Origin of the sequence: Enterobacter sp. D2 (genome assembly GCF_034427575.1) — a bacterium.
GTDB lineage: Bacteria > Pseudomonadota > Gammaproteobacteria > Enterobacterales > Enterobacteriaceae > Enterobacter > Enterobacter cloacae_M.
On record NZ_JAXQPP010000001.1, the window covers coordinates 2,000,683 to 2,057,245 of the forward strand.

The 56,563-nt window shown below is 57.0% G+C and carries 55 protein-coding genes, 2 tRNA genes and 1 pseudogene (2 of these 58 running past the window's edge); 34 read left to right on the top strand and 24 right to left on the bottom strand.

The features are described 5' to 3' along the window. Positions 1-91, bottom strand: partial view of an FkbM family methyltransferase gene (locus SPG90_RS09615; protein WP_045403211.1) — the 5' end (the start) only. Its footprint begins 704 nt before the window's first position; the window shows 91 of its 795 coding nt (coding positions 1-91); the start codon lies at positions 89-91; its stop codon lies off the left edge, out of view. 68 nt (positions 92-159) lie between these two features. After that, positions 160-474, bottom strand: a complete 315-nt coding sequence (gene fliE / locus SPG90_RS09620) for a flagellar hook-basal body complex protein FliE (protein WP_008500329.1) — start codon at positions 472-474, stop codon at positions 160-162. Positions 475-702: 228 nt separating this feature from the next. Between fliE and fliF the strand changes: the two genes are divergently transcribed. From fliF to rcsA, 14 genes and pseudogenes are all read left to right on the top strand, one after another. Next, positions 703-2,382 carry a flagellar basal-body MS-ring/collar protein FliF gene (gene fliF, locus SPG90_RS09625; RefSeq protein WP_126303821.1) on the top strand — a complete coding sequence of 560 codons (1,680 nt, stop codon included), beginning with the start codon at positions 703-705 and terminating at the stop codon, positions 2,380-2,382. After that, positions 2,375-3,373: a flagellar motor switch protein FliG gene (fliG, locus tag SPG90_RS09630; RefSeq protein WP_023312301.1), complete on the top strand. Its 999-nt coding sequence runs from the start codon at positions 2,375-2,377 to the stop codon at positions 3,371-3,373. Before fliF ends, fliG begins: the two co-directional genes overlap by 8 nt. Continuing rightward, the gene (gene fliH / locus SPG90_RS09635) at positions 3,366-4,073 is read left to right on the top strand and encodes a flagellar assembly protein FliH (protein WP_023312302.1); all 708 of its coding nucleotides are present in this window, start codon (positions 3,366-3,368) and stop codon (positions 4,071-4,073) included. The genes fliG and fliH overlap by 8 nt, the downstream gene beginning before the upstream one ends. Beyond that, the gene (fliI, locus tag SPG90_RS09640) at positions 4,073-5,443 is read left to right on the top strand and encodes a flagellar protein export ATPase FliI (RefSeq protein ID WP_023312303.1); all 1,371 of its coding nucleotides are present in this window, start codon (positions 4,073-4,075) and stop codon (positions 5,441-5,443) included. The genes fliH and fliI overlap by 1 nt, the downstream gene beginning before the upstream one ends. A gap of 21 nt (positions 5,444-5,464) precedes the next feature. Further along, the gene (fliJ, locus tag SPG90_RS09645; RefSeq protein ID WP_023312304.1) at positions 5,465-5,908 is read left to right on the top strand and encodes a flagellar export protein FliJ; all 444 of its coding nucleotides are present in this window, start codon (positions 5,465-5,467) and stop codon (positions 5,906-5,908) included. Further along, entirely contained in the window at positions 5,905-7,140 is a 1,236-nt protein-coding gene (gene fliK, locus SPG90_RS09650) for a flagellar hook length control protein FliK (RefSeq protein ID WP_322408104.1), read from the top strand. The genes fliJ and fliK overlap by 4 nt, the downstream gene beginning before the upstream one ends. Positions 7,141-7,246: 106 nt before the next feature. Then, the gene (gene fliL / locus SPG90_RS09655; RefSeq protein WP_023312306.1) at positions 7,247-7,717 is read left to right on the top strand and encodes a flagellar basal body-associated protein FliL; all 471 of its coding nucleotides are present in this window, start codon (positions 7,247-7,249) and stop codon (positions 7,715-7,717) included. A 4-nt stretch (positions 7,718-7,721) separates the two neighbouring features. Continuing rightward, a complete protein-coding gene (fliM, locus tag SPG90_RS09660) occupies positions 7,722-8,726 on the top strand; it encodes a flagellar motor switch protein FliM (RefSeq protein ID WP_023312307.1) in 1,005 nt (334 codons plus the stop codon). Next, positions 8,723-9,136 (top strand): flagellar motor switch protein FliN, encoded by a 414-nt coding sequence (fliN, locus tag SPG90_RS09665; protein WP_023312308.1) that lies wholly within the window; start codon positions 8,723-8,725, stop codon positions 9,134-9,136. Before fliM ends, fliN begins: the two co-directional genes overlap by 4 nt. A gap of 2 nt (positions 9,137-9,138) precedes the next feature. Then, positions 9,139-9,513 (top strand): flagellar biosynthetic protein FliO, encoded by a 375-nt coding sequence (gene fliO / locus SPG90_RS09670; RefSeq protein WP_023312309.1) that lies wholly within the window; start codon positions 9,139-9,141, stop codon positions 9,511-9,513. Then, entirely contained in the window at positions 9,513-10,250 is a 738-nt protein-coding gene (gene fliP, locus SPG90_RS09675) for a flagellar type III secretion system pore protein FliP (protein WP_008500316.1), read from the top strand. The genes fliO and fliP overlap by 1 nt, the downstream gene beginning before the upstream one ends. A gap of 9 nt (positions 10,251-10,259) precedes the next feature. Beyond that, positions 10,260-10,529: a flagellar biosynthesis protein FliQ gene (gene fliQ, locus SPG90_RS09680; RefSeq protein ID WP_008500315.1), complete on the top strand. Its 270-nt coding sequence runs from the start codon at positions 10,260-10,262 to the stop codon at positions 10,527-10,529. Between the two features lie 7 nt (positions 10,530-10,536). Continuing rightward, a pseudogene (fliR, locus tag SPG90_RS09685) lies at positions 10,537-11,329 on the top strand (flagellar biosynthetic protein FliR); the annotation flags it as partial. 287 nt (positions 11,330-11,616) lie between these two features. After that, complete coding sequence (rcsA, locus tag SPG90_RS09690; protein ID WP_008500313.1) at positions 11,617-12,240, top strand: transcriptional regulator RcsA; 624 nt, start codon at positions 11,617-11,619, stop codon at positions 12,238-12,240. Positions 12,241-12,341: 101 nt separating this feature from the next. Here rcsA and dsrB read toward each other — a convergent pair whose 3' ends face one another. Further along, positions 12,342-12,530, bottom strand: a complete 189-nt coding sequence (gene dsrB, locus SPG90_RS09695) for a protein DsrB (protein ID WP_013097741.1) — start codon at positions 12,528-12,530, stop codon at positions 12,342-12,344. A gap of 129 nt (positions 12,531-12,659) precedes the next feature. Here dsrB and yodD point away from each other — a divergent pair, with 129 nt between their 5' ends. Together yodD and SPG90_RS09705 are read left to right on the top strand one after the other, a co-directional pair. Then, the gene (yodD, locus tag SPG90_RS09700; protein WP_008500310.1) at positions 12,660-12,887 is read left to right on the top strand and encodes a YodD family peroxide/acid resistance protein; all 228 of its coding nucleotides are present in this window, start codon (positions 12,660-12,662) and stop codon (positions 12,885-12,887) included. A gap of 301 nt (positions 12,888-13,188) precedes the next feature. Then, positions 13,189-13,989 carry a mannosyl-3-phosphoglycerate phosphatase-related protein gene (locus SPG90_RS09705; protein WP_023312313.1) on the top strand — a complete coding sequence of 267 codons (801 nt, stop codon included), beginning with the start codon at positions 13,189-13,191 and terminating at the stop codon, positions 13,987-13,989. On the opposite strand, the gene dgcQ is transcribed toward SPG90_RS09705, so the two are convergent. The 3 genes from dgcQ to SPG90_RS09720 all read right to left on the bottom strand — a co-directional run bounded on the left by dgcQ (position 13,986) and on the right by SPG90_RS09720 (position 16,920). Next, the gene (dgcQ, locus tag SPG90_RS09710; RefSeq protein ID WP_126303825.1) at positions 13,986-15,674 is read right to left on the bottom strand and encodes a cellulose biosynthesis regulator diguanylate cyclase DgcQ; all 1,689 of its coding nucleotides are present in this window, start codon (positions 15,672-15,674) and stop codon (positions 13,986-13,988) included. The two genes, SPG90_RS09705 and dgcQ, sit on opposite strands and share 4 nt — an antisense overlap. A 73-nt stretch (positions 15,675-15,747) precedes the next feature. Beyond that, entirely contained in the window at positions 15,748-15,930 is a 183-nt protein-coding gene (locus SPG90_RS09715; protein ID WP_023312315.1) for a YodC family protein, read from the bottom strand. A gap of 78 nt (positions 15,931-16,008) precedes the next feature. Continuing rightward, the gene (locus SPG90_RS09720; RefSeq protein WP_023312316.1) at positions 16,009-16,920 is read right to left on the bottom strand and encodes a DUF808 domain-containing protein; all 912 of its coding nucleotides are present in this window, start codon (positions 16,918-16,920) and stop codon (positions 16,009-16,011) included. A 178-nt stretch (positions 16,921-17,098) separates the two neighbouring features. Between SPG90_RS09720 and yedA the strand changes: the two genes are divergently transcribed. Next, on the top strand, positions 17,099-18,013 hold the full coding sequence (yedA, locus tag SPG90_RS09725) for a drug/metabolite exporter YedA (protein WP_023312317.1): 915 nt from the start codon (positions 17,099-17,101) through the stop codon (positions 18,011-18,013). Here the strand turns inward: yedA and SPG90_RS09730 are convergent. The 3 genes from SPG90_RS09730 to SPG90_RS09740 form a co-directional block, all read right to left on the bottom strand. Further along, on the bottom strand, positions 17,985-18,476 hold the full coding sequence (locus SPG90_RS09730; protein WP_047173118.1) for a very short patch repair endonuclease: 492 nt from the start codon (positions 18,474-18,476) through the stop codon (positions 17,985-17,987). The two genes, yedA and SPG90_RS09730, sit on opposite strands and share 29 nt — an antisense overlap. Continuing rightward, positions 18,457-19,872 (bottom strand): DNA cytosine methyltransferase, encoded by a 1,416-nt coding sequence (locus tag SPG90_RS09735; RefSeq protein WP_045403190.1) that lies wholly within the window; start codon positions 19,870-19,872, stop codon positions 18,457-18,459. The genes SPG90_RS09730 and SPG90_RS09735 overlap by 20 nt, the downstream gene beginning before the upstream one ends. A 61-nt stretch (positions 19,873-19,933) precedes the next feature. Beyond that, entirely contained in the window at positions 19,934-20,635 is a 702-nt protein-coding gene (locus SPG90_RS09740) for a phosphohydrolase (protein ID WP_126303827.1), read from the bottom strand. Between the two features lie 284 nt (positions 20,636-20,919). Here SPG90_RS09740 and ompC point away from each other — a divergent pair, with 284 nt between their 5' ends. Further along, complete coding sequence (gene ompC / locus SPG90_RS09745) at positions 20,920-22,062, top strand: porin OmpC (protein ID WP_248169419.1); 1,143 nt, start codon at positions 20,920-20,922, stop codon at positions 22,060-22,062. Positions 22,063-22,116: 54 nt separating this feature from the next. Here the strand turns inward: ompC and SPG90_RS09750 are convergent, their stop codons facing one another. Then, positions 22,117-22,980, bottom strand: coding sequence for an N-acetylmuramic acid 6-phosphate etherase (locus tag SPG90_RS09750; protein WP_126303831.1), 864 nt, complete (start codon positions 22,978-22,980; stop codon positions 22,117-22,119). A gap of 164 nt (positions 22,981-23,144) precedes the next feature. Between SPG90_RS09750 and SPG90_RS09755 the strand changes: the two genes are divergently transcribed. Together SPG90_RS09755 and dcuR are read left to right on the top strand one after the other, a co-directional pair. After that, positions 23,145-24,761 (top strand): sensor histidine kinase, encoded by a 1,617-nt coding sequence (locus SPG90_RS09755; RefSeq protein WP_045403177.1) that lies wholly within the window; start codon positions 23,145-23,147, stop codon positions 24,759-24,761. After that, the gene (gene dcuR, locus SPG90_RS09760) at positions 24,758-25,477 is read left to right on the top strand and encodes a two-component system response regulator DcuR (RefSeq protein ID WP_163353966.1); all 720 of its coding nucleotides are present in this window, start codon (positions 24,758-24,760) and stop codon (positions 25,475-25,477) included. The genes SPG90_RS09755 and dcuR overlap by 4 nt, the downstream gene beginning before the upstream one ends. Here the strand turns inward: dcuR and SPG90_RS09765 are convergent. Together SPG90_RS09765 and SPG90_RS09770 are read right to left on the bottom strand one after the other, a co-directional pair. After that, on the bottom strand, positions 25,458-26,420 hold the full coding sequence (locus SPG90_RS09765) for an FAD:protein FMN transferase (protein WP_126303835.1): 963 nt from the start codon (positions 26,418-26,420) through the stop codon (positions 25,458-25,460). The genes dcuR and SPG90_RS09765 overlap by 20 nt on opposite strands. Before the next feature lie 94 nt (positions 26,421-26,514). Continuing rightward, complete coding sequence (locus SPG90_RS09770) at positions 26,515-29,295, bottom strand: flavocytochrome c (protein WP_126303837.1); 2,781 nt, start codon at positions 29,293-29,295, stop codon at positions 26,515-26,517. Between the two features lie 603 nt (positions 29,296-29,898). Between SPG90_RS09770 and SPG90_RS09775 the strand changes: the two genes are divergently transcribed. The 4 genes from SPG90_RS09775 to SPG90_RS09790 all read left to right on the top strand — a co-directional run bounded on the left by SPG90_RS09775 (position 29,899) and on the right by SPG90_RS09790 (position 35,492). Then, positions 29,899-31,407, top strand: a complete 1,509-nt coding sequence (locus SPG90_RS09775) for an anion permease (protein ID WP_023312327.1) — start codon at positions 29,899-29,901, stop codon at positions 31,405-31,407. A 53-nt stretch (positions 31,408-31,460) separates the two neighbouring features. Continuing rightward, positions 31,461-33,110 (top strand): class I fumarate hydratase FumA, encoded by a 1,650-nt coding sequence (fumA, locus tag SPG90_RS09780; RefSeq protein WP_045356690.1) that lies wholly within the window; start codon positions 31,461-31,463, stop codon positions 33,108-33,110. Positions 33,111-33,393: 283 nt separating this feature from the next. Beyond that, positions 33,394-34,707 (top strand): MFS transporter, encoded by a 1,314-nt coding sequence (locus SPG90_RS09785; protein WP_126303839.1) that lies wholly within the window; start codon positions 33,394-33,396, stop codon positions 34,705-34,707. Further along, a complete protein-coding gene (locus SPG90_RS09790; protein WP_126303841.1) occupies positions 34,704-35,492 on the top strand; it encodes a substrate-binding domain-containing protein in 789 nt (262 codons plus the stop codon). The genes SPG90_RS09785 and SPG90_RS09790 overlap by 4 nt, the downstream gene beginning before the upstream one ends. Here SPG90_RS09790 and SPG90_RS09795 read toward each other — a convergent pair. The 3 genes from SPG90_RS09795 to SPG90_RS09805 form a co-directional block, all read right to left on the bottom strand. Beyond that, entirely contained in the window at positions 35,467-36,366 is a 900-nt protein-coding gene (locus SPG90_RS09795) for a LysR family transcriptional regulator (protein WP_023312331.1), read from the bottom strand. The genes SPG90_RS09790 and SPG90_RS09795 overlap by 26 nt on opposite strands. 92 nt (positions 36,367-36,458) lie before the next feature. Continuing rightward, positions 36,459-37,988, bottom strand: a complete 1,530-nt coding sequence (locus SPG90_RS09800; RefSeq protein ID WP_126303843.1) for a cryptochrome/photolyase family protein — start codon at positions 37,986-37,988, stop codon at positions 36,459-36,461. After that, a complete protein-coding gene (locus SPG90_RS09805) occupies positions 37,985-38,131 on the bottom strand; it encodes a DUF2256 domain-containing protein (protein ID WP_065454001.1) in 147 nt (48 codons plus the stop codon). Before SPG90_RS09805 ends, SPG90_RS09800 begins: the two co-directional genes overlap by 4 nt. Positions 38,132-38,346: 215 nt before the next feature. Here SPG90_RS09805 and mtfA point away from each other — a divergent pair, with 215 nt between their 5' ends. Continuing rightward, entirely contained in the window at positions 38,347-39,144 is a 798-nt protein-coding gene (gene mtfA, locus SPG90_RS09810; RefSeq protein ID WP_023312333.1) for a DgsA anti-repressor MtfA, read from the top strand. On the opposite strand, the gene SPG90_RS09815 is transcribed toward mtfA, so the two are convergent. After that, positions 39,141-40,352, bottom strand: coding sequence for an MFS transporter (locus SPG90_RS09815; protein ID WP_126303845.1), 1,212 nt, complete (start codon positions 40,350-40,352; stop codon positions 39,141-39,143). The genes mtfA and SPG90_RS09815 overlap by 4 nt on opposite strands. A gap of 138 nt (positions 40,353-40,490) precedes the next feature. Between SPG90_RS09815 and SPG90_RS09820 the strand changes: the two genes are divergently transcribed. The 6 genes from SPG90_RS09820 to SPG90_RS09845 all read left to right on the top strand — a co-directional run bounded on the left by SPG90_RS09820 (position 40,491) and on the right by SPG90_RS09845 (position 48,697). Further along, positions 40,491-42,233 (top strand): IucA/IucC family protein, encoded by a 1,743-nt coding sequence (locus tag SPG90_RS09820; RefSeq protein WP_126303847.1) that lies wholly within the window; start codon positions 40,491-40,493, stop codon positions 42,231-42,233. After that, entirely contained in the window at positions 42,233-43,180 is a 948-nt protein-coding gene (locus SPG90_RS09825) for a GNAT family N-acetyltransferase (RefSeq protein ID WP_126303849.1), read from the top strand. The genes SPG90_RS09820 and SPG90_RS09825 overlap by 1 nt, the downstream gene beginning before the upstream one ends. Further along, positions 43,177-44,919, top strand: a complete 1,743-nt coding sequence (gene iucC / locus SPG90_RS09830) for an IucA/IucC family protein (RefSeq protein WP_126303851.1) — start codon at positions 43,177-43,179, stop codon at positions 44,917-44,919. The genes SPG90_RS09825 and iucC overlap by 4 nt, the downstream gene beginning before the upstream one ends. Next, positions 44,916-46,241 (top strand): lysine N(6)-hydroxylase/L-ornithine N(5)-oxygenase family protein, encoded by a 1,326-nt coding sequence (locus SPG90_RS09835; protein ID WP_322408105.1) that lies wholly within the window; start codon positions 44,916-44,918, stop codon positions 46,239-46,241. The genes iucC and SPG90_RS09835 overlap by 4 nt, the downstream gene beginning before the upstream one ends. Before the next feature lie 26 nt (positions 46,242-46,267). Continuing rightward, complete coding sequence (locus tag SPG90_RS09840) at positions 46,268-48,457, top strand: TonB-dependent siderophore receptor (protein ID WP_248161982.1); 2,190 nt, start codon at positions 46,268-46,270, stop codon at positions 48,455-48,457. A gap of 164 nt (positions 48,458-48,621) precedes the next feature. Beyond that, a tRNA-Asn gene (locus tag SPG90_RS09845) sits at positions 48,622-48,697 on the top strand. A gap of 83 nt (positions 48,698-48,780) precedes the next feature. Here the strand turns inward: SPG90_RS09845 and SPG90_RS09850 are convergent. Then, positions 48,781-49,170 carry a RidA family protein gene (locus SPG90_RS09850; protein WP_023312340.1) on the bottom strand — a complete coding sequence of 130 codons (390 nt, stop codon included), beginning with the start codon at positions 49,168-49,170 and terminating at the stop codon, positions 48,781-48,783. A gap of 141 nt (positions 49,171-49,311) precedes the next feature. Here SPG90_RS09850 and SPG90_RS09855 point away from each other — a divergent pair, with 141 nt between their 5' ends. Continuing rightward, a complete protein-coding gene (locus SPG90_RS09855) occupies positions 49,312-50,232 on the top strand; it encodes a LysR family transcriptional regulator (protein ID WP_248191221.1) in 921 nt (306 codons plus the stop codon). A gap of 75 nt (positions 50,233-50,307) precedes the next feature. Here SPG90_RS09855 and SPG90_RS09860 read toward each other — a convergent pair whose 3' ends face one another. The 3 genes from SPG90_RS09860 to SPG90_RS09870 all read right to left on the bottom strand — a co-directional run bounded on the left by SPG90_RS09860 (position 50,308) and on the right by SPG90_RS09870 (position 52,039). Next, positions 50,308-50,610 carry an XRE family transcriptional regulator gene (locus SPG90_RS09860; protein WP_029741460.1) on the bottom strand — a complete coding sequence of 101 codons (303 nt, stop codon included), beginning with the start codon at positions 50,608-50,610 and terminating at the stop codon, positions 50,308-50,310. Between the two features lie 4 nt (positions 50,611-50,614). Beyond that, on the bottom strand, positions 50,615-50,968 hold the full coding sequence (locus SPG90_RS09865) for a type II toxin-antitoxin system RelE/ParE family toxin (RefSeq protein ID WP_322408106.1): 354 nt from the start codon (positions 50,966-50,968) through the stop codon (positions 50,615-50,617). A 177-nt stretch (positions 50,969-51,145) separates the two neighbouring features. Continuing rightward, positions 51,146-52,039: a LysR substrate-binding domain-containing protein gene (locus SPG90_RS09870; protein ID WP_322408107.1), complete on the bottom strand. Its 894-nt coding sequence runs from the start codon at positions 52,037-52,039 to the stop codon at positions 51,146-51,148. Between the two features lie 170 nt (positions 52,040-52,209). On the opposite strand from SPG90_RS09870, the gene SPG90_RS09875 reads away from it, so the two are divergent. After that, positions 52,210-52,818, top strand: a complete 609-nt coding sequence (locus SPG90_RS09875) for a glutathione S-transferase family protein (RefSeq protein WP_057060296.1) — start codon at positions 52,210-52,212, stop codon at positions 52,816-52,818. 43 nt (positions 52,819-52,861) lie between these two features. Here the strand turns inward: SPG90_RS09875 and cbl are convergent, their stop codons facing one another. Further along, a complete protein-coding gene (gene cbl / locus SPG90_RS09880) occupies positions 52,862-53,812 on the bottom strand; it encodes an HTH-type transcriptional regulator Cbl (RefSeq protein ID WP_010432106.1) in 951 nt (316 codons plus the stop codon). Positions 53,813-53,908: 96 nt separating this feature from the next. After that, a complete protein-coding gene (gene nac / locus SPG90_RS09885; RefSeq protein WP_064790942.1) occupies positions 53,909-54,826 on the bottom strand; it encodes a nitrogen assimilation transcriptional regulator NAC in 918 nt (305 codons plus the stop codon). Between the two features lie 320 nt (positions 54,827-55,146). Between nac and SPG90_RS09890 the strand changes: the two genes are divergently transcribed. After that, positions 55,147-55,222: transfer RNA gene (locus SPG90_RS09890), tRNA-Asn, on the top strand. Positions 55,223-55,378: 156 nt separating this feature from the next. Here the strand turns inward: SPG90_RS09890 and ldtA are convergent. Next, positions 55,379-56,275, bottom strand: a complete 897-nt coding sequence (ldtA, locus tag SPG90_RS09895; protein WP_045403124.1) for a L,D-transpeptidase — start codon at positions 56,273-56,275, stop codon at positions 55,379-55,381. A 61-nt stretch (positions 56,276-56,336) separates the two neighbouring features. After that, positions 56,337-56,563 carry the 3' end of a cation-transporting P-type ATPase gene (locus SPG90_RS09900; RefSeq protein WP_045620731.1) on the bottom strand. The gene runs 2,467 nt beyond the window's last position, so only the last 227 of its 2,694 coding nucleotides appear in the window; the start codon falls outside the window, past its right edge; the stop codon is at positions 56,337-56,339.

Genomic DNA, 56,563 nt, shown 5'->3' on the forward strand with positions numbered 1-56,563 from the left:
CCTGGGTAAAGAGGTGATTGGAAATGACATCATTGCCAAAGGTCAGAAAGCTACCTTGTGATGAGTTAACGACGTGAACTCTTGGTAACATAAGTAATCCTGTAAACTTTCTTTGTAAAAAGAAACTACGTCTGAAATCTCGGTAAGACATTTCACTGCCTAAACCTGCATCCCCATCACTTCCTGATACGCAGACACCAGCTTGTTACGCACCTGGATCCCCATTTGCAGAGAAACCGAGGCTTTTTGCAAATCGGTCATCACATCATTCAGCGCCACGCCCGGCTCACCGAGGGTGAACTTTTCGGCCTGAGTGCGCGCGGCGGTCTGGGTATCACTGATACGGTCAAGAGCGGCATGCAGTTGCCCCGCGAAGCTGATGCTCGGCTGCTGATCTGCCACATTCTGATTACGGGCCGTCATCGCCGTTGCCTGCAACTGACTGATTACCCCTTCAATGCCCTGTATAGCCATGACTCTCCCCTGGATGGTTTTTTACGCGGTCAAGACTAACAGCTTGTCAATAAGATAATGGCGGTAAATAGCATGAAAAAACCAGGTTATTTGACGCATAGAAAATCACGAATCATCAAATAATGGCAGGGCCATCAATATGGAACTTTTGTCGTGTTTGCCGACCCGGGAGTCAGTTTTGTTTCTCTACACGAATAACGTAAACCACCAGGATTTAAGAGGTGCGCAATGAGTGCAACAGCATCGACAGCGCCGCAGAATAAATCACTCGAGTGGATGAACCGCCTTCGCGCGAATCCTAAAATCCCGTTGATCGTGGCAGGCGCTGCCGCAATTGCGATCCTTGTAGCGATGGTCCTGTGGGCGAAAAGCCCTGATTACCGGACGCTCTACAGCAACCTTTCCGATCAGGATGGCGGCGCCATCGTCACCCAGCTTACCCAGATGAACATCCCTTATCGCTTTGCCGATAATGGCGGTGCGCTTGAAGTACCGGCAGATAAGGTGCACGAGCTGCGTCTGCGTCTGGCTCAGCAGGGGCTGCCGAAAGGCGGTGCGGTTGGCTTTGAGCTGCTGGATCAGGAAAAATTCGGTATCAGCCAGTTCAGCGAGCAGGTGAACTACCAGCGTGCGCTGGAAGGTGAACTGGCCCGCACCATTGAAACGTTAGGCCCGGTGAAGAGTGCCCGCGTGCACCTGGCGATGCCTAAACCTTCTTTATTTGTCCGCGAACAGAAATCACCTTCGGCTTCCGTTACCGTGAACCTTGAGCCTGGCCGCGCGCTGGACGAAGGGCAAATCAGCGCGGTGACGCACCTCGTTTCCAGCGCCGTCGCCGGCCTGCCGCCGGGTAACGTGACGCTGGTCGACCAAAGCGGTCACCTGCTGACGCAATCCAATACCGCCGGTCGCGATCTGAATGATGCGCAGCTGAAGTATGCCGCCGATGTCGAAAACCGTCTCCAGCGGCGTATTGAAGCCATCCTCGGCCCGGTGGTGGGTAACAGCAACGTGCACGCGCAGGTTACCGCGCAGATCGACTTCGCGAATAAAGAACAAACTGAAGAACAATACAGCCCGAACGGCGATGCGGCTCAGGCGGTGATGCGTTCACGCCAGATCAATTCGAACGAACAGATCGGCGGTGCCTACCCGGGCGGCGTGCCGGGCGCGCTGTCTAACCAGCCTGCCCCGGCTAACGCGGCACCGATCTCTACGCCGCCGGCCAATCAGCAGAACGGTCAGCAAAATAATCAGCAGACCACCTCAACGACCAGTAACGCCGGTCCGCGTAGCAGCAGCCGTAACGAAACCACGAACTACGAAGTGGATAGAACGATTCGCCACACTAAACTGAACGTTGGCGATATTCAGCGTCTTTCCGTTGCGGTAGTGGTGAACTACAAAACGCTGGCGGACGGCAAACCGCTGCCGTTGACCGCCGAGCAGATGAAGCAGATTGAAAACCTGACCCGTGAAGCGATGGGTTACTCCGAGAAGCGCGGCGATACCCTCAACGTGGTGAACTCACCGTTCAACTCGGTTGATGAGACCGGCGGTGAACTGCCGTTCTGGCAACAGCAGGCGTTTATCGACCAGCTGATGTCCGCAGGACGCTGGCTGCTGGTGCTGATTGTCGCGTGGCTGCTGTGGCGTAAGGGCGTTCGTCCGCAGCTCCAGCGCCGTGCTGAAGCCGAAAAAGCGGCTCGCGAGCAGATGAATGCGCGCCAGGAAACGGAAGAAGCGGTTGAAGTGCGCCTCAGCAAAGATGAACAGTTGCAGCAGCGTCGTGCTAACCAGCGCATGGGCGCTGAGGTGATGAGCCAGCGCATTCGCGAAATGTCAGATAACGATCCGCGCGTCGTGGCGCTGGTCATCCGCCAGTGGATGGGTAACGAACATGAGTAATACGCTTACGGGCACCGATAAAAGCGTCATCCTGCTGATGACCATTGGCGAAGATCGCGCGGCAGAGGTGTTTAAACATCTCTCCCAGCGAGAAGTGCAAATTCTCAGTGCGGCCATGGCCAACGTGCGTCAGATCTCCAACAAGCAGCTGACCGAAGTGCTGGCAGAGTTTGAACAGGAAGCCGAACAGTTTGCCGCGCTGAACATCAACGCCAACGACTACCTGCGCTCCGTGCTGGTCAAGGCGCTGGGCGAAGAGCGTGCCTCCAGCCTGCTGGAAGACATTCTGGAAACGCGCGATACCGCCAGCGGTATCGAAACGCTCAACTTTATGGAGCCGCAGAGTGCCGCCGACCTTATCCGCGACGAGCACCCGCAGATTATCGCCACCATCCTTGTCCACCTCAAACGCGGTCAGGCGGCAGATATTCTGGCGCTGTTCGAAGAACGCCTGCGTCACGATGTGATGCTGCGTATCGCGACCTTCGGCGGCGTCCAGCCGGCCGCGCTGGCGGAGCTGACCGAAGTGCTGAACAACCTGCTCGACGGTCAGAACCTCAAGCGCAGCAAAATGGGCGGCGTGAGAACGGCGGCGGAAATCATCAACCTGATGAAAACGCAGCAGGAAGAGGCCGTCATTACGGCGGTTCGCGAATTCGACGGCGAGCTGGCACAGAAAATCATCGACGAGATGTTCCTGTTCGAAAACCTTGTCGAAGTGGACGACCGCAGCATCCAGCGCCTGCTCCAGGAAGTGGACTCCGAGTCGCTGCTTATCGCCCTCAAAGGCGCCGAGCAGCCGCTGCGCGAGAAGTTCCTGCGCAACATGTCTCAGCGTGCGGCCGATATCCTGCGCGACGACCTTGCCAACCGCGGCCCGGTTCGTCTGTCTCAGGTGGAAAACGAACAGAAAGCCATTCTGCTTATTGTTCGTCGTTTGGCGGAAACCGGCGAGATGGTGATTGGCAGCGGAGACGACACCTATGTCTAATGAGCTGCCCTGGAAGCGCTGGACGCCGGACGATCTGGCGCCTCCCCTCTCCGAGTTCACGCCGGCCGTCATCGCAACCGAAGAGCTTGACCCGGACGTCGAGCAGCCCGAGCTGACCGAAGAGGAGCAGCAGGCCCAGATGCTGGCGCAGCTGCAAATGCAGGCGCACGAGCAGGGCTATAACGCCGGTCTGAACGAAGGCCGCCAGAAAGGCCACGAGCAGGGGTATCAGGAAGGTCTGGCGAAAGGGTTAGAGCACGGTATCGATCAGGCGCGCCAGCAGCAGGCGCCGATCCATGCCCGCATGCAGCAGCTGGTCAGCGAGTTTCAGCACACCCTGGACGCGCTGGACAGCGTGATTGCCTCGCGACTGATGCAGATGGCGCTGGAAGCCGCGCGTCAGGTCATCGGCCAGACGCCCGTGGTGGATAACACCGCGCTTATCAAACAAATTCAGGGTCTGCTTCAGCAGGAGCCGCTGTTCAGCGGGAAACCTCAGCTGCGCGTCCATCCGGACGACCTGCAGCGCGTTGAAGAAAGCCTGGGCGCGACGCTTAACCTGCACGGCTGGCGCCTGCGCGGCGACCCGTCGCTACATCACGGCGGCTGCAAAGTCTCTGCCGATGAAGGCGATCTGGATGCCAGCGTCGCCACCCGCTGGCAGGAACTGTGCCGCCTGGCGGCACCGGGAGTCGTCTGATGACCGCGCGCCTCACCCGCTGGCTCACCACTCTCGACAACTTTGAGACGAAGATGGCGCTACTGCCATCCGTTCGTCGTTATGGGCGACTGACGCGCGCCACCGGCCTGGTTCTCGAAGCCACCGGCCTGCAGCTTCCGCTGGGCGCGACCTGCGTCATTGAGCGTCAGGATGGTCTGGAAACGCGTGAAGTTGAAAGCGAAGTGGTCGGGTTTAACGGCCAGCGCCTGTTCCTGATGCCGCTTGAAGAGGTGGAAGGCATTCTGCCCGGCGCGCGCGTGTATGCCAAAAATATTTCTGGCGACGGGCTGCAAAGCGGGAAACAGCTGCCGCTTGGCCCTGCCCTGCTGGGCCGCGTGCTGGACGGCAGCGGGAAACCGCTCGACGGACTGCCCTCCCCGGACACCACCGAAACCGGCGCGCTGATCACCCAGCCGTTCAACCCCCTGCAGCGTACCCCTATCGAGCATGTGCTGGACACCGGCGTGCGCCCGATTAACGCCCTGCTGACCGTGGGACGTGGACAGCGTATGGGCCTGTTCGCCGGCTCAGGCGTAGGCAAATCCGTCCTGCTCGGCATGATGGCGCGCTATACCCAGGCCGACGTGATCGTCGTGGGGCTGATCGGCGAACGTGGTCGTGAAGTAAAAGACTTTATTGAAAACATTCTGGGTGCGGAAGGCCGCGCCCGCTCGGTGGTCATCGCCGCACCGGCAGACGTGTCGCCGCTGCTGCGCATGCAGGGTGCCGCGTATGCTACCCGTATCGCCGAAGATTTTCGAGACCGCGGCAAGCACGTGCTGCTGATCATGGATTCCCTGACCCGTTACGCGATGGCGCAGCGTGAAATCGCGCTGGCCATCGGTGAGCCACCGGCGACCAAAGGCTACCCGCCTTCGGTCTTCGCCAAACTCCCTGCGCTGGTGGAACGCGCGGGGAACGGCATCAGCGGCGGCGGCTCCATCACCGCGTTCTATACGGTACTGACGGAAGGCGATGACCAGCAGGACCCGATTGCCGACTCCGCGCGCGCGATCCTTGACGGTCATATTGTGCTGTCGCGTCGTCTGGCCGAAGCCGGACACTATCCGGCCATCGATATTGAAGCCTCTATCAGCCGCGCAATGACGGCGCTGATAACCGAGAAGCACTACGCCCGCGTGCGTAACTTCAAACAACTGCTTTCCAGCTTCCAGCGCAACCGCGATCTGGTCAGCGTGGGGGCGTATGCCAAAGGCAGCGACCCGATGCTCGACAAGGCGATTAGCCTGTGGCCACAGCTGGAGGCATTTTTGCAACAAGGCATTTTTGAACGCGCCGACTGGGAAGATTCAATTCAGGCACTGGAGCTGATTTTCCCGCAGGTGTAACACAGGTGGAGGGCGAAGGTCATGGCGCAAAACAGCGCGTTATCAACGCTGAAAGATCTGGCTGAAAAAGAAGTTGATGATGCCGCATTGCAGCTAGGCGCAATGCGACGCGGGTGCCAGCAGGCTGAAGAACAGTTGAAGATGTTGATCGACTATCAGCATGAATATCGCACCAACCTCAATACCGATATGACACAGGGCATTGGCAGCCAGCGCTGGATTAACTATCAGCAATTTATCCAGACGCTGGAGAAGGCGATAGATCAGCATCGCCAGCAGCTTAACCAGTGGACCCAGAAAGTCGATACCGCGCTCAATTTCTGGCGCGAGAAGAAGCAGCGGCTGCAGGCCTGGCAGACTTTACAGGACCGACAGATCGCGGCAACGACCCTGGCGGAAAACCGTCTGGATCAGAAGAAAATGGATGAGTTTGCCCAGCGCGCATCAATGAGGAAACCGGAATGATCACACTGCAACAACTGCTGATGAGCGACAGCGACCTGTCAGGCGGCACGCAAACGGGGAAAGGCGCCGACGGTGCACAGGATTTTCTTTCTCTGCTGGCGGGCGCCCTCTCGGACGCAACGGGCAAGGGCAAAGATGCGCCGCTGACCCTGGCCGATCTGAAAGCCGCCGGCAGTAAGCTGTCGAAAGTGGCTCAGGACGCCAAAGGGGATACCACCCTGCAGGCAAAAATTGCCGACCTGCTCTCGCGCCAGCCCGCGCTGAAAGGCGATGAAACGTCGCCGATCGCGTCGCTTGATACGCTGGTTTCCGGGCTGGTGCCGCTGTCTAAGGGCGACGCGCTGAAGACGCTCAATGCGGCAAACGGCAAAGATGACGGTAAGAGCGACCTGAGCGAAGAAGAGCTGGCCGGATTAAGCGCGCTGATGGCGATGCTGCCGCACCAGCAGCAAACTACCGCCTCTCGCGTGGCAGGCAACGAGAGCGTATCCGCCACCTCAACGCTGAATTCCGCGACGCTTTCGCAAAACGGCGCGGGCCAACCGTCCCTGAACGCGCCTCCGGGTAGCCATGATAAAGCGCAGAGTTCTACGCCTTATCAGAGCCAGGTGAAAAATAACGAGCCGGCCCTGCAGGGCAACGCGCCTGCTACACCGGCCGTGGCCGCGGCGGCAGAGAAGCAGGAGCTCGCCAGTTCGTCCTCTTCATCATCACCAACGGCTACCCTGGCACCGATTATGTCCAGCCATGTGACCAGTCAGACGGCCGCCACCGTTGCCATCGCGCCGGTGTTAAGCCAGCCTCTGGGGACCCACGAATGGCAGCAGTCCCTGAGCCAGCATATCACCCTGTTCACCAAACAGGGCCAGCAGACGGCAGAGCTGCGCCTGCACCCGGAAGATCTGGGTCAGGTGCAAATTTCGCTTAAGCTGGATGACAATCAGGCCCAGCTGCAGATGGTCTCTGCACACAGCCACGTTCGTGCGGCGCTGGAAGCCGCGCTGCCGGTACTGCGGACCTCACTGGCGGAAAACGGCATTCAGCTTGCGCAGAGCAGCGTCAGCAGCGAGAGCTTCGCCGGGCAGCAGCAGTCCTCATCCCAGCAGCAGCACCAGGCTTCGCGTTCCGGCAACACCGGCGGTTTTAATGAAGAGAGCGATGAGTTACTGCCTGTTCCTGCCGCCCTGCAGTCCGCAGCGCGCGGTAACAGTGCCGTAGACATCTTCGCCTAAACGCCAGAGGTAGCGTGATTATCCCCGTCTTTTCCACGCTTTGACGACAGCAGGACACGGGATAATCACCTTATTAAGCTGTACCGAAACAGGAAGCTCGTATCAGATGACTGACTCCGCTATCACCAAAAAAAGTAAGCGTTCCATCTGGATCCCGCTGCTGGTGTTGATCACGCTCGCCGCCTGCGCTACCGCGGGCTATAGTTACTGGCGTATGCAGCAGGAACCGACCACCGCTGCAGCCAAAGCTGAAGCACCTCCTCCGCCGGCTCCAGTGTTCTTCCCGCTGGATACCTTCACCGTCAATCTGGGTGATGCGGATCGCGTGCTTTACGTTGGCATTACGCTGCGCCTGAAAGATGAAGCCACCCGTTCACGTCTGAACGATTACCTTCCTGAAGTGCGCAGCCGCCTTCTGCTGCTGTTCTCTCGTCAGGACGCTTCGGCGCTGGCTACCGATGTGGGTAAGCAAAAGCTGGTCGACGCCATTAAACAAACGCTGGCGACCCCGCTGGTAAACGGCCAACCTAAGCAGGAAGTCACTGACGTTCTGTATACAGCATTCATTCTGCGGTAACGACATGGGCGACAGTATTCTTTCTCAGGCAGAAATCGATGCGCTGCTCAACGGCGACAGCGATAACAATGATGATCCGCAACCGGGTATTGGCGGCGATAGCGATATTCGTCCCTATGACCCGAATACCCAGCGTCGCGTGGTACGTGAACGTCTGCAGGCGCTGGAGATCATTAACGAACGTTTTGCACGTCAGTTCCGTATGGGGCTGTTTAACCTGCTGCGTCGTAGCCCGGATATTACGGTCGGTGCGATCCGCATTCAGCCGTATCATGAGTTTGCCCGCAACCTGCCGGTGCCGACCAACCTTAACCTGATTCATCTGAAGCCGCTGCGCGGCACCGGCCTGGTGGTGTTTTCGCCAAGCCTGGTGTTCATCGCGGTGGATAACCTGTTCGGCGGCGACGGGCGTTTCCCGACCAAAGTAGAAGGTCGTGAATTCACCCACACCGAACAGCGCGTCATTAACCGCATGCTGAAGCTGGCGCTGGAATCTTACAGCGACGCGTGGAAAGCGATTAACCCGCTGGAAGTGGAGTACGTCCGTTCTGAGATGCAGGTGAAATTTACCAATATCACCACCTCCCCGAACGATATCGTCGTTAACACGCCGTTCCACGTGGAGATCGGTAACCTGACCGGCGAGTTCAACATCTGCCTGCCGTTCAGCATGATCGAACCGCTGCGCGAGCTGCTGGTGAACCCGCCGCTGGAGAACTCCCGCAACGAAGACCAGAACTGGCGTGAAAACCTTGTCCGCCAGGTCCAGCATTCGCAGCTTGAGCTGGTAGCGAGCTTCGCCGATATCCCGCTGCGGTTATCTCAGATCCTGAAATTACAACCCGGTGATGTTTTGCCGATAGAAAAACCCGACCGCATTATTGCCCATGTGGATGGTGTCCCCGTGCTGACAAGCCAGTACGGCACGATTAACGGTCAGTATGCGTTACGCGTTGAGCACTTGATCAACCCGATTTTGAATTCGCTGAATGAGGAACAGCCCAAATGAGTGACATGAACAATCCGTCCGATGAGAACAGCGGAGCACTGGACGATCTGTGGGCTGACGCGTTAAACGAGCAAAAAGCACCCCCGGCCAAAAGTGCAGCGGATGCCGTATTCCAGCAGCTCGGCGGCGGTGACGTCAGCGGCACGCTGCAGGATATCGACCTGATTATGGATATCCCGGTTAAGCTGACCGTTGAGCTGGGACGCACCCGCATGACCATCAAAGAACTGCTGCGCCTGACGCAGGGTTCCGTGGTGGCTCTTGACGGTCTGGCCGGCGAGCCGCTGGATATTCTGATCAACGGTTATCTGATTGCCCAGGGTGAAGTGGTGGTGGTTGCCGATAAATACGGCGTACGCATCACCGATATCATCACCCCGTCTGAACGTATGCGTCGTCTGAGCCGTTAAGCATGAAAACCCAGGCAACAATATCACAGCCTTCTGCCGTTCCCGGCTCGCCTCTGCTCCAGGTGAGCGGGGCATTGTTCGGTATTATTGCCTTTATTCTTATCGCCGCATGGCTGGCTAAGCGCTTTGGCCTGGCGGGTAAAACCGCCGGTGCCCGCGGCCTGAAGGTCAGCGCCAGCACCACGCTGGGTCCACGCGAGCGCGTGGTCATCGTAGAGGTGGATGACGCGCGCCTGGTCCTGGGCGTCACGGCCTCAAACATCAGCGTATTACACAAGCTGCCGCCCGCCCCTGTTGTGGTGGACGAGCGCGCAGACGCCCCTGCGGATTTTCAGTCCGTCATGAAGAGTTTGCTTAAGCGTTCCGGGAGATCCTGATGCGCCGTTTGTTATCCCTGACGCTTGCGGGCGTTGGCCTGTTTGCTCCCGCGGTTTATGCACAGCTGCCCGGTCTGGTCTCCACCCCTCTCGCGGGCGGCGGACAAAGCTGGTCGCTTCCGGTGCAGACGCTGGTGTTCATCACCTCGCTGACGTTTATTCCGGCCATCCTGCTGATGATGACCAGCTTCACCCGCATCATCATCGTCTTTGGTCTGCTGCGAAACGCGCTTGGAACTCCTTCCGCACCGCCAAACCAGGTTCTGCTTGGGCTGGCGCTGTTTTTGACCTTTTTCATTATGTCGCCGGTTATCGACAAGATTTATACCGACGCCTATCAGCCGTTCAGCGAAGACAAAATCTCCATGCAGGAGGCGCTGGATAAAGGCGCTCAGCCGCTGCGAGAGTTTATGCTGCGCCAGACGCGCGAAGCCGACCTGGCCCTCTTTGCCCGCCTGTCCAACACCGGCGAGCTGCAGGGACCGGAAGCGGTGCCAATGCGTATTCTTCTGCCTGCCTATGTCACCAGCGAGCTGAAAACCGCGTTCCAGATCGGCTTTACCATCTTTATTCCGTTCCTGATTATCGACCTGGTGATCGCCAGCGTCCTGATGGCGCTCGGGATGATGATGGTGCCGCCCGCGACCATTGCCCTGCCCTTTAAGATCATGCTCTTTGTACTGGTCGACGGCTGGCAGCTGCTGGTCAGTTCGCTGGCGCAGAGTTTCTACAGTTAAGGAACGGCAATGACACCCGAATCGGTCATGATGATGGGCACGGAAGCGATGAAAATCGCGATTGCCGTTGCCGCGCCGCTGCTGCTTGTCGCGCTGGTTACCGGTCTGATTATCAGTATCCTACAGGCCGCCACGCAGATTAACGAAATGACGCTGTCATTCATCCCGAAAATCATCGCCGTGTTCGTGGCGATTATCGTGGCCGGGCCGTGGATGCTGAACCTGTTGCTGGACTATATGCGCAACCTGTTTACCAATCTGCCGTACATCATCGGCTGACCTGACGATGCTGCACTTCACCAGCGACCAGTGGGTTCAGTGGCTCGGCGTCTATTTCTGGCCGATGCTGCGCATCATGGCGCTGATATCCACCGCCCCGATTCTCAGTGAGAAATCGATACCCAAGCGCGTCAAGGTGGGGCTGGGCATTATCATCTCCATTATCGTCGCACCCTCTCTTCCCCCCGTGGATATTCCGATCTTCTCGGCGAACGCGGTGTGGGTGGCCCTGCAGCAGGTGATGATTGGCGTCGCCGTCGGCTTTACCATGCAGCTCGCCTTTGCCGCGGTGCGTACCGCAGGGGAACTGATCGGCCTGCAGATGGGGCTATCGTTCGCCACGTTTGTTGATCCCGGTAGTCATCTCAACATGCCCGTGCTGGCGCGCATTATCGATCTGCTCGCCATGCTGCTGTTCCTGTCGTTCAACGGCCATCTGTGGCTTATCTCCATGCTGGTAGATACGTTCCATACGCTACCGATTGGCGAAAATCCGGTGAACAGCAACGCTTTTCTCGCGCTTACTCGCGCTGCGGGGCTGATTTTCCTCAACGGGCTGATGCTGGCGCTGCCGATCATCACCCTGCTGCTGACCGTCAACCTGGCGTTAGGTTTACTCAACCGAATGGCGCCGCAGCTTTCAGTGTTTGTCATTGGTTTTCCGCTGACGCTGACGGTTGGGATTTTATTAATGTCATTACTGATGCCACTTATCGCTCCCTTCTGTGAACATTTATTCGGCGAGATATTCAACCTGTTAGCGGATATTGTCAGCGAGCTGCCACGCAAATAATAGCCCTCACTGTTGCTATTGTCTTTCTGAGGATATTCCTAAAATAAAACGCGTAAAACATCTTCCAGGATATATCTGACGCGGTTTAATTGTTTCTAACCATCTCACAATACTTAATATTTACTTTACTTTAAGAAGATTCCTGGCAAATTATACGTAACTTTACGGGATAGTGAGTCCGCCTGAAAGTCTTTGTCATGCTCACAGGTTTATTATTTTTTTCCATCCCGTATGGCTGTTTTGAGCTCTCAGGCAGATGGTGAATTATCGTTACGCATTGAGTGAGGGTATGCCATGTCAACGATCATTATGGATTTATGCAGCTACACCCGGCTAGGGTTAACCGGGTACCTGGCAAGCAGAGGGGTAAGAAAGAGAGACATCAACGATGCACACACCGTTGACGAACTCGCAGCCGCTTGTGACGAACTAAAACCAGGCGTGGTGTTTATTAATGAGGACTGTTTCATTCACGATCCAGCCAACAGTCAGCACATTAAGCAAATCATTAATCAGCATCCAAAAACCCTGTTTATTGTTTTTATGGCGATCGCGAATATCCATTTCGATGAGTATTTGTTGGTCCGTAAAAATTTATTGATCAGTTCTAAATCGATTAAACCCGAGTCGCTGGATGACATTCTGGGTGATTATTTGAATAAAGAAGTTAAAAATGTAGGAGCGGTTAACTTACCCACCCTATCATTAAGCAGGACTGAATCAAGTATGCTGCGAATGTGGATGGCGGGACAAGGAACTATTCAGATCTCTGACCAGATGAATATTAAAGCGAAAACCGTTTCGTCACACAAAGGAAATATTAAAAGGAAAATTAAAACGCATAATAAGCAAGTGATCTACCATGTGGTACGCCTGACCGATAATGTGACGAACGGGATTTTCGTTAACATGCGTTAGTCGCTTAAGACCTGTGCACCCTACCTTTGATCTCTGGCCTGGCCAGAGATTTTTGCTTCTGGAGAGGTTGTCGGGCACGCGGTGTGCTACCCGACGCCGTGCTACTCCGCCTTCTCGACAAAAATACCGTCCGGATGCCCCAGTTCGTTAAAAAACCAGATGCCGAGCGGGTAGTCTTCAAGCGATACCAGGTACATTGTGCCTTCGCTAAACTCTTCAATTGCCAGCACCACACCCGGGCGGCGCGGCCCACCGTCCGTTTTAACGGTTACCCGATCGTTGACCTTCATACATTCCTCCTCTGGTTTTGAGCCAGTGTAGAACAAAACGCAAAAACGCACATCGCCGCCCGGTGTGAATGGCGTTTTTATGCACAGTCTATACTTACCGTTGGACACGGTTGAATGAGGAACCCCGTAATGAAGACCGATAAAGAGTACAGCGACACCATCAAGCGCGAAGTCGAGGTGGATGTCGATGCCCTGCTGGCCGCCATCAATGAGATCAGTGAGTCAGAAGTCCGCCGGTCGGACGACAATTCGGACCGCGTCATTGTCAACGGAAGGGATTATCACACCTATCGCGAGCTGGCGGAGGCCTTCGAGCTTGATATTCACGACTTTAGCGTGTCTGAAGCCAATCGGTAGGGCGAAAAAAATCCCGGTCATGGGGATGACCGGGATCAAAACTTGCTTATGCAAGAAGCACTTGAAAATTCGTTACACCAGGAAATCTGATGTACATGCCACACTATCCCCAACGAATTTGGCTGACAAGCATATATTCTTACGATGAATATAATATTTTTAACATAATGCTTTTAGTTATGAGCAATAACACACGCCGAATGCGGGTTTGCCTGGGGAATCCCTCTTATCTGCGGTTTTCGCCTCAATCATTTTTTAGGAATTTTCTTAGGGCGAAACGCATCTGTTACCAGGAGTCGCTATGCCTTCACTGCGGGATACATTGCTGATTTTCTCTGACCTGGATGGTTCACTGCTGGATATTCACACCTATGAGTGGCAACCCGCCATGCCCTGGCTGGACAGGCTGCTGGATAATCAGGTTCCGGTCATTCTTTGCAGCAGCAAGACCGCGGCAGAGATGCTGGATCTCCAGCTGGATCTGGGGCTTGAAGGCTTGCCTTTTATTGCCGAGAACGGCGCGGTGATTCAGCCTGACGTGCGCTGGGATAAGATTCAGCGCCAGATCAGGGGGATGACGCACCGGGATATTCGCCCGCGAATCGAGCAAATTCGCCTGCAGACAGGCTATAAATTCACTACCTTTGACGACGTGGATGAGCACGTTATCAGCGAGTGGACCGGACTGACGCGCTACCGTTCGGCGCTTGCCCGCAAGCATGAAGCGTCCGTCACGCTCATCTGGCGCGATACCGACGAGAAAATGGTTCAGTTTGAAGAGGAGCTGGCGAATGTCGGACTGAAATGCCTGCAGGGCGCGCGCTTCTGGCATGTGCTGGACGCCCGCTGCGGCAAAGACGTTGCGGTAAACTGGCTAATTGAGCAATACCGCGAGCTGGAAGAGATTGAACCCACCACGCTGGGGCTCGGCGACGGTCCCAATGATGCGCCGCTGCTCGACAGCGTTGACTTCGCGGTAGTGATTAAGGGCATTAACCGTGAGGGCATCACGCTACGGGACGATAACCCCGCCCGGGTTTATCACACCCGACAGCCCGGCCCGGAGGGCTGGCAGGAGGGGCTGGATCATTTCCTTTCTTAATCCCGCCAGACGACCCGGTTACGCCCGCTCTGTTTGGCCTGATACAGCCGGACGTCCGCCACGGACTGCAGCTGTTCAAACTCGTAGTTTCCCGCTTCATCCGCGCTGCTGACCCCCAGCGACGCGCTGACGCGCAGGGTCGTGCTCTTCTTCACCAGGATCTCCTTACTGTTGATGCGGCAGCGAATACGGTCCGCGACGCTTCTCGCCTCCTCCAGGCCGATCCCCGGCAGGACGACGCAAAACTCTTCCCCGCCTACGCGCCCTGCCACATCATTCTTGCGTAACGCGCTGGCAATCAGCCCTGCCGTGTGGGAGAGCACCTTATCCCCGGCCTGATGGCCGAAGCGGTCGTTGATGTTTTTAAAATGGTCGAGATCGATCTGAATCACCGAGAACGGCAGCGACTGCTGGCGACAGGTTTCCGCCAGCAATTTTGCGCGGTCGAACAGCGCGCCGCGATTATTCAGCCGGGTAAGCGGGTCATGCCAGGCCTGCCACTGGAGCGAGTGCTGAAGCGTGTACATGTTACTCACCATGCGGCGGATCACCAGCCACGAGATCAACAGCATGGCGGTAAAGAGCGCCCACATCAGCGCCAGCACGATACTGATGCTGCCGAAGTCGTCCTGTACCCCTTCGTGCAGGGTGTGGATCCGCAGGACAACGCCGTCGAAGTGATCGAGCCGCTCCCAGCTCACAAAACGGCTTCCGAGGCGGATCCCGCCGCCGGTAGCGTGCTCAATCGCCTGCGCAATCTGCGCCGTTTCGCGTTCGTCAAAATGGTTAACCGCGTTTTCCGTATGGGCAGAGGTGGCGATCATATTGAGCCGGGTATCGTACAGCTGATACTCCCCTTCCGTTCGGTCTTCCGTCGCATCGGCCAGCAGACGCTGCATGGTGCCCAACGTAAAATCCATCGCCACAACGCCATACCAGTAATGATCGAAATAGATGGGGACGCTGGCGGTAATCGTACGTTCATCATTGGTCCAGGATGACGGGGTAGAGATAAACCAGCGCACCGCGCGCGCGCGATTGTTCCGCTCTGACTGCTGGGTAAACCAGGACTGCGTGACAAGATGGTAATAGCGGGAGGTAATGTCGCCCGCCTGGTCCGGCGTATCCGTGGAAATGAAAAATCCCGCGCGGGAGACGTAGATCACGCGCGCTTCCGTTTGCGCTCTCGACGACGCCAGCCTGAGCAGATACCCCACTTCGAGCGCGGCAGAAATTTCATGACTGATGCGCTCAGCATCCCGATTCAGAAGCGTGGTTTTATCCACGAACACATCCGAGACCCCGTTTATGGGAAGCGTGCGCTTTTTATCAACGGCAATCTGCCAGGTTGGGAGCATGCGGACGGTATTAAAGCGTGATACCGCATCCTGTAAGACTTCAAAGGCCAGCGGCGTCTCGATCGCATCATGCATGCCCTGACGGAAAAACAGCATCCTGTCCACGCTGTTCTGCAGCTGCCGGTCCAGAGAACTGGCCACCGTATCCAGATGATTGCGCTGGCTGGAGATGTAGGCCTCTTCCAGTACCACCACTTCACGCCAGGTCAGTAGGGTGGAAAATACCAGAACCACCAGAAAACAGAGATTAACAATCAACCCCGGATTGCTACGCTTATGCAGCCATTGCAAAAAGGATTCTCTTACAACAAAGGTATCGCGCTGCACACACACTCCCTGATCGCTGCCTTACACCCGGTACTGGAGATAAAAACGCCCGGCAAAGCCGGGCGTTATGTGATTAAGCCTTGTCCCGCTGGTGCTGCCCGTCCCCCGGCTGAAGCTCATCTTCACGAAATGCTTCCCGCTTGATGCCATAGCCATCGTGCCACCGACATTCCACCATTCCGCTGGAATAGCCGGTCACAATCATACGTGGGCCGCCCTTCTTAGGCTTAACTTCATCACTGACCAAAAAGACCATACCTGCCTCCTGTATCAGGGTGAAACTGTTTCAATTTAGACGAGGAATGGTCTTTTTGCATCCCACAACGGGTAACAATTAGTGCGACGTGCCGCGTATTTTTTCAACCAGCTTAACTGCCGCAACCACGATAGCGCCAATGATAAAGCCCAGCACCAGATTCAGCAGCGTGGGCAGAATTGCCGCGACAACGGCCCCCTGCGCCGAGGAAAAATGTTCGATAGCATGGTGCAGCGGCGCGATACCGTGAACCACGATCCCGCCACCCACGAGGAACATCGCCAGCGTGCCTACCACCGACAAACTCTTCATCAGCCACGGGGCCAGCACCAGCAGGCTTTTGCCGATGCCTCTTGCCACCGCGCTCGTTTTCTCTTCCAGCCAGTAGCCAATATCGTCCAGCTTGACGATCAGTCCCACCAGGCCGTAGACGCCGACGGTGACCAGAATGGCGATGCCGGAGAGGATCAGAACCTGATTCAGAAGCGGCGCGTCAGACACGATGCCCAGCGTAATGGCGACAATCTCCGCGGACAGGATAAAGTCGGTCCGAATAGCGCCTTTGACCTTATCGCGCTCGAAGGTTTTCGGATCCTGAGCGGCCAGCGCTTCAAGACGCTGCTGGCGCATCTCCGGCGTATCGCTCTGCTTGCGCGCGCTAAAGGAGTGCAGGACCTTCTCTACGCCCTCGAAGCAGAGAAACGCCCCGCCAATCATCAGCAGCGGCGTGATGGCCCAGGGAATAAACGCGCTGATCAGCAGCGCCAGCGGCACCAGAATCACCTTATTCAGGAAGGAGCCTTTTGCCACGCCCCACACCACCGGCAGTTCACGGTTAGCTCTTACCCCACTCACCTGTTGGGCGTTAAGCGATAAATCATCTCCCAGCACGCCTGCGGTTTTTTTCGCCGCCAGTTTCCCCATCACTGAAATATCATCCAGTAAGGTCGCAATATCATCCAGCAATGTTAATAAGCTACTTCCTGCCAAAATCTTAATCCTTCATTTTTTGGTAATTAGGTGAATAGTATGGAGCAAAAGCGCAAACCCGGAAACACCCACCTCGCGTCAACAAAAAATTCACATCAGCTACACAATTAAAGGGCTCGCCAGCGCGATAGTTTTCGCGTTTACTATCAGCGACCTTTTTATTTCGTCGTGAGGGATTATGCGTTTCCGGCAATTGCTACCGCTCATTGGGGCACTCTTTTCGCTGTACATCATCTGGGGCTCAACCTACTTTGTCATTCGCATCGGCGTGGAAAGCTGGCCGCCACTGATGATGGCTGGCATCCGCTTTCTCTCGGCTGGCGTGCTGCTGCTGGCCTTCCTGCTGCTGCGCGGGCATAAGCTTCCCCCGCTGCGCCCGATGATGAATGCCGCCCTGATCGGCCTGCTGCTGCTGGCGGTGGGAAATGGGTTTGTAACGATTGCCGAGCACCAGAACGTACCGTCCGGGATCGCCGCCGTGGTCGTTGCCACCGTACCGCTATTTACCCTCTGCTTTAGCCGCCTTTTTGGTATCCGCACCCGCAAGCTGGAATGGCTGGGGATTGGTATTGGCCTTGCCGGTATCATTCTGCTGAACAGCGGCGGTAACCTGAGCGGGAATCCGTGGGGCGCAATCATCATCCTGATTGGCTCGATGAGCTGGGCGTTTGGTTCCGTCTACGGTTCGCGTATCGAACTGCCGACCGGCATGATGGCGGGGGCGATTGAAATGCTTGCCGCCGGAATTGTGCTGCTACTCGCCTCCACGCTGACGGGAGAAAAGCTGACGACCCTGCCGCCTCTGTCGGGCTTTCTGGCGGTAGGCTACCTGGCGCTGTTTGGTTCCATCATCGCCATTAACGCCTATATGTTCCTGATCCGCAACGTCTCCCCGGCTGTCGCGACCAGCTATGCCTACGTCAACCCGGTCGTGGCCGTGCTGCTCGGAACGGGATTGGGGGGAGAAACGCTCTCACCTGTGGAATGGATTGCTTTAGGGATCATCGTGTTTGCCGTCGTGCTGGTCACCCTGGGCAAATATTTACTGCCCGCAAAACCTGTGGTCACGCCTTGCGAGGTGGAGAAACCTTAAGCAGGTGAATACCCTGCGTGTCGATCTGCGCGGTCTGGCCGCCGCCGCAGATCCACTCTTCCAGCCGTTCGGTCAGATCGGTATCGTTCAGTTTTAATCTGCCTCTCAGCGCGCACTCCCAGACGATCAGCACCCGCCAGCCCTGCGCAATCAGCGCGCTGAGATCCCGGCGGTCGCGCTCGACGTTCTTGCCAATTTTATCCAGCCAGAAATCGGTGCGCGTCGCGGGGACTTTAAACAGGTAGCAGTCGTGGTGATGCCAGAAACAGCCGTGGGTAAAGATGATGCACTGCCAGGCGTCGATGACGAAATCCGGGCGACCCGCAAGCGCGGGATCCTGCACGCGGAAATCAAACCCCGCCTGCGTCAGCAGCCCGGCCAGGCGCTTTTCGATGGCGGTGTCACGCGTGCCGATGGCACGCATATTTTTGCTGCGCGTGGCCTTATCGTGAACATCCGTCATTGACGGCCTCACCCTGACGGAGTGCCACCGCCTGTCTGATGCGCGAGGCCAGCAGTTTTGCCACGGCCGCGAACGCGGGAACCACCACCGAATTACCAAACTGGCGGTACGCCTGAGTATCCGAAACCGGAATGCGGAAGCGGTAGCCCTGCGGGGTCTCAAATCCCATTAACCGGGCGCATTCCCGCGGCGTTAAGCGTCGCGGACGGTGACGCTGGTTGTGCGGATCGTCGAAATCTTTTTCACCCAGCGCCTTGTCCCAGCCTCGGTCGATCAGGATCTCTGCCCCGTCCTTATAGTATCGAGCGGACAACGTGCGGGTCACGCTGTGCGGATCGTTGGGGTTTACCATTCCAAAACCGAAGCCGTTGCCCTTCGCCTGATGTTTCTTGGCATAGCGGTAGAGGTATTTCCACAGCACCGGGGTAAGAATAAATTTCGCGTCAACGACAGGTTCCAGCAGATCGGCCACGGTAGGACGACGCTCTGGATACAGAGACGGGATATCCCGCAGGGTGAAATCACCCTTGAGATTGAGGTCGCGGCGGAACCCCACCAGCACGATACGTTCGCGATGCTGGGGCAGAAAATGTTTCCCATCAATGATTTTGGGATCGTCCGCGCCCATGTCCTGCGAGTCGGCAACGTCATAACCCAGCTCATCCAGGGTCTGCATGATAATGCGGAAGGTTTTTCCGCCGTCGTGGCTCTTTAGATTTTTGACGTTTTCCAGCACAAAGATGGCCGGGCGGCAGGCATCGATGATGCGCGCCACATCAAAAAACAGCGTTCCCTGGGTATCGCAGGCAAAACCGTGGGCGCGTCCGAGTGCATTCTTTTTGGAGACACCGGCCAGCGAGAAGGGCTGACAAGGGAAGCCGGCCAGCAGCACGTCATGCGCCGGGATCGTCTGACGAATATGCTCGGCGGCCTGTTCATCGCTCACGCCGCTTTTATGGCTCAGGGTCACATCGCGGATATCCGCGTTGAAATGATGCTCGTGCGGATCGCAGTACCAGTTGGCCTTGTAGGTCCGGACGGCATGCTTGTTCCACTCGCTGGTAAACACGCACTGTCCGCCGATAGCTTCAAAACCGTGTCGGATACCGCCGATACCGGCAAACAGATCGATAAAGCGGAAGGCATAGTTCGGATGCGCGGCAGGAGGACGCGGAAGCAGGTTTTGCAGATAACGAAACTCGCCTTCACTCAGGCGACGCCCTGCGCGTTCGCTGGTCAGCAGACGCTTAAGGATCGCCGGGCTCCAGTGGCTCTCGCCGTGCGCCACCAGCATATTGGCCAGCGTTTTAGCATCATAGATATCCAACAGCTGGTGCAGCAACGCCTGCACCGTTGCCGTTGATTTCTCAGCCTGCTCGGGCGCGGGCTCTGTCACTGATAGATTTTCCTGCATTCTTTTAACCGGAGAGTAAAGACTGGGAACAGATTACCACAGTTCAGTTGCGCAAACTGCGACGGAAGCGGCTCAACACCTGGCTATCCAGCCCGATGCAGTCGCCGTGTAATTCGGCACTGAGTTTCGCCATAAACTGGATCAGGAAATCGGCATTGTGACGTGCCAGCTCGCGGCCCATTTCCGTTTGCATTGTATCAGGCAATCGCAGCAGCTTGGTCTGAAAATGGTCGAGGGCAAACGCACGATCGTCAAGGATACGCGCATCGGCAAAGGGATCGTCAGCATCAAAAAGCGGCACGCCCAGCGCGCCCGAGACGGCAAAGACGCGCGCCAGACCGATAGCGCCTAACGCTTCCAGTCGGTCTGCGTCCTGCACAATTTTGGCTTCCATGCTCTGCGGCGCAATCCCGGCGCTGAAGCTGTGCGCCTCAATCGCGTGCGCGACGCTGGCTGCGTGCTCTGGCGGAAAATCAGGGAAGTCGCGGCGCAGAATGTCACACGTCCTGCGCGCTGCCATCTGGGATGACCGGCCGCGTTCGGGATGGTTTTTCGGCAGGCTGACAATATCGTGGAAATAGCATGCGGTCAGGATCACCAGCGGCTCCACCGCCTGGTCAGCCATGATTTTTTGCGCCGTCATCCAGACCCGACGAAAATGCGAAATATCATGTGCGGTATCGTCGGTGCTGTGGTTTTCCTCGAGCCAGCGCTCAAATCGCTGCTGCCACCGGAAAAGTTCCATCGTCATATCCTGTTGTTTAAAATTGCATGAATTATAACATAGATAAATTAAATCAATTTAAAAATAGAATCACGAAATACTTAATAATAATTACACCATATAAATTCAATGAATTAATTCACAGGAAAAATAAAGAGATTAATAGAAATATCTGGAAATGTTTATTAGAATTTAATTACATTTATTTTCGAAACTAAATAACATTCCCTGGAATAGTATCAAGTCTGTAATTACGGAGGGTGATTACATATATTCATGTAAATTATATTTAAAGGGAATATATAATGAAAAGAAAAGTTCTGGCAATTGTGGTACCCGCGTTATTAATGGCAGGCGCAGCCAATGCGGCTGAAATGTACAACAAAAACGGCAACAAAGTTGACCTGTACGGCAAAGTCGACGCGCGTCATACCTTCTCTGACAACCCCGGCGACGACGGCGACGAAACCTATGTGCAGGTTGGCTTCAAAGGCGAAACCCGGATTGCTAACGACCTGATCGGTTACGGTCAGTGGGAATACAAAACCTTCGCTAACGATACCGAAGGCGCGGGTAACAAATCGTTCAACCGCCTGGCGTATGCTGGCCTGAAATATGGCGAATACGGCTCATTTGATTATGGTCGTAATTACGGCGTCATGTACGACGTAGAAGCCTGGACCGATATGCTGCCTGTATTTGGCGGTGACTCTTACACCTGGACCGATAACTTTATGAACGGTCGTGCTAACGGTCTGGCCACCTACCGTAACCAGGATTTCTTCGGTCTGGTTGAGGGTCTGAATTTCGCGCTGCAGTATCAGGGTACGAACGAAGGCCAGGATGCAACAGAAGATCAGGAAGGCACGAAAAACGGCCATGACGATGTTCGTTTCCAGAACGGCGACGGCTTCGGTATGTCTACCTCCTATGACTTTGCTGGCGATCTCTCAGGCCTGAGTCTGGGTGCGGCGTACTCGTCTTCTGACCGTACTAACGAGCAGGTTGCTTACGGCAAAGCCGCGAAAGGCATAGGTTATGCGGGTGGCGATAAAGCTGAAGCCTGGACCGTGGGCGCAAAATACGATGCAAACAGCGTTTACCTGGCGATGATGTATGCGGAAACCCGCAACATGACGCCAATCGGTAACTTTGGTATCGCCAACCAGACCCAGAACTTTGAAGCGGTAGCCCAGTACCAGTTCGACTTCGGTCTGCGCCCTTCCCTGGCATGGGTCTACTCAAAAGGTAAAGACCTGGACGGTAAAGGATTCAATCCGGATCTGGTTAACTACATCGACCTGGGCATGACGTACAGCTTCAACAAGAACTTCTCCACCTATGTTGACTACAAAATCAACATGCTGGATCAGGACGAAGCGCTATATGATGCATACGGTATTTCCACCGACGACATCGTTGGCGTAGGCATGACCTACCAGTTCTAATCCCCAAAATACCAAAGGCCGCAACTGCGGCCTTTTTTATATCTTCACTTTAAATTACGGCGCTTCCTGCAGCGCCACGCGAATAAACCCGTTATTCTGCGCCAGCAGCTCATGGGCTTTCCATGCATCCAGCCCTGTCAGCACCATCAATACCGCCGTTTTACAGTTATGGTTACAGCTCGCCAGCGCGGCTTTTGCCTCGGCCCGTGTGCATCCCCCCGCTTCCATTACAATCGCAATTTGCCGTTCAGCCCATTTGGTCGCGCTTGCCTCAAGATCCACGCGCAGGTTGCTGTAAACCCGTCCGGTGCGGACGGCCAGCCCGGTGGCGATCATCGCGAGGATCATTTTTTGCGCGATCCCCGCTTTAGTGTTGATATAGCCTGCGACGACATCGGCCCCCAGCTCCGGAGCGATAACCATGCTTGCCAGCTGCGCGGCTTCGCTTTGCGCATCACCGGTAACAATGGCGACCGGTGAACCCAGCGACCACGCATGGCGCATTGCCCCCCAGACCCACGGCGTTTTTCCGCTGACGGTCACGGCCAGCATCATATCGTGTTCACCAAACTTGATGGCCTGCAGATCGGCAACGCCGCGCTCGTAGCTCCCTTCCCCTTCTTGTGCCGTAACGGCCATAACAGGAGTTTTGCCCGGCGCATATTCATCGGCAACCTGTTGCGCTACGCGCCCTGACGGCCCCGCGCCAGCAACAATCAGGCGACCGCCGTGGCTGAGCGTCGCGGCGGCGTTGTCCACCACGCGGGCAATAGCATCTAGACAGGGGGTAATAGCAGCAGAAATGAGTGCATCATCCTGGTGAATGACTTTCAGCATGTCCAGCGTGGACAATCTATCAATATTCATCGTGCTGGCGTGCCGTCTTTCCTTGACCGAACCGGTAAGCATAACGCTCATAAACAGCCTCCTTATTATGAGTACCCACACACTATAAAGTGTTTTATATAGACGACCTGCGAGGAGGGTCACGAAAAGGGGACCAAATCCACGCCTTTACATGGCTTTAAGAAAAGCGCGTCATCGGCGATAATTACCCCTTTCTTAATTATCGCGGAGTGTTGATGAGCGATTTGCAGCCTTTCCTTACGACGCGTAAGCGCCCCATGAAGCTGAACACCCTGGTCACGCTGATGGTGTGCGCGATTATTGCCTCTGTGCTGCTGGTGGTTTTTGCGCTCTACTCCGTGCAAATCACCCGGGCGACCCGCGATGATGTTAAAGATACGGCTCTGGGTATCGCCAGAACGCTGGCCAACAGCCCGGAGATCCAGCGCGGCCTGATGCAGCCACCCCAGGCGGACATCATTCAGCCCATCGCCAAAGCCGTCACCCAACGCAACGATCTGCTGCTCACCGTGGTGACCGACATGCGGGGAATTCGCTACTCGCACCCGAACGAAGCCCTCATCGGCCTGCACTTTATTGGCAACGACCTGGAACCTGCGCTGGAAGGTAAAGAGAATGTCTCCGTAAACCGTGGCGCCCTCGCCGAAGCGCTTCGCGTCTTCACCCCCGTTTACGACAGCCAGCACGACCAGATCGGCGTGGTGGTAGTCGGTATCTCCCTCAAAAAAGTGGAAGATCAGATTGCCCGCGGACGGCTCAACGCCGTCTGGACCATTTTGTTCAGTATATTTATGAGCTCCATGGCGATTTGGGGTCTGGTGCGGGTACTGAAACGCATCCTGTTCGGGCTCGAACCTTACGAAATTTCCGCCTTGTTCGAACAGCGTCAGGCGATGCTGCAGTCGCTTCGCGAGGGGGTGCTGGCCGTCGATATTCACGGGCGCGTGACGATGATCAACCAGACCGCCAGAGAAATATTGCTTCTCCCCTCCGGCAAGCAGACCGAAAACGCCAGCGCCCCCCTGCTGGCCAGCCTGCGCGAAGTCTCAAAGACGGGCGCCGCGCGCCAGGATCAGGAGATCAGCTGTAACGGGCGTCTATTGCTGTGCAATATGGTGCCCGTTAAAAGCCAGGATCGGGTGATCGGCGCCATCACCACCTTCCGTGATAAAACGGAAATCAGCCAGTTGATGCAGCGTATTGATGGCATGGTTAACTACGTCGATGCCCTGCGCAGCCATACGCACGAGTTTATGAATAAACTGCATGTGATCCTGGGCCTGCTGCACATGAAGCGCTACGACAAGCTGGAAGAGTACATCATCCAGACGGCACATAATTACCAGACGGATATCGGTACGATACAGAGCAAGGTAAAATCCCCGGTTATTGCCGGGTTCCTGCTGGGTAAAATCAATCGGGCGAAAGAAGCGGGCGTCACCCTGACGCTGGCGGATGAATGCCAGATACCGGATACCGCGAGCGAAGAGCAGGTCGCGGTGCTGATCACCGTGCTGGGTAACCTCATTGAAAACGCGCTCGACGCGATGGAAGGACAGCAGGAAGGTGAGATCGGCCTGCTGCTGCATTATCAGAACGGCTGGCTCAGCTGCGAAGTGAGCGACGATGGCCCCGGCATTGATCCCGCTCAGCTGGAGGCTATTTTTACAAAGGGCTTCTCAACAAAAGGTGAAAACCGCGGCGTTGGGCTGTTCCTTGCTCGCCAGCAAATCCAGAACCTCGGCGGCGATATCACCGTCGAGTCTGAGCCAGGCGTATTTACCCAATTTTTTGTTCACATCCCCTGGGATAGCGAGAGGAATATCGCGTGATAAATGTATTAATTGTCGATGATGACGCCATGGTAGCCGACCTCAACCGTCTGTATGTCAACCGTGTTGAAGGTTTTAGCTGCTGCGGCGTCGCCTCCACGCTAAACCAGGCCGAGGCCATAATTAATAACCCCGGGCACCCTGTCGATCTGGTGCTGCTGGATGTCTATATGCAGCAGGATAACGGGCTGGATCTGCTGCCCGTTATTCGCGCATCCGGGCGCCCAATCGATGTGATTATGATCTCGTCGGCTGCCGACGCCGCCACGATCCAGACCTCTATCCATTACGGGGTGGTGGATTATCTGATCAAGCCGTTCCAGTTCCCGCGCTTTGAAGAGGCGCTGAACGGCTGGAAGGCAAAGCACAGCCTGATGGGTTCGCACCAGTATTATGAGCAGGCCGACGTCGACCGGCTGCTCCACGGTGGGGCGCCGGAACTGGCGGACAGTAAAAAGCTGCCGAAGGGGTTAACGCCGCAAACGCTGCGCACGATTTGCCAGTGGATTGACGCTCACCCGGAGACGGAATTTTCTACCGATGACCTGGCTAACGCCGTCAATATCTCCCGCGTATCCTGCCGTAAATACCTGATTTGGCTTGCGCAAATCAACATTCTGTTCACCAGCATTCACTACGGTGCCACCGGGCGTCCGGTGTATCGCTATCGTCTCCAGCCGGAGCAGACCGGCCTGCTCAAGCAATACTGTCAGTAACGCGGTAGTCGTTATCCAGCAGGGTAAAACGGAAGTGGTGCATCGATGAGATCACCACTTCTTTTGTTTTGGTCACAAAAATCGCTTCGATATCAGGACGAGAGCGTAGCACAGCGCAGCCCTTCTCTACTCCCATGCCGTACATCAGCGTGGTCCAGATATCGCCGTCAATAGAGTCTTTCGAAACAATCGTCACGCTGTCCAGCTCGTTGTCCAGCGGATAGCCGGTGCGCGGATCGAGAATATGGTGATAGCGCTTGCCGTTTTGCTCAAAGTAGCGCTCGTAGGTTCCAGACGTCACGACGGACAGGTTCTCTACGGTCATCGTGCCGATCAGTGCATCACCGGCGAACGGTTTTTTCAGCCCCACGCTCCAGCCCCCTTCCGGTGAGCCTAACGTCTGAATGTTTCCACCGAGGTTGATCAACCCCAGCTCGGCGCCCTCTTTATGCAGGTAATCACGCACCCTGTCGGCGATATAGCCTTTGGCAATGGCCCCCAGATCGATCTCCATCCCCGCACTGGTCAGAAACACGCTGCTGCTGGCCTCATCAAGAAGGACATCTTCAGGACGGGTTATCGCCAGCAGCGACGCAATTTCCTCCGCAGGCGGTACGCTGTCCCCCTGAAAGCCAATTTTCCAGCGCTTCACCAGCGGACCTATCGCCAGGTTAAAGGCGCTGTCCTTGAGCAGGCTTGCCGCTTTTGCACAGCGGACCAGCTCAAACACAGGCCGGCTGACGGTAACCGGATGCTGACCAGCGGCATGATTGATGTCCATCACCTGCGAGTGTGCGCGGTTGACGGTAAGCAGATCTTCATACTGTTTGATCAGGCGAAACACGCGGGACGCGAGGGCTTCATCGTGGGAGAAGAGTTTCAGGAGAATGGGTGAGCCCATCAGGACGGCGGAGTAGCTGTAAACGCGATGGTCATCAGGCATGACTGGAGTCCTCAGATGTAGCCCCGGCAGGCACCGCGCCGCCGGGGAAAATGCCGGATAACGCTGCGCGTATCCGGCCTACAACACAGGGGCCTTACTGCTTTTTCGAACGCATAGCCGCCTGATGTCCTGCAAGCGTACCAAAAATAATGATATCTGCCACTGCGTTACCGCCGATACGGTTACCGCCGTGGATCCCGCCGACCACTTCACCCGCCGCAAACGCGCCTGGCAGCACGTTGTGGTTGCTGTCCAGCACGCAGGTTTCGGTGTTTATGGTCACGCCGCCCATGGTGTGGTGCACGCCCGGCGCAATCTGAATGGCGTAGAACGGCCCTTCATTGATAGGCGCGCGCAGCGCGGTGGTACGACCAAAATCGTCATCATGCTGTTTTTCAACGAAGCCGTTGTAACGTTCCAGCGTCGCGAGGAAAGCGTGGTAATCCATACCCAGCGCTTCAGCCAGGGCTTTAGGCGAGCTGGCGCTGGTCACGAAACCTTTTGCGATGTACTCATCCGCGGCTTTGTTTTTGGCACGTACGTGCTCGTCAAAGACGATGTATGCGTATTTCTCCGGCAGCGCGATGATTGACGCCGATACCTTATCGCGGGTCGACATTTCGTTGTAGAAGCGCTCCCCTTTCTGATTGACCAGAATCGCCCCGCCGCCGCGAATGGATTCGGAAATCAGGTACGAGGTGTTCTGCTCAACGGTTGGGTGAATTTGAATTTCGCCCATATCCACGGTACCCGCCCCGATGCGCTCCAGCAGCGCGATGCCGCCGCCGGTTGCCCCTTTGTGGTTGGTGGTGACGAACCCTTCCAGATCCGGACGATATTTCACCACCATCTGGCTGTTGGCGCTGAAGCCGCCGGTAGCGACAATCACGCTTTTGGTTGCAACGGTGACGGTTTCGTTCTCTTCGGTGGTCAGACGTACGCCGGTCACTTCGCCGTTCTCGAAGATGATGTCGCTGACGGAGGTATCCAGCATCACCTCGATGTTGCGTTTGTTGACGTTACGCACCAGGCCGCTGATCAGGTAGCCGCCCACCGCAGAACCGTCTTTTGGACGGTGAGTACGGTCGATGCTCATCCCGCCGGTGGTGGTGATGTCGTTCAGCATGATGCCGCGCGTTGCCAGCCACTCAATTGCCTGCGGCGCGTTTTCGACGAAGCGACGCAGCAGTTCCGGGTTGTTCTTGTTGCCGCCGCCTTTCAGGCTTTCCTGATAGAACAGCTCTTTGCTGTCCTGAATGCCCTTCACGCGCTGGAAGCGGGTTTCGGCGGCGTTCATACCGGCAGAGGCTTTAATGGTGTTCCCGCCGATGGTCGGCATTTTCTCGACAATCAGCACGCTCGCGCCTTCGTCGTGAGCCTGGATCGCTGCCGCCAGACCGGCGCCGCCGCTGCCGACAACGACCACGTCCACGCTGCGGGTTTCGTTCGGGTCGACGCCCTCTTCCGCGGCCAGCGCTTTGCTGGATTTCAGCATCGCTTTAGAGACCGCTTTCTTCACCGCTTCACTCTGGCTGGTTGCGCCGGTGATGGCATCCACGTGCGGGGTGTTGGCATCCAGAATGCGGGCACGGATCTCTTCAAAGCTGGTCACAAACTCAACGTCTTCGCTCGGGCCGGAGGCCAGCTCAATGTCCGCAATGCGGTCGGTTTCCAGACTGACATTAATCACCAGTTCGTTAGCGTCATCCTGCACTTTCTCAGCAAAGGTACCCGGTTTGAATTTGGATTCGCCCATGCTCATGTCGCGGATCATCGCTTCTACCAGCGAGAAGCGCCACAGCGGTTCAGGAATGCTGAGCTCTTCGCGTTTGGTGCTGTCCATAAACAGCTCCAGGCTTTCCCCGGCCGCAATGCGGTCTGTCCAGTCCGGATAAGCGATGGTGGCGCGGCCAACGGCAATCAGGTCGTAACCGTGATCCAGCGCTTCATTCACATCGGAAGCATTCACCACGCCGCCCACGCCCATGACCGGAACCTGCGCCAGCGTTTCAGAACGCATCGCGCAGTATTTTTCGATAAGCGGAGTGGGATCCTGAGTGTCGACAATGGAAGGACGCAGGGTCGCGCCGACGGAGAAGTGCAGATAGTCCACGCCGCGCGCCGCCAGTTTTTCCAGCAGGTACATGGTGTCGTCAAAGCGGATGCCCGGGACTTCCATCTCTTCAGGGGAGAAGCGGTAGCCAATAATAAACGCGTCGTCCGCGTACTGGCGCACCATTTTGTGGGTAATGTCCAGCACGGCCAGCGGGAACTTCGCGCGGTTATCGCGGCTGCCGCCCCACTCGTCATCGCGCTGGTTTGAATTCGGTGAGTAGAACTGCTGAATCAGATAGGTGTTTGCCCCGTGGATTTCCACGCCGTCGAAACCGGCCTGGATGGCGCGACGCACCGCCTCACCAAACTTGCCGATCATGCCTTCCACTTCTTCTGCGGTCAGAGCAACCGGCGTTGCGGCACCTTCACGCGGCGCGGCTACGGCGCTCGGGCCAACCGGGGTGCGGCCACCGATCAGTTTCGGGTCAACCATGCGGCCGCCGTGGTAGATCTGCAGTAGCGCCTTAGATCCTTTGGATTTAATGGCTTCTGCGATTTTCGCCAGCCCGGCAATTTTCTCATCATTATCAATACCGATGGCACCCGGGAAGGCGAGACCGAGATCGTCGACGAAGCAGCATTCCACAATGATGGTGCCAATGCTGCCGGAACGGGCACGATAGTACTCCACCAGCTCGCTGGTGACGGTGCCGTCAAAATAGCCGGTACAGGTTGTCATAGGGGCCATTAACAAACGGTTTTTCAGTTCAGTACCATTCGGTAATGTGAAAGGGCTAAGAATGCGTTCGTTAGTGCTCATAATAGAAACTCCAAACTTTTAAAAATTAAGAATTCGTTATCGGATTGATTTTTATTTCGTCGTTATTTGCCGATGTCATGATATTAATATAATGATTTTTTTAGTTTCTAAAGTTATTACGTTAGTTAAAAAACTATTTAATCTCTTCGATAACACAAATAACACATTGGTGTTAGCGACTGTAATTCAGCCATTCACAATAATTTAAAATTCGTTAAATGATTAATGGTAAAACCAATTCACCAAAACAAAATTAAGACCAATAAAAACAATGCACTACAAACACACCAAAATCTAACCTGTTAAAAAAATGATAAAAAATATGCCAAAAACAGGCAATAACCACATACGCCAGAGTGGTTATTAATAAAAGCATAAAAATAACGCTGCAATTCTATTTTTTTGATCGCGATCAATAGTTATGGCATTCAAAAGCGCAATATAAAAACATCATCATTTTTTAATTTAGCGCACACGAAAACGCGTTAAATCGCTATTACTGAAAATACAAGAAAGCACCTTTAATAACTAAAAAAAGCAAAGAAACTAAATAAAGTGCTTTTTCATTGTGACCGAATTTTTGACAACTTAAGACGTGAAACTATGAATACAAAAACTGCTGTAACGCCCCCTGTGGCGAACCAGGCATCAAATGGAAACGCAAAACGATTGCTGATGATGGCGCTACCCGTCATCGTCGCCGTACTGCTGCTGTTTGTTCCCGTTCCTGAAGGCTTGCCGCCTTACGCATGGCACTACTTCGCCATCTTTGTCGGCGTGATCGTCGGTCTGATCTTCGAACCGCTGCCGGGTGCGGTGATCGGCCTGACCGGCGTGGTCGCCATCGCCCTGTGCAGCCAGTGGGTGCTGTTCAGCCCCGATCAGCTGGCTGACCCGAAATTCAAACTGGCGGGCGCCTCCTTTAAATGGGCGGTGAGCGGGTTTGGTAACTCTACCGTATGGCTGATTTTCGGTGCCTTTATGTTCGCCGCAGGCTATGACAAAACCCGCTTCGGCCGCCGTCTGGCGCTGATTCTGGTGAAGTACCTCGGCCGTCGCAGCCTGACGCTCGGTTACGCCATTACGTTTGCGGACCTGCTGCTGGCACCGTTCACCCCGTCCAACACCGCGCGCAGCGGCGGGACCATCTACCCGATTATCGCTAACCTGCCGCCGCTGTACGGTTCAAAACCTAATGACCCAAGCGCGCGTAAGATTGGTTCATACCTGATGTGGGTGGCGATCACCGCCGCCTGTATCACCAGCTCAATGTTCCTCTCCGCCCTCGCGCCAAACCTGCTGGCCCTGGCGCTGGTGAAAAGTACGGTTGGGATTGATATCTCCTGGGGCACCTGGTTCCTCGCCTTCCTGCCGCTGGGTATCCTGCTGATTCTGACCATGCCGCTGCTGGCCTACTGGTTCTACCCACCTGAAGTCAAAGTGAATAACGAAGTGCCGCTGTGGGCGACCCGCGAGCTGGAAAAACTGGGCAAACTGTCCCGCAACGAAATTCTGCTGCTGGTGTTCGTTTGCTGTGCTCTGCTGATGTGGATCTTCGCCGCCGCGTGGATTGAGCCTGCCATGGCGGCCCTGCTCATCGTCGGTCTGATGCTGTGGACCGGCGTGCTGGAGTGGAACGATATCACTGGTAACAAGGCCGCATGGAACACCTTCGTCTGGTTCGCTACCCTGGTTGCGCTGGCGGATGGCCTCTCCTCTACCGGCTTTATCAGCTGGTTAGGTAAAGAAGGCGGTCTGCTGATGAGCGGTATCTCTCCGGGCGTGGCGACCATCGTTCTGCTGCTGGCGTTCTACCTGCTGCACTACCTGTTTGCCAGCACCACCGCGCACACCACGGCGCTGCTGCCAGCGATGCTGACCATCGCCTCCACCATCCCTGGCATGAATATGGAAGTGTTCGTTCTGCTGATGGTGACTTCGCTGGGCGTGATGGGGATCATCACCCCATACGGTACTGGCCCAAGCCCGATTTACTACGGTAGCGGCTACCTGCCAACCAAAGACTACTGGCGCCTCGGCACCATCTTCGGTGCCATCTTCCTGGCGGCCCTGCTGCTGATTGGTTATCCGTGGATGTCCATGATGTTCTGATTCCTGACCGCCGGACGTTTCCTCCGGCGGTTTTATTTTTGTGGAGCAATACTATGTCGAATAAACCGTTTTTTTATCAGAACCCCTTCCCTCTTTCCCATGACGACACCGAATACTACCTGCTGACCAAAGAGCACGTCTCCGTTGCCGAATTCGACGGTCAGGAAGTGCTGAAAGTGGAGCCGGAAGCCCTGACCCTGCTGGCGCAGCAGGCCTTCCACGATGCCGCGTTTATGCTGCGTCCTTCCCATCAGAAGCAGGTTGCCGCCATTCTCAACGACCCGGAAGCCAGCCAGAACGACAAATACGTTGCCCTGCAGTTCCTGCGTAACTCTGAAATTGCCGCAAAAGGCGTGCTGCCAACCTGCCAGGATACCGGCACCGCGATCATCATGGGCAAAAAAGGCCAGCGCGTCTGGACCGGCGGAGGTGACGAAGCGGCGCTGAGCCAGGGCGTGTATAACACCTACATTGAAGATAACCTGCGCTACTCGCAGAATGCGGCGCTGGACATGTATAAAGAGGTGAATACCGGCACCAACCTGCCCGCGCAGATCGATCTCTACAGCGTGGACGGGGACGAATACAAATTCCTGTGCATGGCAAAAGGCGGCGGTTCTGCCAACAAAACCTACCTCTATCAGGAAACCAAAGCGCTGATCACCCCGGCGAAGCTGAAAAACTACCTGGTTGAGAAGATGCGCACCCTGGGCACTGCGGCCTGCCCGCCTTACCATATCGCGTTTGTGATTGGCGGTACGTCAGCGGAAGCCACGCTGAAAACCGTGAAGCTCGCTTCCACGCGCTACTACGACGCGCTGCCGACGGAAGGTAATGAACACGGCCAGGCGTTCCGCGATGTTCAGCTCGAACAGGAACTGCTCCAGGAAGCGCAGAACCTCGGCCTCGGCGCGCAGTTCGGCGGTAAATACTTCGCCCACGATATCCGCGTGATCCGCCTGCCGCGCCACGGCGCTTCTTGCCCGATTGGCATGGGCGTCTCCTGCTCCGCGGACCGCAACATCAAAGCGAAAATTAACCGCGACGGGATCTGGATTGAGAAGCTGGAACACAACCCGGGCCAGTATATTCCTGAATCACTGCGCCAGCAGGGCGAAGGCGACGTGGTGAGCATCAATCTGGACAAGCCGATGAATGAGATCCTGGCGCAGCTTTCCGCGCACCCGGTCTCTACCCGCCTGTCGCTGAACGGGACCATCATCGTGGCGCGCGATATTGCCCACGCGAAGCTGAAAGAGCTGCTCGACAACGGTGAAGAACTGCCGCAGTACGTTAAAGATCATCCGATTTACTACGCAGGCCCGGCCAAAACGCCGGAAGGCTACGCGTCCGGCTCACTCGGCCCGACCACGGCTGGCCGTATGGACTCGTATGTGGACTTACTGCAATCCCACGGCGCGAGCATGATCATGCTGGCGAAAGGCAACCGCAGCCAGCAGGTAACCGACGCCTGCCATAAGCACGGCGGCTTCTACCTGGGCAGCATTGGCGGCCCGGCGGCGGTGCTGGCGCAAAACAGCATTAAGAGCCTGGAATGCGTCGCATATCCGGAGCTGGGAATGGAAGCCATCTGGAAAATTGAAGTCGAGAACTTCCCGGCGTTTATCCTGGTGGATGACAAAGGCAACGATTTCTTCCAGCAGATCCAAAACAAACAGTGCGCGGGTTGTTCACAGCGCTAGGTTGAGACAGGCCGGGTGGCGCAACGCTGCCCGGCAGTCGCAGAAAGTCATGCGCCTGCGTCATGTCACAAAACCGTGATATCAGCCACTTAGCAAAACGTGGTGAATAAAAAATCAATTAATTGTTAAGTTATTGTTGTCATTAATTGTATTTATCCCGCGAAGGCTATTCATGCAAAAAGTGCATCAGCCGATGCGGCATTTGCGCTTATCTAATTCCTCATCCTGATCCAGTTTTCAGAAACAGACGCGTAAAACGTCAACAATAAAACTGGAGATAACCATGTTTTCCTCAACCTCACCTGCAACCGTACGCTCGAAAGCGGGCGCGATACTTCGCGTCACGTCCGGCAACTTTCTTGAGCAGTTCGATTTCTTTCTGTTCGGCTTCTATGCCACCTATATCGCCCACACGTTCTTCCCGGCGAGCAGTGAATTTGCGTCTCTGATGATGACCTTCGCCGTCTTCGGCGCGGGCTTTTTGATGCGTCCCATCGGGGCCATCGTGCTTGGCGCCTATATCGACAAGGTGGGGCGCAGAAAGGGACTGATCGTCACGCTCTCCATCATGGCGGCGGGGACGTTTCTGATCGTGCTTATCCCCTCTTATCAAAGCATCGGTCTGTGGGCGCCGCTGCTGGTGCTGACGGGCCGTCTGCTGCAGGGCTTTTCCGCCGGTGCGGAGCTTGGGGGCGTCTCGGTCTATCTGGCTGAAATCGCCACGCCGGGCCGCAAAGGGTTTTACACCAGCTGGCAGTCCGGCAGCCAACAGGTCGCCATTATGGTCGCCGCGGCGATGGGCTTCGCCCTGAATGCCCTGATGGCGGAGAGCGCCATTCGCGAATGGGGCTGGCGCATCCCATTCCTGTTCGGCTGCTTAATCGTGCCGTTTATCTTTTTCCTGCGCCGCAAGCTGGAGGAGACGGAAGAGTTCAGCGCGCGCCGCCAGCATCTGGAGATGCGTCAGGTCTTTAAAACGCTGCTTAGCAACTGGCAGGTGGTGGTCGCGGGCATGCTGATGGTAGCGATGACCACCACCGCGTTCTACCTGATCACCGTCTACGCTCCCACCTTTGGTAAAAAAGTGCTGATGCTGAGCGCGTCGGACAGCCTGCTGGTCACGCTGCTGGTGGCGGTTTCTAACTTCATCTGGCTGCCGGTGGGCGGTGCCCTGTCGGACCGTTTCGGGCGCAAGCCGGTGCTGATTGCCATGACCCTGCTGGCGCTGGCGACCAGCTACCCGGCCCTGACGCTGCTGGCGAACGCGCCCAGCTTCTCGATGATGCTGAGCGTGCTGCTGTGGCTCTCCTTCCTCTACGGCCTCTATAACGGCGCGATGATCCCGGCCCTGACGGAGATCATGCCTGCCGAAGTGCGCGTGGCGGGCTTCTCGCTGGCTTACAGCCTGGCAACGGCGGTATTCGGTGGCTTTACCCCGGTCATGTCCACCGCGCTGATTGAATACACCGGTGACAAAGCTTCGCCTGGCTACTGGATGAGCTTCGCCGCGGTGTGTGCCCTGCTGGCCACGCTCTACCTCTACCGCCGCCGCGCGGTATCGCTGCAAAACACCGTCAAGTCACAGGGGGCGGTATGAAACGCACTTATCGCTATACCGCCAGCGCGCTGGTGCTGATGTTCCTGAGCGTGAACGCCTGCGCTCAGGATGTGAAGGTCATGATTTCAGGCGGCTTCAAAGCCGCCCTGGAAAAGCTGGCCCCTGAATATGAACGCCAGACCGGGGATAAAATCGTGATCATCCCCGGCCCCTCAATGGGCGCTACGCCGCAGGCGATCCCAAACCGCCTGGCGCGCGGCGAGAAGGCCGACGTGGTGATTATGGTGGGCGATGTGCTGGAGAAGCTCGAAAAAGCCGGCCAGACCCGGACGGGTTCGCGAACGGAACTCGCGGACTCCCCCGTTGGCATGGTGGTGAAAAAAGGGGCGGATGTCCCTGATATCAGCAGCGAGGCGGCTCTGCGTAAAACGCTGCTGCAGGCCAGCTCCATCGCCTACTCTGACAGCGCCAGCGGCAGGTACGTCAGCCAGACGTTGTTCAAAAAGCTGGGGATTGAAAAGGAAGTGGCGGATAAAGCGACAATGGTCGAGCGTATCCCGGTCGCCTCAGAAGTGGCGAAAGGAAAATACACCGTCGGTTTCCAGCAGGTGAGCGAGCTGCTGCCGGTTCAGGGCGTCACCTTTATCGGGAAAATCCCGGATAATCTGCAGTACATCACGCGCTTCGCGGGTGCGGTCACCCGTCACGCAGAATATCCCGCGGAGGGGAAAGCGCTGCTAACCTATCTCGCCTCACCGCCCTCCAGGGACGTCATCCAGAAGACGGGAATGATCCCCGTTACGTCCGGCGATACTGCTCGGTGATCTGTTTTTCCAGTTCAGCCGCAATATAGGACTGGATGCGCCCCCGGCGCCGGATAAGCCCCACGGTGCGTTTGACCTCCGGCGCCACCAGCGGCAGATGCGTCAGCAGCGTGTGCTCTGACGTCGGCATTGACATGGCGGGAACGGCAGCAATGCCGATCCCCGCCTCTACCATACCGAGCATCGTGGTAACGTGGCGCGTTTCGCAGACGCTGGGGCGTTCGGGAACGATATCCCCCAGCATCCGATCGAGCAGGTTACGGTTACCTGACGTTTTATCGAGGGAGATATAATCCTGCTGGTAAAAGGCCTGCCACGTAAGATGACTCTTCTGCGCCAGGGGGTGATCCTTTCGGCACGCCGCAACATAGACATCCTCCACCAGCGGAAAAAATTCGATGTCAGACGGCAGGTTTCCTGCGAAGCTGATACCAAAATCCGCCTGGCTTCGGGCCACGGCGTCAATCACATTCCCCGCGCTGCTGTCGATGAGCTTAATGCGAACGCGCGGATAGCGAGACTGAAAACGACGGATCACATCGGGCATAAAGTAACAGGCCGCGGACGGGACCGTGGCAACCGTGATCAGCCCCGTCCGCTCTTCGCTGACCTTATCGACATCCGCCAGCATTGACTCAACGTTGTCGAGCAGCTGCGCGGAGCGTTCAGCAAAGTTTTGCCCGTATAACGTTAAGGCCACGCGGCGGGTGGTACGGTCAAACAGCCGGTTTCCCAGCGCGGCTTCCAGCTTTTCAATCCTGCGGCTCAGCGCCGACTGGGATAAGCAGATAGATTCAGCGGCGACACGGAAGTTACCGTATTCCACTAACGCTCTGAAAGCATAAAGATCGTTAAGGTCAAAATTCACGGGCATAGCGTCTGGATGTCCTGTCGGGGAATACGCAGCAAAGTCAAAAATAATAGCGTCTTATTGACCCACCGCAACCGGCGCGGTGTTGAAATATGTCAGAGGTCGTTGAGATGCAGGCGAATATACCCGGCGCGGTCGGCAAGGGCCTGCCGCTCCTCTTCCTTCATGTCCGCAAGCTGTTTAAAGACGATGCCCAGGCGGGGATTGTTACCCAGACGCGCCTGGTTGCGCGCAAAGAAATCCCAGTAAAGGGCATTGAAGGGGCACGCCAGCTCTCCGGTACGCTGGGTGTGCTGATACCGGCACCCCTGACAGTAATTACTCATCTTGTGAATGTACGACGCGCTCGAAACGTAGGGCTTACTGGCCAGCAATCCGCCATCGCCAAACTGGCTCATGCCGAGGGTATTGGGCAGCTCCACCCATTCAAAGGCATCAATATAGACTCCCAGATACCATTCATGAACCGCCTGCGGCGACAGGCCGCTGAGCAGGCTAAAGTTCCCGATGACCATCAGGCGCTGGATATGGTGGGCGTAAGCCTCGGTGAGCGACTGTCCAACGGCATGCGCCAGGCAGCGCATCTGCGTCTTGCCGGTCCAGAACCAGTCCGGCAGCGGGGCGTGCTGGTCTAAGGCATTCAGCTCCCGATAGCCCGGCATCTGCGACCAGTAGATCCCACGCACGTACTCCCGCCAGCCGAGAATTTGTCGGATAAACCCTTCAACGGCAGGCAGCGGCGCATGGCCCGAACGCCATGCCTGCTGGGCGGCAGCCACCACTTCCCGCGGATTAAGCATTTTGGTGTTCAGCGCGAATGAAATTAACGAGTGGAACAGAAATGGTTCCTCAGCGTGCATCGCGTCCTGCCAGGCGCCGAACCGGGGGAGCACGTGAGCAATAAATTCATCCAGCCTGGCTTTGGCTTCCGAACGGTTGAGCGGCCAGCGAAAATTCCCGGCCTGCGGTTCGCCGAAGGTCTTTACGCCGCAGCGCTGGATCTCCGCCCATAAGGCTGAATAATCGTGGCGCGGACGCGAATCCTCCGGCGCGGGCGGCTCGCCGGACCAGCGTTTGCGGTTTTCGGCATCAAAATTCCATTTTCCCCCTTCCGGCTCGCCTTCTGAGGTTAACAGTACACCGTGCTGACGACGCATTTCCCGGTAAAAGTACTCCATTCGCCAGCTTTTGCGCGTCGCAAAGAACGCGCTCACCTGTTCACGGGTAGTGAAGAAATGCTCGCTGCTGACGCAGGCCGTTTCGACGGACGCCGCTTTCGCCCACGCCTGCAGCTGCGTATCCAGGCGCCATTCGTCGGGCTCCTGCCATATCACCCTGTCGGCGCCGTAATGCGCGACAAGCGCGTTGAGATTGTCTTCCAGCGCGCCGCGGTTTGAGTCGTCAGAGAGCCGGACATACCTCACCCGATGCCCCTTCTCCTTTAACGCAGTGGCAAACGCGCGCATGGCCGCAAAAATGGCGATCACTTTCTGAGCGTGATGAAGCACGTACGCGGTTTCTGCCCGCAGCTCTAGCATCACGTAAATGACATTTGGATTGCAGGCATCAAACCAGCTGTGGTGCGGATTAAGCTGATCGCCGAGGATCAGGCGCAGTTCGGTCAACGGTGGCTCCTGCGACAGCGCTCGGAACAGTATTTGACCTCATCCCAGCATTTCGCCCATTTCTTGCGCCACGTCATAGGCCGCTGGCAGTGCGCGCACGCACGGCTGGGCAGACTCTGCTTGTTACCTTTGAAATCGCTCATCTTTTCAATACCGTACTGATTTCTTCACTGAACCTGTGGGCTAAGGCTACGACAGACTTCACAAAATGAAGGTGATGCCCGTAAACCGCTACCCACCGCTACGTACGAATGATAGTTTATTCAGGCTGGAATTGTCGCAGTGAGCGATTTTCTGGCATCTTAACCAAACCTGACTTTCCCATTTTTGTTCAAGTGACGAGTTTGCGAGCAAAGCGATGATAAAGTGGCCCTGGAAAACGAATGAAGCTGGCCGGGATATGGCGCTGCCATGGGATGACGCGCTGACGATCCCTGTTCTGGCTAATCTTAAGCCGGATGAACAAGCGAAACTGGTTCAGCTGGCGGATCGTTTTTTACAGCAAAAACGTCTGGTTCCACTGCAGGGTTTCGAACTCGATCCCCTGAAAAACGCGCGTATCGCCCTGCTTTTCTGTCTGCCGGTGCTTGAGCTCGGCATTGAGTGGCTGGACGGTTTCCACGAGGTGCTTATCTATCCCGCGCCGTTCGTGGTGGATGACGAATGGCAGGACGATATCGGGCTGGTGCACAACCAGCGCGTGGTGCAGTCCGGACAAAGCTGGCAGCAGGGGCCGATTATCCTGAACTGGCTCGACATTCAGGACTCGTTCGATGCGTCCGGTTTTAATCTGGTTATCCATGAAGTGGCGCATAAGCTCGATACCCGCAACGGCGATCGCGCCAGCGGAGTTCCGCTGATCCCGCTTCGCGAGGTGGCGGGCTGGGAGCACGATCTGCACGCGGCGATGGATAACATTCAGGATGAAATAGACCTGGTGGGCGAAAGCGCGGCCAGCATTGACGCCTATGCGGCAACCGACCCGGCCGAGTGCTTTGCGGTGCTCTCGGAGTATTTCTTCAGCGCGCCCGAACTCTTCGCGCCCCGCTTCCCGGCGCTGTGGCAGCGTTTCTGCCAGTTTTATCAGCAGGATCCGCTCCAGCGTCTGCGGCAAAATGAGGAGTCTGGCGGCCATTCCTCCCGCCAGATCCATTAAGGCTTTTCAGAAGGGGTCCGCTCGGTTGAGCGTACCCCTATGCTCAACGCTAAAAACAGCACTGCCATTCCCCACGCGGCCACCGTCAAAGACTGCTCGCCGTAAAAGCGCGTCACCACGGGCACCAGCAGCGCGCTGACGCCGTAGCCTAACGTGTGGCTGGTGGCGATGACGCCCGCCCCTTTCCCGGTGGTCAGCCTGTCGTTCAGCAGAAGCTGGTAGCCCGGCGTGGCCATCGCCGCCCCGAGTGAAGTGATAACAATCCCCACGTAGAACAGCGTTAAACCCGCGACGGTCATCAGCCCAAGCCCGGCCACCATCAGCACCGCCGCGATGCAGAGCAACGTCACCGGGGTGAAATGCTGCGGGCGGACCACCAGAAACTGCGCCGCGAGCGTGGCCAGCGCGGCCAGGCTCAGCAGAAGCGCAACATGATGGCTGATCTCCCGGGCGTTGCCCTCCAGCAGGGGGCTAAGATGCGGTGACAGGCCAAGCTGCATCAGGCTCACCAGCGCCGCCAGCAGCAGCGCCAGCAGCAGGAACGGCAGCATCGAGGCCTGCAGGCGGGTCGCCTGGTGCGCCACCGGCGGCAGCGGCGGGTCTGCGGCTTCGCGAAGCACCAGCAGCAGCGCGATTAACGGCGCGATCGCCATTAGCCAGAGCGGCGCCACCGGGCTGACGCTGAGCATTAGCGCCGCCAGCGGCGGGCCGAGCAGACGTCCGCAGCTGAGGCCGGAGCTTATCGTCGCCAGCGCCGCCATTCTTTTCTCCAGCCCCGCACGCTGAATAGCCCACGTCTGGGCCGCAGGCACCAGCCCCGACACAGTCAGTCCGTAAAGCAGACGTGAAAGAATCAGCCCCGCCAGTCCCCAGAAAGTATCCAGCCTTCCGGCCGCCATCGCCCAGACCACCAGTGCCATGACGGCGAAACTGGCCAGATAGCCGCTCAGCGAGGCCAGCATCACAGCCTTACACCCCCGCCGCTCGCTCTGGCGCCCCCACCAGGGCGAGGCCGGTAAAAAGAGCATGGATCCGAACATCAACAGCCCGGCCCAGACGGAGAGCGACAACCCGGTCAGGGTCACCAGCTGCGGGAGCATCACCAGCAGACCGTTTTGCCCGATGCCGAGTAACCCCGCAGAGAGCGCCAGGGGCCAGTTAGCTTTTGAAGTGACGTTCTCCGTCAAGGTTTCAGAGTCAGCGCGCATGAGAATGTGAACATAGTGTCAATAAATGTGTGGAAATTATGAAGTTTATGAAAACAAATATTGCAAAAATGGTTGCGACTGTAAACAGAATGAATATCATAACGAGAATTATTATCAATCATGGAATGAGGTACACCTATGCGTGCTCTGCCCCGCTCTGCCGGTACAGACGTTGCAGCCCAGTGTTTTTTAAACGCCCTGTTGCGCGAAACGAAGGACTGGCGCTATCTCCCCGCTACCGCTGCGGATGCGTTACCGAACATTCATATCCCGCAGTCCCAAACCCAGGCGCTTCGGGTTCCGGTACGCTATTTCTCTCCCACCCAGCATCATCAGTACCGTTTCCCGGCAACGCTTATTCAGAACAACAGCGATGACGGTGACGCCGTCACATTTGACCAACTGGTTGATTTAATTCTTGAAAAACCATCAGTTAAAGGATCGCTGGATGCCGATACGCTGGCGCGTTTTAAGCAGCGCGTTCTCGAAAGCCATGCGCACACCTGGCAGGCGATCGATCTGCGCCACAGCTGGGCAAACCTGCGCGATAAGCCGCTGACGTTTGCCGACGCGGAACAGGCGCTGCTGGTCGGCCACGCGTTTCACCCTGCACCGAAGTCGCACGAGCCGTTCAACGAAACCGAGGCGCGTCGCTATCTGCCCGATTTCGCCTCCCGCTTCCCGCTGCGCTGGTTTGCCGTTGAGAGCACGCTCGTTGCCGGCGACAGCCTGAACGTCTCCCTGCGCGAGCGTCTGCTGCGCTTCGCGGCCCAGAGCGCGCCTGAGCTGCTCGGCCACTTCACCGACACCCGCTGGCTGCTGCCGATGCATCCATGGCAGGCCGACTATCTGCTGGAGCAGGACTGGTGCCAGCGTCTGGCGGAAAACGGTTCATTGCAGGATCTGGGCGAAGCGGGCGCGCAGTGGCTGCCTACCAGCTCCTCCCGCTCGCTGTACAGCGAAACCAACAGCGACATGATTAAGTTCTCCCTCAGCGTGCGCCTGACCAACTCCGTGCGCACTCTGTCGGTCAAAGAGGTTAAGCGCGGAATGCGCCTGGCGCGCCTGGCGAAAACGGAACGCTGGCAAGATTTACAGGCTCGCTACCCAACCATGCGCGTGATGCAGGAGGACGGCTGGGCGGGGCTGCGTGACGAAAGCGGCGTTATTCAGGAAGAGAGCCTGATGGCCCTGCGCGTCAATCTGCTGTTCGATACGCCAGACACCCAGACCAACGTGCTGGTGAGCCTGACCCAGGCCGCGCCGGACGGCGGCGACAGCCTGCTGGCTTCCGCGGTGCGCCGTCTGAGCCAGCGTCTGGATTTACCGCTCGCCCAGGCCGCCCGCTGCTGGCTGGACGCCTATTGCGACCGCGTGTTGCTCCCGCTGTTCAGCGCCGAGGCGGACTACGGTCTGGTCCTGCTGGCGCACCAGCAAAATATCCTCGTTGAGATGCAGCAGGATTTCCCCGTCGGGCTGATCTACCGCGACTGCCAGGGCAGCGCGTGGACCGAAGGGGCCGACGCGTGGCTGAATTCAGCGGGCGAAACGGAGGTGGAAAACCGCTTCGGTGAGAGCCAGCTGCTGCGCTACTTCCCTTATTACCTGCTGCTGAACTCTACCCTTGCCGTCACCGCCGCCCTCGCCGCTGCCGGTTTTGACAGCGAGGAGAACCTGATGTCCCGCGTGCGCGACGCGCTGGCCGAACTGCGCCGCACGGCGAAGCAGACCCGATGCCTCGACTACGTGCTCGACAGCCCGACCTGGAACTGCAAAGGCAACTTCTTCTGCTACCTGCACGATCGCAATGAAAACACCATCGCCGATCCGGCGGTGATCTATTTCGACTTTAGCAACCCGTTTTACAAGGAGAAGGCGTAATGGCAATCGCGAATATCGTCCATTCCGGCTACGGCTTTCGCTGCACCGCAACGGATCGCGCGCTGCCGCTGACGTTGGGTCTCGACGGCAGCGCGGTGCTGGAGCGTCTGAATGGGCTCCCGGACGGCTGGCTGGTCGAAGCCCTGGATCAGCTGTTTGTTGCCGCACCCGCGCTGACCGGCATTACCCTCCCCTGGGCGACCTGGCAGGATGCCCCCCAGGCGCAGGCGCTGTTTAGCCTGGCCCACGGGGACTATCTGGCACGCGAAACCTTCTGGCAGCTGCCGCTGTGGCTGAAAGGCGAACGGCCGCAGGCCAGCGGCGGGATGCAGTTTGATGAGAGCCGTCAGCTGTACTTCCCGCTGCGTCCTCACCGCCCGCAGGGCGAAATATACCGTCGCTACGATCCGCAAATTAAGCGCACCCTCAGCTTCCGCGTGGTCGACGTGGCGCTGGACGGCGAGCGCTTTACCCAATGGATGAATAACCCGCGCGTGAACGCCTTCTGGGAGATGGCGGGCCCGCAGGCGGAGCAGGAAAGCTACCTGCGCCGTCAGCTTGACTCGACCTACTGCTACCCGGTTATCGGCTGCTTCGACGACCAGCCGTTCGGCTATTTTGAGCTCTACTGGGCGGCAGAAGATCGCATTGGCCGCCACTACCGCTGGCAGCCGTTTGACCGCGGGCTGCACATGCTGGTGGGCGAAGAGAACTGGCGCGGCGCGCAATACATCCGCAGCTGGCTGCGCGGCCTGAGCCACTATCTGTATCTCGATGAACCGCGCACCGCGCGCATCGTGGCCGAGCCGCGCTTCGACAACCAGCGCCTGTTCCGCCATCTGGCCTCCGCCGGTTTCGACACGGTGAAAGAGTTCGACTTCCCGCACAAGCGCTCGCGCCTCATCATGAGCCAGCGCCACCGCTTCTTCAGCGAGGTGGAACTGTGAACGCGCTCTGGCAGAAAGTGAACCGCGAGATGGTGGCGAAGATCCTCGCCGAGCTGGAGTACGAACGCACCCTGCGCGCTGAGCCGGTTTCGTCGGACGGCTGGCGCATCGCCATGGGCAACGAGTCCTGGCAGTTTCGCGCCGCGCGCGGGATCTGGGGCTGGCTGCATATCGACCCGGACAGCCTGATCGCCGCCAGCGGCGATGCCGTCGAAGCGGAAAGCGCGCTGCTGCAGCTGGCGACGGTGCTGGAGATGAGCGACGCGCAAACGGCAGAGCATATGGAAGATCTCTACGCCACGCTGCGCGGCGACATGCAGCTGCTGCAGGCGCGTGAAGCGCTGGACGCGGACGCGCTGATCCACCTCGACCCGGACGAATTACAGTGTCTGATGAGCGGTCACCCGAAGTTTATTTTCAACAAAGGTCGCCGCGGCTGGGGCCTGGACGCGCTGCGTCAGTACGCGCCCGAGTATCGCGGACGTTTTCGCCTGCACTGGGTCGCCGTTCAGCGGGAGCATCTGGTCTGGAGCAGCGACGCCGATTGCGAGATCAACGCTCTGCTGGCGAGCGCCATGGACAACGCCGAGCGCGCCCGCTTTGACGCCCGCTGGCAGGCGCTGGGTCTCAACGACGGCTGGCTGCCGGTGCCGCTGCACCCGTGGCAGTGGCAGCAGAAGATTGCCATTCATTTCCTGGCGCAGCTGGCGCGCGAAGAGATGGTTGAGCTGGGCGAATTTGGCGACGAGTATCTGGCGCAGCAGTCCCTGCGCACGCTCACCAACGCCAGCCGTCGCGCGCCGTATGACATCAAGCTTCCGCTGACCATCTACAACACCTCCTGCTATCGGGGCATTCCGGGCAAATACATTGCCGCCGGGCCGCTGGCCTCGCGCTGGCTTCAGCAGCAGTTTGCCACCGACGCCACGCTTGCCCGCTCTGGCGCGCAGGTGCTTGGCGAACCCGCTGCCGGCTATCTGTCGCATCCGGGCTATGCCGCATTGCCGAAAGCGCCCTACCGCTATCAGGAGATGCTGGGGGTGATCTGGCGCGAGAATCCGTCCTGTTATTTAGAAGACGGTGAACAGGCGGTGCTGATGGCCGCGCTGATGGAAACCGACAATGCCGGGCGCCCGCTGATCGACGCGTGGATTAAACGCTCGGGGCTAAGCGCCGACGCATGGCTGGAAAAGCTGTTTGAGGCAACGGTGATCCCGTTCTATCACCTGCTCTGCCGCTACGGCGTGGCGCTGATCGCCCACGGCCAGAACGTGACGGTGGTGATGAAGGATTACGTCCCGCAGCGCATCCTGCTGAAGGATTTCCAGGGCGATATGCGCCTGGTGGATGAGGATTTCCCGCAGGCCCAGAGCCTGCCGGAGCAGGTGAAGGCCGTGACGGCGCGCCTGAGCGCGGATTACATCATTCACGACCTGCAAACCGGCAACTTTGTGACGGTGCTGCGCTTTATCTCGCGCCTCACCCTGCAATGCGGCGTGAGCGAAACGCGCTTCTACCAGATTCTGGCCGGAGTTTTACGGGAGTATATGGCGGCGCACCCGGATCTGGCAGAGCGCTTCGCCAAATTCGATCTCTTCAAGCCGCAGATTATTCGCGTGATCCTCAACCCGGTCAAACTAACCTTCTCCGAACACGACGGCGGCAGCCGCATGCTGCCGAACTACGTCACCGACCTTGATAACCCTCTTTTTCTCGCCTCCCGGGAGTCAGCGCAATGAAAACCTATGATTTCATCGGCATTGGTATTGGCCCGTTTAACCTCAGCATCGCCGCTCTGGCCGAAGGGCTGGACGGCTTTAGCTCGCTGTTCCTTGAGCGTAAACCGCACTTCTCCTGGCACCCGGGAATGATGGTGCCGGACTGCCACATGCAGACCAGCTTCCTGAAGGATCTGGTCAGCGCCGTGGAGCCGACCAACCGCCACAGCTTCCTGAACTATCTGGTGCAGCGCAAAAAGTTCTACCGCTTCCTGACCACCGAGCAGCGCACCGTCTCCCGCGAAGAGTTTGCGGACTACCTGTGCTGGGCGGCGGATAACCTCACCAACCTGGCCTTTAGCCAGCAGGTGCAGCAGGTGAGCTTTGATGAGAAAAACGGCCTGTTTGAGGTGGTGACCCAGCGCGACCGCTTCCTGGCGCGGCACGTCTGCGTGGGGATTGGCAAACAGATCAACCTGCCTGACTGCGTTACAACGCAGGACGATACCTGTTTCCACGCCAGCGAGATGATGCTGCGCACGCCGGATCTCACCGGCAAGCGCGTCACCGTCGTCGGCGGCGGCCAGAGCGGGGCCGACCTGTTCCTGAATATCTTCCGCGGCGAATGGGGCCAGCCGCTGAGCCTGAACTGGGTATCGCGCCGCAATAACTATAACGCGCTGGATGAAGCCGCCTTTTCCAACGAGTATTTCACGCCGGAGTACGTGGACAGCTTCTCCACGCTGGGCGAAGAGGCCCGACGTCAGATGCTGCACGAGCAGAAGATGACCTCCGACGGCATCACCACCGAGTCCCTGCTGGCGATTTACCGCGCCATGTACCACCGCTTCGAAGTGCTGCGTGAAAAACCCTGGGCGCACCTGATGCCGTCCCGCTCGGTGACGGCCCTGACGCGCCAGGAAAACGGACATCGCCTGAGCATTCAGCATCACCTCGACGGCGGCCGCGAGCAGCTGGATAGCGACGTGGTGATTTTCGCCACCGGCTACCGCGCCGTGCAGCCCGCGTTCCTCGCGCCGCTGTCTCACCGCCTGCATCTGGACACGGACGAAGCCTTCTGCATTAACAACGATTTCACCCTCGAATGGGACGGCCCGCAGAGCAACCGCCTGTTCGCCGTGAACGCCGGGATGCACCGTCTCGGCATTGCCGAACCCCAGCTCAGCCTGATGGCCTGGCGCGCGGCGCGAATTCTTAATCGCGCGCATGCCGACGAGCCGTTTGAGCTGGCCACCACACCCGGCGTTATCCACTGGCGCACAACCACCAGCCCGGACAGCAGCCCGGTTTTTAAATCATTAGCAAAAACCACCGAGTACTGACACACACAATCAGGATCAACATAACAATGAAACGTTCTCATCTTTGGGTTTTAAATCCTTGCTTGCTTGCAATGCTTTCTACCTCTGCGTGGGCGGAAGAACAAAAGGAAGAAAATATCGTTGTCTCCGCCAGCCGCGCGCACCGCAGCGTGGCGGAGATGGCGCAGACCACCTGGGTCATTGAGCGGGCTGAAATTGAGCAGCAGGTTCAGGGCGGGAAAGAGATTAAAGAGGTGCTGGCGCAGCTGATCCCGGGCATGGACGTCAGCAGCCAGGGCCGTACCAACTACGGCATGAACCTGCGCGGCCGCTCCATGATGGTGATGGTGGACGGCGTTCGCCTGAACTCGTCCCGCAGCGACAGCCGCCAGCTGGACTCTATCGATCCGTTCAACATTGACCGTATCGAAGTGATCTCCGGCGCCACCTCGCTCTACGGCGGCGGCAGCACCGGCGGCCTGGTGAACATCGTCACCAAAAAGGGCCAGCCGGATACCGAGGTTGAGTTCCAGACCGGGGCAAAAAGCGGGTTTAATAGCCACAACGATCACGATGAGAACGTGTCGGCAGCCGTAAGCGGCGGCAACGACAACGCCTCCGGTCGTCTGTCGGTGTCCTATCAGCGCTACGGCGGCTGGTATGACGGCAAAGGCAACGAGGTGATTATCGATAACACCCAGACCGGCCTCCAGTATTCCGACCGTATTGATGTAATGGGCACAGGCACCATCAACATTGACGATCGTCAGCAGCTGCAGCTGACGACGCAGTACTACAAGAGCGAGTCCGACGGCAAGCATGGGCTGTATCTCGGGAAGAACTTCTCGGCGGTAACGGGCGATGCGACCGCGTACAACAAAGATAATATCGATTCTGACCGCGTACCGGGTACCGAGCGCCATCTGATTAACCTACAGTATTCCAATACCGACTTCTGGGGCCAGGATCTGGTCGCGCAGATTTACTATCGCGACGAGAGCCTGACCTATTATCCGTTCCCGACCCTGACCAAAGGCGTGGTGAGCAGCATCGGCGCGTCCCAGCAGAAAACCGATTTTTACGGCGGCAAGCTGACGCTGAACAGCAAGCCGGTGGACGATTTAACGCTGACCTGGGGTGTGGATGCCGACCACGAAACCTTCGATGCCAACCAGCAGTTCTTTAACCTGAGCAAGGCCGCTGCGAGCGGCGGCATGGAGTTGGATAACGCCTACAACGTGGGCCGTTACCCGGGCTACAGCATCACCAACCTCGCCCCGTTCCTGCAGGCCAGCTACGACATTGACGCCATCACCCTGAGCGGCGGCGTGCGTTATCAGTACACCGAGAACAAGGTAGACGACTTTGTCGGTTACACCCAGCAGCAGGCCATCGCCACCGGGAAAGCCACCTCCGCCGATGCGGTGCCGGGTGGGAAAACCGATTACAATAACTTCCTGTTTAACGCCGGGATCCTCGGTCGCCTGACCGAACAGCAGCAGCTGTGGTTTAACTTCTCCCAGGGCTTCGAAATTCCGGACCTGGCGAAGTACTACGGCTCCGGCACCTATCAGCTCAGCAACGGTCACTATCGCCTGCTGAACAGCGTCAACGTGAACGACTCGACGCTGGACGGTATCAAGGTCAACGCTTATGAGCTGGGCTGGCGCTACACCGGCGATAACCTGCGCACGCAGGTCGCGGCGTATTACTCGCTCTCGGATAAAACCATCACCATCAACAAGACGGATATGACCATCAACCTGGAAGACGACAAGCGTCGTATCTACGGGGTGGAAGGTCAGGTGGACTATTTCTTCACCGACAGCGACTGGAGCACCGGTGCGAACTTTAACGCCATCAAGTCTGAAACCCGCGAAAACGGGAAATGGGAGAAGCTGACGGTCGACAGCGCCAGCCCGTCGAAAGCCAGCGCCTGGGTCAACTGGGCGCCGGGCGACTGGACCCTGCGCGTACAGAGCACGCAGACCTTTGACGTGTCAGACTCCGACGGCAAGAAGATCGATGGCTATAACACGGTCGACTTCCTGGGCAGCTACGCCCTGCCGGTGGGTAAGGTCAGCTTCAGCGTGGAAAACCTGCTGGACAAAGACTACACCACCGCCTGGGGCCAGCGCGCGCCGGGGCTGTATAGCCCAACCTACGGTGCGCCGGGGCTGTATACCTATAAAGGCCGCGGACGTACCTTTGGTCTGAACTACTCCGTACTGTTCTGATCCTGAGCGCCGCCTGCGGGCGGCGCATTTTGCTGTGTAATTTCAACGCGAATTTGCTATAAAATCAGCGATTTGCTGAAATTGTCGGCAAACGAAAGAAAAGTGCGTTTTCACCCTTTGACAAGGCGTACCGAGGTCGCTACTATGCGCCTCGTTCACACGATTCCTCTGTAGTTCAGTCGGTAGAACGGCGGACTGTTAATCCGTATGTCACTGGTTCGAGTCCAGTCAGAGGAGCCAAATTTGAAAAGCCTGCTTTTAAAGCAGGCTTTTTGCTTTTCTGCGTTCGGATAATTTGCCGTATGGCAAAAAGCTCCTGTCGCTTAGGGCAGCCTGGCAATCACCTTAATCTCAAACTGGAATCCGTACAGCCACGTCACGCCGATCCCAGTCAACGTAGGGTAAGGCGCTTCCCCCCAATATTCTGGCAGGATACTCCAGATTGCGTCGAGGTTTGACTCAGGATCGACGACAAAGAGGGTAACGTCAACCACGTCATCGAACGTGCAGCCCGCAGCTGCGAGAACAGCATTAAGGTTATCGAATGCCAGCCGGATCTGCGCGTTGAGATCCTCTTCAGGCGAACCATCCTCCCGGCTACCTACCTGTCCCGAAACAAACAGGAAGCCGTTAGATTTGATGGCGGGTGAATAGCGATTACGCTCGTAGAGCGCCTGTCGTCCTAATGGAAAAACGGCTTCGCGTGTTGTCATGTTTGTGCCTCTGTAATGGGGCGAAATCTGCCCGGTGAACATAAAGACACTTTACAGGTGCCAGATCGGGCGGATAAACAAGCGACTTTGTTCATCATTGTTTGTAATATCCAAACAATCTGCGAAAAGAGAGGACCTGGGATGGATCGTTTCGATGCGATGCGCGCCTTTGCTCGCGTAGTGGAGGCAGGCAGTTTCACCAGGGCTGCCCAAACGCTTCATATGAGCAAAACCACGGTGACGCAGCTTATTCAGCAGCTCGAAGCTCGCCTGCGCGTAAAGCTGCTCCATCGCACCACCCGCAGGCTCGGTGTGACTCCTGATGGCGCGGTCTACTACGAGCGCGTCATCCGCCTGCTGGCGGACATGGAAGATGCTGAAAACAGCCTGTCCAGTGCGGCAATTACGCCCAGAGGACGGCTACGGGTAGATGTGCCCACTCCTCTCGCCCGCCTGGTGCTGGTGCCCGCGCTACCGGCTTTTCACGCGCGCTACCCTGATATCCAGTTCGACATGGGCGTGAGTGACCGGGTGGTGGATCTGATCGGCGACAACGTGGATTGCGTCGTGCGCGGCGGGGGAATCAATGACCAGTCCCTGATCGCACGCCATGTTGGCGATTTGCAAATCGGTGTTTACGTCGCACCGAGTTACGTGGAACGCCTCGGCGCCCCTGCGCACCCGCGAGAGCTGGAAAACACGGACCATCGCATAGTGGGATTCTTGTCCTCACGCACCGGTAAGATTGATCCTCTGGTACTGAACGGTGAGAGTGTACGTATTGAAATCACGGGAAGCTATGTGCTTGCAGTGGATGATGGCAACGCCTACCTCGAAGCCGGGCTCGCGGGATTAGGCGTGATTGCGCTACCCGTCTATATGGCGGCAGCGCATCAGGCATGTGGTTCCTTGATTCCGCTATTTGAAGACTGGCGTATTGATCCAATGCCCCTGTATCTGGCATTTCCGCCGAACCGCCACGTTAACGTCAAACTGCGCGTTTTTATTGATTGGATCGTTGAATTGATGCAGCAGCATGTCCCCACTTCTACCCATAAGTAACTGCATCTATTCGTTCATCACCGCGAGTGACGGTCATGCTGGCGGTTTTGAAGCAGGTTTTTTTGCTTTTCTGCCCTACAGCACGAACTCATAGTGCGAGCCATCCGGCAGCTCCACATCAAGCCGCAGCTTTCCGCCCGCCGCCTCAACGTAGCGCTTGAGAGAAGAGAGTTTCAAATCGCGCCCGGGCTTTTCCATTACCGCAACGGTAGGTTGCCTGATACCCAACGCCTGCGCCATTTCTACCTGCGTTTTTTGTACTTTCTCGCGTAACTCAGCAAGATGAATGTTGAGCAAAATATCCGTTGCTATCGCCTGAGCGCTGGCGACAACCTCCGGCTTTTCATCCGCTATAAGCTGCTCAAGGGTTCTTCCCATCGCGCTATTCCCTCTCTTTTAATGTATTCAGCCAGTGAGTGAATTCCCGGTCAGCAACGAGAAGCATCTCATCGTAGAATCGCCTTTCATTGCCGACCTTATTGCCCGCACAAAGCACGATACCCGTGCGGTTTGGATCAAAGGCGAAAAACGCCCGCAAGGGATCGCCCTTACTCTGAATACGTAGCTTTTTCATGTTGCTGTGACGAGAGCCTTTAAGCGTATCGGCGTAGGGTCTCGATAAACCCGGCCCCTTCTCTCGCAAAACAAGCAGGGCTGCAAGTACGCTGGCGCGTTCGGTATCTTCAAGCGAAGTAAACCAGCGATCAAACCTGTCCGTCGTGTTAATTGCCGACACAAGGCCTCCCATCCAATATAGATCAAAAACTATATACATGCAAAGCTATAGCGATGATTATGCAGAGATGGAAAAGCAGAATCTTGTGGGGTTACGGAAAGACTGAACGCGTGCCGGAGTAATTCTGTGTATCCCTTGTTGGATATTCATTTTGTTACGAGCAGCATCGAAAAAAGTTCAGCAGCCCGTCAACTGCCGCCAGACCGCCACCTCCTCATCCAGCCATGCGACAAAAAGAGCCACCTCCGGCTTCGTCTCCGTTGACCGCGCTGTCACCAGCCAGTAAGGCCAGGGATACGGCGCGGTAATGGAGGTTAGCTGGATCAGTTCCCCCCGGGTGATGGCATCCTGAACCAGAGAGCGGCGCTCCAGCGCGATCCCTTTCCCGAGCCGAACAGCTTCGATAATGATATTGGAGTCGTTAATGCATAAACCGCCAGGCACGATCTCTTTCTCCAGCCCCGCATTCACGCACCACGTTTTCCACGACTCCATGGAAAAAATAATATGACTTTTTGCAATCTCAGCCGGCGTAGCGGGCAACACACCGTCGTTATAGCCAGGCGCGGCCACCACAATAAGCTCATCGGAAAAAAGGTACTGGCTTTCACTCCCTTCCCAGTTTCCCTTCCCCATTCGTATCGCGATATCTGTTCCTTCCTGCTGCAGGCTGGTGACCGTCAGGCTGGCCAGGATCCGAAGGGTGATAAGCGGATATTTCGCCCGAAAGCGTTCCAGACGCGGCAACAGCCAGTGGCATCCAAAAGACGGCACCATCGCCAGCGTCAGCTCCTGCTTTCTCGGCTTCACCTGTACGAGCCGGGTGGCATCCGCAATATGGTTCAACGCCTCGCGTACCTGTAAGGCATATAGCCGCCCTTCTTCGTTGATCTGCACCCCGCGTCCCTGACGGATAAAGAACTTTACGCCCACCATCTCCTCCAGCAGTTTGATCTGCTGGCTGATTGCGGAATGGGTAACGTGGAGTTCTTTCGCCGCCAGCGTCACGCTGCCAAGACGGGCGACGGCTTCAAAGCTTCGCAAACTGGCAATGGGTGGAAAATCCGACATGAAAGCTCTCCCTTATCCGCGCTGGATGTATAACGGCAACTTGCCAACATGTCAGTAATACTAACCTTTACGGTAAGATACGGAAGATATTCGCCAGGAAGTTTATATTGTACTGTCTGTTCATCCTCTTCAATGACGCGTTATTTCACAGAGACAGGAAAACGGGAACGATGATTAAGCTTGTTGGCATGATGGATTCACCTTATGTACGGCGCGTGGCGATCTCCCTTGAGCTTTATGGCGTTGAGTTTGAAAGCCAACCGCTGTCGGTCTTTAGCACTTTCGAAGCGTTCTCCCGAATCAACCCCGCGGTAAAAGCGCCCACGCTGATTCTGGATAACGGAGTACGTTTGATGGATTCGTCGCTGATACTGAATTATTTCGAGGCTCAGGCCGCACCCGAGCGGAGGCTCCTGCCCGTCGCGCCGGATGCGCTGGCAAACGATCTTCAGACGCTGGGCTTTATCCTCGCCGCCGCGGAGAAAGCAGTGCAAAATGTGTATGAACACCACCAGCGCCCGTTGGAAAAGCAGCACGCTTTATGGGTCGAACGCATTACAACCCAGCTGCTGGCGGCCTGCAGGGAATGGAATGCCTTACTGAAGACGCGTCCGGCCTCCGCCGATCCCGATCAGGTTGCCGTCACGAGCACGGTTGTCTGGACGTTTATTCAGTCGATGATTCCGCACGTCGTTAACGCAGCGGATTTTAGAGAGATTCAGGCGGCTGCCGAATCATTTGAATCACAGGCGGTCTTTAAAAAATATCCGTTCAACTAAGCGATGAGCCCGGTCAGCGCAGCGCTACCGGGCAAACCAGCGCCTAAATCTGATAATCAATCGCCACTTCTTCCGGTTCCATCACCTGGCGTTTAATCTCATCCACCGAAAGCCCGGCGTTGCAGAGCTCGATAAAGCGCCACACGTAGTTGCGCTGCAGCTGCCCGCGCTTCAGGCCAAGCCATACGGTGTTAGCGTCAAACAGGTGACGCGTATCAAGACGCACCAGGTTCCCGTCCTCGCGTTCTCCGCTGGACTGTTCCGCCACCAGACCAATGCCCAGACCCAGCTCGACGTAGGTTTTGATCACGTCAGAATCCTGCGCGCTCAGCACCACGTCCGGCGTTAACCCTTTGCGGTTGAAGGCTTCATCAATACGCGAGCGTCCGGTGATCCCCTGGCGGTAGGTAATGAGCGGCCATTTCGCAATGTCTTCCAGCGTCAGGGGAGAGACCTGATTGAGCGGATGATCGACCGGGAGTAATAAGCTGTGGTACCAGCGGAACCAGGGGAACGCCACCAGCAGCGGGTCGTTGCTCAGGCGTTCGCTGGCTATGCCGATATCCGCCCCACCGTTTTGCAGCAGCACTTCAATTTCCTGCGGCGTGCCCTGGATAAGCTCCAGACGGACGTCGGGGAAAAGTTCGCGGAACGCTTTAATCACCGGCGGCAGGCTGTAGCGCGCCTGGGTGTGGGTGGTGGCGATGGTGAGTACGCCCGAAGCGTCATTGGTAAAGAGATCCGCCAGACGACGCACGTTGCTGGCCTCGTTGAGGATCCGCTCAGCGATGGTGAGCAGAGCCTTACCCGGCTCCGTCATGCCGAGCAGCCGCTTGCCGCGACGGATAAAGATCTCGATGCCCAGCTCCTCTTCCAGCTCGCGGATATGGCGGCTGACGCCGGACTGAGAGGTATAAAGCATATTGGCGACCTCGGTCAGGTTGTAGTCCCGCCTGGCCGCCTCACGGATAATTTTAAGTTGCTGGAAATTCACGATTCACTCCGGCGCATCTGACATAGCTCTATTGTTAGAGTCAGCCGCGCTGCAGAACAAATAATAAAAACCAGCATCTTATGCTTTTATGGAATATCAGCTCACGAGCAGGAGTTCACGGTTCTCAAGCGACGGCTTGCTGACCAGCGACATCAAAATCTCTTTTACCGCCTGCGCCTGCGGCGACAGCGAACCGCGTGCAGACATGTTCAGCGACAGCGGCAGGCTCATCGAAGGCGTGGTAATGCGCGCCATCCAGCCGTTCGCCGCGCTGCACAGCGAGCGGGCTGCGGATTCCGGCAGAACCGTCACACCCATTCCGCTGGCAATGGCCGCGGTGAGCGTGGAGATTGAGTCAATTTCGCCGATGATTTTGGCCGTCAGGCGGCGCAGTGAGAACGCTTCGTCCACGCGCACGCGCACGGCGCTGTAGTCGCGCGGCAGATAAAGGTTCATCTCTGCCACGGCGGTAAGGTCTACGCTCTGGCCCGGACAGTCGCGGGTGCCCACGAGGTAGAGATCTTCTTTCAGCAGCGGCTGGCTGGTGATGCCGGCGACCGGGGAGCGATCGTAAAGGACCGCCATATCCAGCTGGCCGTTGAGCAGTTTGTCATTCAGCACGGAGCCGCTGTTTTCGTGCAGGTAGACCAGCACCTCAGGCAGCTCGGCGCGAACGGCCTGCAGCAGCGGCATGGTAATAGAGGACGCGGCAGTTCCCGGCGCCAGGCCGATAGAAACGTGTCCGCTCAGGGTCTGGCCCACGTTATTCACCGCCAGCTGCGCCTGTTCACACTGGCGAAGGATGGTGCGCGCATGGGTATACAGGATCTTGCCTGCTTCCGTTGGCGTGACGCCGCGTTTGGTGCGGATCAACAGCTGCTGATCCATCTCGCCTTCCAGAGTAGCCACCTGCTGGCTCAGCGCAGGCTGCGCGATATGCAGCACTTCTGCCGCTTGAGTCAGGCTGCCGATATCGACGATTTTTACGAAGTATTTCAGTCGTCTTAAGTTCATTTTGCCCCCTGTTCGAAATGCTGTGCCGGAACCGGCTGTCGTTGTTGAACAGGTTTTGCAATATAAATGCCACTTTTACCAGGCGGTCTAAATTGTTCGCTAAGCGCCTGAAAATAAGGAAACCTAATTACAGAGGGGGGTTTTATTACCGAAACAGCAGTTTATGATCTGCCCCATTAGGGGTATGCCCGCACCATGACGGTGCATTCCGCTGCCAAAAACATCACTTTGCCGATTTTGTCAGCAAACGATCAAAAGGCTTTGATCCACCCTTTGACAAGGCGAACGCAGGTCGATAATATGCGCCCCGTTCACACGATTCCTCTGTAGTTCAGTCGGTAGAACGGCGGACTGTTAATCCGTATGTCACTGGTTCGAGTCCAGTCAGAGGAGCCAAATCTGAAAAGCCTGCTTTTAAAGCAGGCTTTTTGCTTTTCTGCATCTCGAAAATTGTCGGGTGGCGGCTTCGCCTTACCCGACCTCCGGGGCTCGTGTGTGCCCCCTCTCCCGTGGGAGAGGGTTGGGGTGAGGGCACCAGACCGCACTATGCCTTTACATGCCGAACTTCACCGGCATCCCGGACCGCCGTTCCAGTTCGGCTCCTGCCCCCTCGTTTATCAGCTGCGTCCGCTGCGCGGCGGAGATGGGCAGCGGCACTTTCCGGGTCGATTCAAATTCCGCTCGGTTGCGTGATAATGGCTCGTGAACTTCCACCCAGCGGCTACCGTCCGGCTCGGTGGTGACTTTAACCGGCCTGTCGATAAGCTGCACGCGGGTGCCTACGGGAACGTTATCGAAAAGATACTTGATGTCGTTATTACGCAGACGAATACAGCCCTGACTTACCCGCAGCCCGATGCCGAAATTCGAGTTTGTGCCGTGAATGGCATACAACCTGCCGATATAAATGGCATACAGCCCCATCGGGTTATCCGGCCCGGCGGGTACGAATGCCGGAAGCGTTTTCCCTTCTGCCGCATAGGCACGGCGCGTGTTCGGCGTCGGAGACCAGGTTGGCCCCTCCTGCTTACGCTCAACGGCCGTCACCCAGTTACGCGGGGTTTCGCGTCCGGCCTGACCTATGCCGATGGGCAGAACTTCAACGGTATTACCGCCAGGCGGATAATAGTAGAGACGCATTTCCGCAGCATTCACGATAATGCCCTCGCGGACGGTGTCGGGCAAAATCAGCTGCTGAGGGATCACCAGCCGGGTGCCGGATTTAGGCAAAAAAGGATCTACGCCCGGGTTCGCTTCCAGCAGATTGCTCAGCCCCTGCCCGTGCTGCGCGGCAAAGGCTTCCAGAGGCAGCGTGTTACCTTCAGGAACGGTGATGATAATCGGGGTTCCCACCAGACGACTGCCTTCCGGCGGAAGCGTATAGGTTACGGCAAACGCACCGGGTACAGCGGCACACAGCGTAAGGACGAACCAGGTAAGTCGAATCATAGTTTTCTGCGCTCAAAAAAGAGAAAGCCCGGACTCAGGCAGGCTTTCTCAGTTTACGCTATTACGCTTCGGTTTTGCGCCACCTGCGCGTCAGCACTTTCTCCGCCTCGACAATAAGGAACATCACAAAACCAATCAGGAAGGTGATGACCCAGTAGCGGAACGGCAGCGCTTCGGTGCCAAACAGCATCTGCATGAACGGTGCGTAAATGATAAGAAGCTGTAGCGCCAGCAGTACGCCGCTCACGATCCAAATCCCTTTATTCGCCAGCAGGCCTTTGCTCAGCG

Excerpts from the sequence above, each read along its gene's own strand:
- fliE (WP_008500329.1), bottom strand. The coding sequence starts at position 474 with ATGGCTATACAGGGCATTGAAGGGGTAATCAGTCAGTTGCAGGCAACG.
- fliF (WP_126303821.1), top strand. The coding sequence starts at position 703 with ATGAGTGCAACAGCATCGACAGCGCCGCAGAATAAATCACTCGAGTGG.
- fliG (WP_023312301.1), top strand. The coding sequence starts at position 2,375 with ATGAGTAATACGCTTACGGGCACCGATAAAAGCGTCATCCTGCTGATG.
- fliH (WP_023312302.1), top strand. The coding sequence starts at position 3,366 with ATGTCTAATGAGCTGCCCTGGAAGCGCTGGACGCCGGACGATCTGGCG.
- fliI (WP_023312303.1), top strand. The coding sequence starts at position 4,073 with ATGACCGCGCGCCTCACCCGCTGGCTCACCACTCTCGACAACTTTGAG.
- fliJ (WP_023312304.1), top strand. The coding sequence starts at position 5,465 with ATGGCGCAAAACAGCGCGTTATCAACGCTGAAAGATCTGGCTGAAAAA.
- fliK (WP_322408104.1), top strand. The coding sequence starts at position 5,905 with ATGATCACACTGCAACAACTGCTGATGAGCGACAGCGACCTGTCAGGC.
- fliL (WP_023312306.1), top strand. The coding sequence starts at position 7,247 with ATGACTGACTCCGCTATCACCAAAAAAAGTAAGCGTTCCATCTGGATC.
- fliM (WP_023312307.1), top strand. The coding sequence starts at position 7,722 with ATGGGCGACAGTATTCTTTCTCAGGCAGAAATCGATGCGCTGCTCAAC.
- fliN (WP_023312308.1), top strand. The coding sequence starts at position 8,723 with ATGAGTGACATGAACAATCCGTCCGATGAGAACAGCGGAGCACTGGAC.
- fliO (WP_023312309.1), top strand. The coding sequence starts at position 9,139 with ATGAAAACCCAGGCAACAATATCACAGCCTTCTGCCGTTCCCGGCTCG.
- fliP (WP_008500316.1), top strand. The coding sequence starts at position 9,513 with ATGCGCCGTTTGTTATCCCTGACGCTTGCGGGCGTTGGCCTGTTTGCT.
- fliQ (WP_008500315.1), top strand. The coding sequence starts at position 10,260 with ATGACACCCGAATCGGTCATGATGATGGGCACGGAAGCGATGAAAATC.
- rcsA (WP_008500313.1), top strand. The coding sequence starts at position 11,617 with ATGTCAACGATCATTATGGATTTATGCAGCTACACCCGGCTAGGGTTA.
- dsrB (WP_013097741.1), bottom strand. The coding sequence starts at position 12,530 with ATGAAGGTCAACGATCGGGTAACCGTTAAAACGGACGGTGGGCCGCGC.
- yodD (WP_008500310.1), top strand. The coding sequence starts at position 12,660 with ATGAAGACCGATAAAGAGTACAGCGACACCATCAAGCGCGAAGTCGAG.
- SPG90_RS09705 (WP_023312313.1), top strand. The coding sequence starts at position 13,189 with ATGCCTTCACTGCGGGATACATTGCTGATTTTCTCTGACCTGGATGGT.
- SPG90_RS09715 (WP_023312315.1), bottom strand. The coding sequence starts at position 15,930 with ATGGTCTTTTTGGTCAGTGATGAAGTTAAGCCTAAGAAGGGCGGCCCA.
- yedA (WP_023312317.1), top strand. The coding sequence starts at position 17,099 with ATGCGTTTCCGGCAATTGCTACCGCTCATTGGGGCACTCTTTTCGCTG.
- SPG90_RS09730 (WP_047173118.1), bottom strand. The coding sequence starts at position 18,476 with ATGACGGATGTTCACGATAAGGCCACGCGCAGCAAAAATATGCGTGCC.
- SPG90_RS09740 (WP_126303827.1), bottom strand. The coding sequence starts at position 20,635 with ATGGAACTTTTCCGGTGGCAGCAGCGATTTGAGCGCTGGCTCGAGGAA.
- ompC (WP_248169419.1), top strand. The coding sequence starts at position 20,920 with ATGAAAAGAAAAGTTCTGGCAATTGTGGTACCCGCGTTATTAATGGCA.
- SPG90_RS09750 (WP_126303831.1), bottom strand. The coding sequence starts at position 22,980 with ATGAGCGTTATGCTTACCGGTTCGGTCAAGGAAAGACGGCACGCCAGC.
- SPG90_RS09755 (WP_045403177.1), top strand. The coding sequence starts at position 23,145 with ATGAGCGATTTGCAGCCTTTCCTTACGACGCGTAAGCGCCCCATGAAG.
- SPG90_RS09765 (WP_126303835.1), bottom strand. The coding sequence starts at position 26,420 with ATGCCTGATGACCATCGCGTTTACAGCTACTCCGCCGTCCTGATGGGC.
- SPG90_RS09770 (WP_126303837.1), bottom strand. The coding sequence starts at position 29,295 with ATGAGCACTAACGAACGCATTCTTAGCCCTTTCACATTACCGAATGGT.
- SPG90_RS09775 (WP_023312327.1), top strand. The coding sequence starts at position 29,899 with ATGAATACAAAAACTGCTGTAACGCCCCCTGTGGCGAACCAGGCATCA.
- fumA (WP_045356690.1), top strand. The coding sequence starts at position 31,461 with ATGTCGAATAAACCGTTTTTTTATCAGAACCCCTTCCCTCTTTCCCAT.
- SPG90_RS09785 (WP_126303839.1), top strand. The coding sequence starts at position 33,394 with ATGTTTTCCTCAACCTCACCTGCAACCGTACGCTCGAAAGCGGGCGCG.
- SPG90_RS09790 (WP_126303841.1), top strand. The coding sequence starts at position 34,704 with ATGAAACGCACTTATCGCTATACCGCCAGCGCGCTGGTGCTGATGTTC.
- SPG90_RS09795 (WP_023312331.1), bottom strand. The coding sequence starts at position 36,366 with ATGCCCGTGAATTTTGACCTTAACGATCTTTATGCTTTCAGAGCGTTA.
- SPG90_RS09805 (WP_065454001.1), bottom strand. The coding sequence starts at position 38,131 with ATGAGCGATTTCAAAGGTAACAAGCAGAGTCTGCCCAGCCGTGCGTGC.
- mtfA (WP_023312333.1), top strand. The coding sequence starts at position 38,347 with ATGATAAAGTGGCCCTGGAAAACGAATGAAGCTGGCCGGGATATGGCG.
- SPG90_RS09815 (WP_126303845.1), bottom strand. The coding sequence starts at position 40,352 with ATGCGCGCTGACTCTGAAACCTTGACGGAGAACGTCACTTCAAAAGCT.
- SPG90_RS09820 (WP_126303847.1), top strand. The coding sequence starts at position 40,491 with ATGCGTGCTCTGCCCCGCTCTGCCGGTACAGACGTTGCAGCCCAGTGT.
- SPG90_RS09825 (WP_126303849.1), top strand. The coding sequence starts at position 42,233 with ATGGCAATCGCGAATATCGTCCATTCCGGCTACGGCTTTCGCTGCACC.
- SPG90_RS09835 (WP_322408105.1), top strand. The coding sequence starts at position 44,916 with ATGAAAACCTATGATTTCATCGGCATTGGTATTGGCCCGTTTAACCTC.
- SPG90_RS09840 (WP_248161982.1), top strand. The coding sequence starts at position 46,268 with ATGAAACGTTCTCATCTTTGGGTTTTAAATCCTTGCTTGCTTGCAATG.
- SPG90_RS09850 (WP_023312340.1), bottom strand. The coding sequence starts at position 49,170 with ATGACAACACGCGAAGCCGTTTTTCCATTAGGACGACAGGCGCTCTAC.
- SPG90_RS09855 (WP_248191221.1), top strand. The coding sequence starts at position 49,312 with ATGGATCGTTTCGATGCGATGCGCGCCTTTGCTCGCGTAGTGGAGGCA.
- SPG90_RS09860 (WP_029741460.1), bottom strand. The coding sequence starts at position 50,610 with ATGGGAAGAACCCTTGAGCAGCTTATAGCGGATGAAAAGCCGGAGGTT.
- SPG90_RS09870 (WP_322408107.1), bottom strand. The coding sequence starts at position 52,039 with ATGTCGGATTTTCCACCCATTGCCAGTTTGCGAAGCTTTGAAGCCGTC.
- SPG90_RS09875 (WP_057060296.1), top strand. The coding sequence starts at position 52,210 with ATGATTAAGCTTGTTGGCATGATGGATTCACCTTATGTACGGCGCGTG.
- nac (WP_064790942.1), bottom strand. The coding sequence starts at position 54,826 with ATGAACTTAAGACGACTGAAATACTTCGTAAAAATCGTCGATATCGGC.
- ldtA (WP_045403124.1), bottom strand. The coding sequence starts at position 56,275 with ATGATTCGACTTACCTGGTTCGTCCTTACGCTGTGTGCCGCTGTACCC.